Genomic DNA, 57,475 nt, shown 5'->3' on the forward strand with positions numbered 1-57,475 from the left:
AGGCCTGCCGTGGGAGGAATTACGCGACATCGTGCTGCCGCTGCTCGATGCACTGGCCTACTCCCATGCTCGCGGCGTGTTGCATGGTGATATGAAGCCAAGCAACGTGATGCTCAGCGAAGAAGGCGTTCGCCTGTTTGACTTCGGTCTCGGTCAAGCGGAGAAGGGCATCCTGCCCGGCCTGCCGCACTTGAGTCGCGAGCGCTTCAATGGCTGGACGCCGGGCTACGCCGCGCCAGAATTGCTCGACGGCCAAGCGCTGTCGGCCAGTGCCGACGTGTACGGCGTGGCTTGTGTGATCTACGAATTGGCGGAAGGCAAGCCCCCGTTCCGTCGTTTGCCCTCGACCCGGGCACGCAATGAGCATCTGGAGCGCGAGTTGCGTACACCTCAGAACTTACCGAAACACTGCTGGCCAGCCCTGCGAACGGCATTGGCTTTCGATGTGGCGGACCGAACGATCACTGCCAAACAATTGCGTGACGCTTTCGCTGTCACTTCGTCTTGGCTGCAACGCTTGACGCATTGGCGTAACGGATGACTACGTGATGCATTACTTCCTTGTCGAGCTTCGGTTTCCAGCTCATAACCCGAGCGTTCCGTCAGGTCTCGGTAGAACTCCAAGACTTCACGGGGCGATTCAAACCCCTGGCCCGCCTGACCCGACCGCGAAGCCTCCTGGCACAGCCTGCCAACGCATTGTAGGACCGAGCAACGATCTCAAACACACCACGCACCTCATCACGCCGAAACCACCACCCCACCCGCCAACGGCACCGCTCCCGCCACCTTGCACAGCTCCACTCCCGCCGCGGCAAAGCGGATGGCGCTGCGCATGTACATCACTCCGCTTGTGGTGCTGCACACCACCTGGGTCGTGCCGCTGATGGGGTCAATGATGTGGACCACCGGTTGCTCGCGCTCGATCCAGGCTCCCGGGCTGTGCAGGAACACCACCAGCCCGGCGCACGGGGCGCGTAGGGTCAGGGAGCCGTCGAAAGGGGTGACGGGCTGGAGCAGGGCGGGTAGCGGCGGCGCGGTGCCGGCGAGCAGGCCGCGGTGTTGCAGGAAGGCGTAGAGCGCGGCAGCGTCCTGGCTGGCCAGTGGGTGCTCGACTTGCGCTTCGCCCCGCAGCTCGACGGTGGCGGCGACGCAACCGGAGGGAATCGGGAAGCGGTTGGCGAACTGTTGCGCCAGGCGCCACCAGGGTTGGCCGCAGGCTTCGTCGAACGAGCCGGCACCGGTGCCGCTGGCCAGCAGGGTGGCCTGGGCACCAATGTAGCGGGCCAGGGGTTCGAGTTGGGCCTGATAAGGCGTTTCGCCGTACAGGTGGACCACCGCCTGGGCGTCGCAATGCAGGTCGAGGACGAAGTCGGCGTCGTGGGCCAGCAGCAATTGCGCCTGGCGCAGGGAGTCCAGCTCGCTGCCGGGCAACATCCCGTGCAAGGCCGCGGCCATGGCGCGGCGAATCAGCTGCAGGTTGTGTTGCGGATCGTCGTTGAGCTCATCACCAAGCTGCGCCTGGATCATCTGCGCCAGGTCCGGGTAACGCCGGTTGAAGTTCTCGCCACTGTTGAAGTCAAAACGGCCCATGGCATCGTGCATCAGCGTCTGTTCCAGGCCGATCGGGTTGGCGATCGGCACCAGCACGATTTCCCCGAGGATCTCGCCACGGGCCTCGGCCTCGTCCAGCAGCAAACGCAAATGATGCAGCGCGAGCATGCCGGGCAACTCGTCGGCGTGCAGGCTGGCTTGCAGGTACACCTTGCCGGCGCCCCCGGGCTGACCGTAATGCAGGCTGATCAGCTGGCGCTGGGTGCAGGGATTGCGGGTCAAGAGGGGCTGGTGCCGGACAAGCATGGGGTCTTCCTTATGGGGGCCGTCGCAGCATCTTTATGAAAATGCCCAACCCCCACAATCGAATAATTTGCCCATCACTGGTGAGCAATATGATCCTTTCGCCCCCTCATCGACGGTCGATCTGTTCAATTAAATTGGACAAAGACGCAAATTTATTTCGATTGATGTAATTGTTTTGTCACCAATACTAGAGCCCTCGAATCAGGCCGCGCATGCCTGACATAACCATAACAATACAGAGGTGCTCGCATGACCAGTTGTGCCCAGGCGCTCGTCCAGTTACTCGAAGGCTACGGCGTGGAGTCGGTGTTCGGCATTCCCGGCGTGCACACGGTCGAGCTGTATCGCGGATTGCACGGCAGTTCGCTGCGCCACATCAGCCCACGGCACGAACAGGGCGCCGGCTTCATGGCCGACGGTTATGCCCGCGCCAGCGGCAAGCCCGGGGTGTGCTTCATCATTACCGGCCCCGGCATGACCAACATCCTCACCGCCATGGGCCAGGCCTACGCCGACTCAGTGCCGATGCTGGTGATCTCCACCACCAGCCGTCGCGAACACCAGCGCCTGGGCCATGGCTATCTGCATGAAATGCCCGACCAGCGTGCCGTCGTCTCCGGGGTTTGCGCCTTCAGCCATACCCTGCAACGCCCGCAGGAATTGCCCGAAGTGCTGGCCCGTGCCTTTGCGCTGTTCAGTTGCGCGCGGCCACGGCCGGTGCATATCGAAATCCCTCTCGACGTGCTGGAGATGCCGGCCGATGGCCTCGACCTGCGCCCGCGCACCTTGCCGCAAGCCCCGGCCCCGGCCGCAGTGAATATCGACGCAGCGGTGCAACTGCTGGCCGCCGCGCGTAAGCCGTTGATCCTCGCGGGTGGCGGCGCCCGGCGTGCCGGCCCGTTGCTGCAAGCGCTGGCCGAGCGGCTGCAGGCCCCCGTGGCCCTGACCACCAATGCCCGTGGCCTGCTGGCGCCGGAGCATCCGTTGCTGCTCGATGGCGTGCAGTCGTCGGCCCATGGCCGGGCGCTGTTTGCCGAGGCGGATGTGGTCCTGGCGGTCGGCACCGAACTGGGCGAGACCGACTACGACTTCTTTGGCCTCGGGCCGCTGGTCTTGAATGCACCGCTGATTCGCCTCGACATCGACCCACTGCAGATTCTCGGCGCGGCCCGTGCCGATGTCGGTTTGCTGGGGGACGCCGGGCAAGGTCTGCAGGCGCTCTTGAGCGCCGTGCCCGAGCGCCCGGCCAGTGACTGGGCCGGCCTTGGCGTGGCGCGGGTCAATGCCGCCGAGCGTGCGAGCTGGAGCCCCAAGCAAAACGTCATGCAGCAGATGCTCGACACCCTGCGCGACAGCCTGCCGGCGCCGATTGTGGTCGGCGACTCGACCCAGCCGGTGTATCAGGGCGCGTTGGGCTACCGGGCGCCGCAAGCCAACAGCTGGTTCAACGCCGGCACCGGTTTCGGCACCTTGGGCTACGGCTTGCCGGCGGCGATCGGCGCCAAGCTGGCGATGCCCGAGCGCCCGGTACTGGCAGTGGTGGGGGATGGCGGGGTGCAGTTCTCCAGCGCCGAGTTGATCGCCGCGCGTGAGGCCGAGGCAGGGGTGATCGTGGTGCTGTGGAACAACCACTGCTACGCCGAGATCCGCGACTACATGACCGCCCGCGAGATCCCGCCACTGGGCGTCGACATCCTGCCGCCGGACTTCGCCGCGCTGGCCAAGTCCTGCCACGTCCAGCACCAGTCCGTTAGTAGCCGCGAGCAGTTGCGCGAAGCGCTGATCCGCCTGGCCGACACCCGCCAGCCGGTCCTGCTGGAACTGGACGCCGCAGCCTTCCTGTCTGCCTGAGCATCAATTCGCCGAATCTGTGGGAGAGAGCCGCATGGAATTGCAGAAAAGATTTGCCCGTAAATGGATCGACCAGCACCGCCAGCAGTTGTCCGATTGGCACCAGATCATCTGGCACTACGCGGAACCGGCGTTTCGCGAGTACAAGTCCTGCGCCTGGTATGTAGAGCTGCTGCGCAAGGAAGGCTTCACCGTGGAAGAGGGCAGTGGCGGCATGCCGACCGCCTTCTGCGCCACCTTCAGCAACGGCAATGGCCCGGTGTTGGCGACCTATGCCGAGTACGACGCGGTCCCTGGCAATTGCCAGGCCGCGACCACCCGCAAGATGCCGCGTGACGGCCTGTCGCGGTTTGCCCCCGGGCACACCGACCCGCATTCGGCACTCGGCATCAGTGCCCTGGGTGGGGTGCTGGCGGCCAAGGCGGCGATGCTCGAGTTTGGCATCCAGGGCACCATCCGCTTCTTCGGTGAGCCGGCAGAAAAGCTGCGCGCCTCCAAGCCGGTGCATGCCGCCAAGGGTTACTACGACAACCTGGATGCGGCCATCAGTTTCCACCCCACCTACATGCTGCCGCTGAACAACACCACCACTTGGGATACCCACTGCGGGATCGCCTACGCCTACATCTACAGCTTCACCTGCGAAGACCCGCAGAACTGGATCGCCGCCGACCGCTACAGCCCCATCCCGCAGAACCACCTGGCAGCCCGCGCGCCGGGGGCCAACGATGCGCTGATGCACTTCTACAACCTCAATGAAAGCCTGCGCCGTTCGACCCTGCCGTTCACTGGCCTGTGGAGCTACAACGAAGCCATCCTCACTGCCGGCCAGGCCACCGCCGACAACCTGCCGCCGCACCTGTCGCAGATCCAGTACCTGCTGCGTTGCGACTCGATCGAGCAGGCCGAAACCATTTCCTCGGTGATGGACAACAACGCTGCCGCCGCGGCGATGGCCACCGGTTGCCAATGGAAAAAGACCTGGGTGTGCAAGTCCCGTGGTGGCCTGGCCAACCATGTGCTGGCCCAGGCCACCTACGACAACCTAGCCGCCATCGGTGCGCCGCAATGGGGCCTGGAAGCCTGCGAGATCGCCCGCGACATCCAGCGCAACCTGGGCCTGGAACCGATGGCCGAACCCTTCCTGCCAGCCATCGAACAATTGATCGAGCCGCAGGAGTGCGAACGCCAGATGCGCCTGCAAATGCCGGCCTGGCAGAAGTACCTGACCTCCGACGACTACCCCGAATACACCTGGCATTGCCCGACCGTGCGCCTGCTCGTCGCGCGGCCGATGCTCTCTGCGCCCGCCGGTCATGTCTACCCGGACTGGGTCTCCAACGCCCTGGGCGGCATCCCGCAGACCATCGACCCGATGATCGACGTGGCGGCCAAAACCATCGCCAGCACCTTGCTCGACCTGTTTTGCAACGACGACCTGCTGGCGGCAGCCAAGGCCGAGTTCAACCAGCGCACCGGCGGTGGCATCGGTGGCGAGCATTGGCAGGCGCCCCTGTTGCCCGCCGACTTCCAGGCGCCGCACCGTTTCCGCTGGCCGGAGTACATCACCACCGTACGCGGTGAGGAGTGGTGGATTCCGGCGCGCGAGGACGAGTAATGCCCCGCAGCCCTGCGTACCGCAACCCCCCGTATTCGAGGAGCCAGACGTGCAAGCACTCACCAACGTGAACATCCCGCAGCCGGCAGCGGACACCTCGGTCGTCGCCATCGACGACCTGCACAAAAGCTACGCCGACCACCACGTCCTCAAGGGCATTTCGATGCGCGCCAAGGAGGGCGAGGTGGTCTCGCTGATCGGCTCCAGCGGCTCGGGCAAGAGCACGCTGCTGCGCTGCATCAACCTGCTGGAAATTCCCTGCAGCGGCAGCCTGCGTATCAATGGCGAAGAAGTACGCCTGAAGACTGGACGCCATGGGGTCGCGCAGGTCGCTGATCCGCGTCAGGTCGAGCGCCTGCGCACCCGTCTGAGCATGGTGTTCCAGAGCTTCAACCTGTGGCCGCACCGCACAGTGTTGGAGAACGTCATCGAAGCCCCGGTCTATGTGCTCGGTGAGGACCGCAAGGAAGCCACCGCCCACGCCGAGCAACTGCTGGAAAAAGTCGGCCTGATCGACAAGCGCAATGCCTACCCGGCGTTTCTGTCCGGCGGCCAGCAACAGCGCGTGGCCATTGCCCGGGCCTTGGCCATGCGCCCGCAAGTGATGCTGTTCGATGAGCCGACCTCGGCCCTCGACCCGGAGCTGGTAGGCGAAGTGTTGCGGGTGATCCAGGGCATCGCCGAGGAAGGCCGCACGATGATTCTGGTGACCCACGAAATGGCCTTTGCCCGGGATGTGTCGAGCAAGGTGATTTACCTGCACCAGGGCCGGGTCGAGGAAGAAGGTCCGCCCCAACAGGTACTGCTGGATCCGCGCAGCGAACGCTGCCGGCAATTTGTCATGGCCCAGGACAACCGCGGGTAATCGCGTCGGTTTTTTCAACCTCGATAACAACAACCTGAAAGAGGCACCCTGCATGAAAAAAACTCTGTTGGTTACCCTGCAAGCCTGCTTGCTGGCCGGCATCGCGAGCAGCGCGATGGCCGCGGACAAATTGGTGTTCGGCATCGCCCTGGAACCCTATCCGCCGTTCTCGTTCAAGAGCGGCAAGGGCGATTGGAGCGGCTTCGAGCCGGAGATGATCACCGCCGTCTGCGCCCGCATGCAGGCCGAATGCAGCCTCAATGAAATGTCCTGGGACGGTCTGATCCCGGCGCTCAAATCGCAGCAGGTCGACGTGGTGCTCAACTCCCTGTCGATCACCCCCGAGCGTCAACAGGTGATCGACTTCACCCAGCCGTACTTCTTCACCCGCGCCCTGTGGATCGGCGAGCGCAACCTGGAACTGGACCCGACCCCGGCCGGCCTCAAGGGCAAGATCATCGGCGTGCAGGGCTCCACCACCCACGCCGCCTTCGTCAAGAAGTACTACGCCGAGGACTCGACCATCCGTTACTACAACGACCAGGACGACCTCCTCGCCGACCTGCGCAGCGGACGTGTCGACATCATGCTGGCCGACCAATTGGTGGTCGAGCCGCTGCTCGAACTGCCAGACAACGCCATGCTCGCGAGCAAGGGCGTGGCTCCGCTCGACCCCTTGTTCGGTGACGGCGTGGGTGCGGGCGTGCGCAAGGGCAACGATGCCCTGCGTGAGCGTCTGAACGTGGCCCTGCAATCGCTGCGAACCGACGGCAGCTACGAAAAAATCCGTGAGCGCTATTTCAAGACCGACATCTCGGCCCTCGAGTAAGCCGGTACCTCAAGCAAACCCAGCGAAGGTGTGCTCATGACTGTTTCTGAAATTTCCCGGCTGTTTTTTGCCGACGGTTGGCTCCAGGCCCTGGCGCAGGGCATGGTGAAAACCCTGGGTATTTCCCTGGGCGCCTTTGTCCTGGGTCTGTCGATCGGCCTGATCGTGGCCATGGTCAAACTCAAGGGACCACGCTGGATGGTGGTCTGTGCCAATTGCTACACCACGCTGTACCGCGCAGTGCCGGAGCTGTTGCTGATCCTGCTGCTGTATTACGCCGGTGCCGACCTGATCAACCTGACGATGGCGGCGCTCGGTCAACCGAGTGTCGAGATCAACGGGTTCATGGCCGCCGTGGTGGTGCTGGGCATTGTGCAGGGCGCGTACTCGGGGGAGATCATCCGCGGGGCGATCGAATCGATTCCCCACGGCCAGATCGAAGCCGCGCGCTCCTATGGCATCAATCGCTTGATGCTGGTGCGCCGGGTAATCCTGCCGGGCATGCTGCCGTTCGCCATCGCCGGCCTGTCCAACCTGTGGCTGGTGCTGGTCAAGGAAAGCGCGCTGATCAGCGTAGTCGGCTACAGCGAACTGCTGACCGCCGGGCGCCAGGCTGCGGCCTCGACCAAACACTACTTGCTGTTTTACCTCGCGGTCGCGGCGTTCTATTACCTGATCACGCTGGTTTCCAGTTCGGTGTTCCGGCAGGTCGAAGTTCGCTTCGAACGCTGGATGCCACGGCACTCATAGGGAAGGGCAGGCATGGACTTTCAGTGGTTGAGCAGTTTTTACAACGAGTTGGTCAAGGGTGCAGGGCTGACCCTGCAGCTGTTGCTGATCTCGGGTTTCTTCGGGTTCCTGATGGCGGTTGGCGTGGCCCTGGGGCGCTTATCGAAGAACCGTTTCCTGGCCAACGGCCTGCGGTTCTACACCAGCGTCCTGCGTGGCACGCCCTTGCTGGTGCAGATCTACGTGCTTTACTACGGCGTGGGTAGCCTGTTCGCTACCTTCCCGTTGATTCGCGGCAGCATGTTCTGGCCGTATTTGCGTGAAGGTTTCTGGTACGTTGCGTTTGCCCTGACCCTGAGCGTTTCTGCGTATGTCGGCGAAGTGCTGCGCGGTGGCTTGCGCGCAGTACCGCGTGGCGAGCTGGAAGCGGGGCGGGCCTATGGCATGCGGCCCTGGCTGGTGCTGCGGCGAGTATGGATGCCGCGTGCCTTGCAGATGCTGCGCCCGACCCTGGCAGGGGAGAGCGTGATGCTGCTCAAGGCCACGGCGCTGGCTTCCACCGTTGCGGTCACCGACTTGCTCGGTGCGGCCAACCTGGTGCGTGCGCAAACGTTGCGAGTCTATGAGCCGCTGCTGGTGGTGGCGGTGATTTACATCATTCTGGCGATCTTGATCGAACAAGGCTTTGCCCGTATCGGCAAAACGCCCCAACGACAGGCCTGACTTCACGCTGTGTTGATACGTCGGCCCGAGGGCTCACAAGGAGTTTTTCATGAAATATTCGTCCATGGTCCAGCGCATCAGCGGTGAGACGGTCAGCGCCTGGGACATTCACTACGCCGCGTGTGATGCCCAGGCTCGGGGTGAAGATGCCATCGTCCTGAGTATCGGCGATCCAGACTTCGCCACCGCCGACGAGATCTGCGCGGCTGCGATCCAGGCCCTGAACGAAGGCGACACCCACTACTGCCACGTGATCGGCCGCCCGGCCCTGCGCGAGGCGATTGCCGCCAAGCAGACGGCCTTGCTCGGCCAGCCGGTGTCCGCCGCCAACGTGGCCCTGGTGGCTGGTGCGCAGAATGGTTTGTACGCCACTGCCATGTGCCTGTTCGAAACCGGCGATGAGGTGCTGGTGCCGGCGCCGATGTACCTGACCTACGAGGCCAGCATCCAGGCCAGCGGTGCCCGCCTGGTGCCGATTGCCCAACCGGCGGAAAACGATTTCCGCTTGACCCTGGCCGCCATCGAGGCGGTGGTGACCGACAAGACTCGCGGCATCGCCCTGGCCACGCCCAACAACCCCACCGGCAACGTCTACACCCGCGAGGAACTGGAAGCGGTGGCCCTGGTGGCCCAGCGGCACAACCTGTGGGTGATCAGTGACGAGGTCTACGGCCAGCTCACCTACGATCGTGCGCACCAGAGCGTGGCGACCCTGGAAGGCATGGGCGAACGCACCGTGGTGCTCAACAGCCTGTCCAAGTCCCATGCCATGACCGGTTGGCGGGTCGGCTGGGTGGTCGGGCCACAGGAACTGATCGGCCATCTGGATAACCTGCTGCTGTGCATGCTGTATGGCTTGCCGGGCTTCATCCAGGCCGCCGCGTTGAAGGCGCTGGAGCTGGATGAGCAGGTGGTCGGCCAGGCGCGCGAGTTGTATCGCCGTCGGCGTGATCTGGTGGTCGCCGGGTTGCGCAACGTGCCGCTGCTCAAGTGCAAGGTGCCCGAGGCCGGCATGTTCATGCTGGTGGATGTGCGGGATACCGGCCTGTCGAGCACCGACTTCGCCTGGCAGCTGTTCCGCGCCACGGGTGTCTCGGTACTCGATGCCAGCGCCTTTGGGGCCAGCACCGCCGGTTTCGTGCGGATCTCCTTCACCGTCTCCGATGCCGCGTTGAGCGACGCCTGTGGGCGTATCGCCGGCTTTATCGAAGGGCTTCAGGCGCGCAACTGACGGTAACGCCCGGCATCCGGCGACCTGCGTGAGCGGGTCGTCGGGTGTTGGCTCGCGGATGTTTGCCCACGGGTGTGCAATCAATCGTCGATGTCGATGGACGGCACTCCCCACGGCTTCCTAAACTGTCGCCAGTCTTGGGGACTGGGGGCGGTAGATGAATCGCAATGAACTGCGCAAGGCCGACATCAACCTGATGGTGGTGTTTGAAACGCTGATGCTCGAACGCAACGTGACACGCGCGGCGGAAAAGCTGTTTCTCGGCCAGCCCACAATCAGCTCGGCACTCAATCGCCTGCGCATCATGCTCAACGACCCGCTGTTTATCCGGGTCGGTCACCGCATGGAGCCTACGGCGCGGGCCGAGGAGCTGATCCAGCATCTGTCTCCGGCGCTCGACGCCTTGTCTTCGGCCCTGAGCCTGACCCGCGAGTTCGATCCCGCCAGCAGCACCATGACCTTTCGCATCGGCCTGTCCGATGACGTCGAGTTCGGCCTGCTGCCACCGTTGTTGCGCGCTTTGCGCCAGGAAGCGCCGCAGGTGGTGTTCGTGGTGCAGCATGTTGACTACTGGCGGATTCCCGACTTGCTGGCGTCAGGCGATATCACCGTCGGCATCAGCCAGACCCGTGGCCTGCCGGCCAATGCCAAGCGCAAGTTGTTGCGCCACATCCAGCCCAGCATCCTGCGCGCCGATGCCTCGGACACGCCGCTGACCCTCGACGAATACTGCGCCCGGCCCCATGTGCTGGTCTCGCACACCGCCAACGTCAGCGGCTTTGCCGATGAGTGGCTGGCCGAGATCGGCCGCACCCGCCAGGTGGTGTTATCGGTGCCGCAATACAGTGCCTTGCCGGCCTTGTTGGCGGGCACCGACTTGATCGCCAGCCTGCCGGACTACACCGCCGCAGCCATGGCTGCCTCGGGGCAATTGTTCAAGGAACCGTTCCCGTTCCACACCCCGACCCTGGACCTGTCCATGGTCTGGCTCAGCCATGTCGACACCGACCCGGCCGAGCGTTGGCTGCGCTCGCGCCTGGAAGCCTTCATGAGCGACCGCGGGGCGCCGCAGATCTAGGCCAATGTCGCAGAGGGCGGTAGGAGCGGTCTGTGCTATATGTAGGCACTTTGATGGTTAACCCAAGGAGCACTGCAATGCCTCACCTGCACATGGAATACACCGACAACCTGCCAGGGCTCAACGCGGACGTGGCGCTGCTGCGTTTCAACCACGCGCTGGCCGGTTCCGGGCAGTTTGCCGATGAGTTCGACATCAAGAGTCGGGCCATGCAGGTAGGCGCATTCCGTGTAGGTACCGGCATGGGCGAGCGGGGCTTCGTGGCGTTGCGGCTGGCGATACTCAGTGGCCGTTCACCGGCGATCAAGAAGCAATTGTCCGATAGCCTGCTGGCGGTCCTGCAGGACTTGTGCGAATGGCCGGCCGGGGTCGAGGTGCAACTGTCCGTCGAAGTCCTGGACATTGACCGCGAGTCCTACACCAAGACCGCCATCGGTCGCTGAGACCCGCCGCACCCTTCAATCCAGCGGTTGCGCGACACAGGCCTCGATCACCTGCTCGCGCAGCCAGGTGTTGGCGCTGTCCAGGTCGCTGGCCTCGCTCCACAGCATGTCCAGGCTGAACCTCGGCAGACCCTGGGGCGCCTCGTAATGGCTGAACCCGGGTTCGCTGGCCAGCAACTGCTGGATACGCCGCGGCATGGCCAGCAGGTAATCGGTGCCGACAATCAACTTCAGCGCCGCACTGTAGCTGTTGGCGCGGGCGACAACCTGCCGTTTGTGGGCCTGCTGAGCAAGCCAACCATCGACCATGTTGGTGCTGGACGTCCAGGGCGTGGGAAATACATGCCGGCGCTGGGCGAAATCCTGCAGGCTGAAGCGCGGCGTAGGGTGCGGGGCGTGCTGGTCGACCACGCACACCAGGTCATCGGTGAGCAAAACCTGGGACTTGAAGTCACTGTGGTGCTGATGAAAATTAGGGCCGAAGCCGATCACCAGATCGATGCGGCCGTCGCGCAGTTCTTCGGCGGGAATCTCACTTTCGAGTTTGTGCACATTGATGGTCACCGGCAGGTCGACCTGGGAGAAGCGTCGCAGCAGGCGCGGCAGGACCAACTGTTCGAAGTACTCCGGGGCGCAGAGGTTGAAGGTCACGGCCCGCCGAGTCGGGTCGAACGCCTGGACCCCGGCATGGCACAGGTTGATGCTCTCGATGATCTGCAGCACATGGGGGTACATGCTGCTGGCCCTGTCCGTCGCCCGCATGCCGGTCCGGGTGTTGATGAACAACTCGTCCTCGAAACTGGTGCGCAATTTCTTCAGGCAATAACTCACGGTGGACTGGCTGACGCACAAGGCGTCGGATACGCCGCTGACATTGCACTGTTCATACACCGCGATGAACACCATCAGGTCCTGCATATCGAGCTTGCGCAGCAAGTTACTGTTGAGCATCCATAACGTCCGTTCAGCGGCGTGTGCAGGTTGCGCACACGCCTGGACCAGGGATGCTAACGGAAGGCGCGGCTCAGGACCATGCGCCGCAGACTCGGCTGCTCAGTCGATGTGTCTGGCGTAGTGGCGTGGGTCGAAGCGCAGGACCATCAGCATCATCACCAGCACCACCGCGGTCAGGGCCCACCAGGCCCATTCGAAACTGCCTAGTTGATCGCGGATCATCCCGGCAATCAGCGGCGAAACCCCGGCAATCAGGTAGCCGATGCCTTGCACGAAGGCCGTCAGGCCACCGGCGCGCTGCGGGTGGTCGAGGTGGTCCAGCGAGACGATCAGGCTCATTGGAAACAGCCCGCCGATGCCCAGCCCCAACAGGCACGGCCAGAGCAGGCTCAGGGACTCGGGGCTGAGGATCAGCCCGCAGAAACCGGCGACGATCAGGCCCAGCAACACCATCAGTACCAGGCGTTTGTCGCGGCTGCGGTTGGCCAGGGCCGGGGTCAACAGGCCGGAGATCACTTCCATGGCGGTGAGAAACCCCAGCACCAGGCCGGCACTCTGTTCACTCCAGCCTTTCTCCACGTAGTAGGGCGCCAGCCATGCCAGCACGCAGGTGTAGGACGCCGTGCCCAGGCCAAAGAAGATGGCCAGCAACCAGGCGCGGGGATTGCCGACAAAGGACGTGTTGTTGACGGTTGGGTTGGCCTGGGGAGCGATGGCCGAACGTTGGGCGTACCAGAACAGCAAGGCGACAACCGCCAGTGCCGCCCAGATCGCCAGGCCGATGCGCCAACTGCCGGTGTTGATCATCACCAGGGGCGCGAATGAGGCGGCAATGGCTGCGCCGGCCATGATCGAGGTGACATACAGGCCCATGAACAGCGAGACGTTATCGCTGAACCGGGATTTGATCAGGGCCGGCAGCAGTGCCTGGATCAGGGCGATGCCGATGCCGGCCAGGACGGCGCTGAAGATCAGTTCGGCGGCCGAGTCGAGGAATAACCGGGAGGCGGTGGCCAGGCCGATGATCAGCAGCGACAGGACCACGGTGCGGTGTTCGCCCAGGTGGCGGCTGATGCGCATGCCGAAGAACATCGCCAGCCCCATGGCCATGACCGGCAGCATGGTGAGCAGGGCGGCGAGGCTGAAGCTCAGGGGGATGTCGCTGCGGATGCCGGTCAGTAGCGGGCCGATGGCGGCCATGGACGGGCGTAGGTTCAGGGCGACGAGAACGACGGCTAGCATCAGCCAGATCGCGGGGCGGGAGGTGGCGCGTACGGTTTGCATAATCGGACCTTGGGGGGCTAGGGCTGGATTAGGCGGGTTGGGGGTAGGTGGCGGCAAATCAGAAAGTCTGCGGGGGGATTTAGAAATTAAATTTGTTGGGGGTGGGGGCCGGCCTGTTTTTTCTGGGGGAAGCGCATTTCTCTGTGGGAGCGGGCTTGCCCGCGATGGCGATCTGAGCCACACCACAGATCTCAGCAATACCCCAATCTCCCGTAGCAGCTGTCGAGCCTGCGAGGCTGCGTTCGAGGACGCAGTCCTCGCAGGATTGCAGTGAGGAAATGTTTAGCAAGTCTGCACCCAAGGTTCTTGATCTGTGGATTTAACGACTAACTGTCCCGTGTGACGCTGTTCGCCCTCTATGTTCTGTGGTTTACCCTATGGACGGTTGCTCGATCGACACTCACCCCGCAGCGGTGCCTGGCGCTAGTGCGTCATGCCGTCAGCCTCGGCGTCGATTCTTGCCCGCCAGTGCATTGAACCTGTCTGCCCTGCCTTCGGAACTGGCCTTTTGGGCGCTATGGCATTGCCGCCATGCGCGCCCACCGGATGTGCGTATTTCCCGTTGAATCACTTCAACGGCCCCGGTGTTGCGCCGGGGCCTGACTGGCGGTGCCTGTGCGCCTGCCTGACCCGGATATACGAGCGTTCCCATGAGTGTTGCCACGAGCCCCTTTGCCTCCCTGCAAGAAGCCAACGATTTTCTGCAAGCCAACCCGGATATCGAGATGTTCGAGCTGTTCATCGTCGATAACAACGGCGTGCCCCGGGGCAAGTTGTTGCACCGCGATGAATTGTTGGCGGTCTACCAGAGCGGACGGCCACTGCCCAGCACCATCCTGGGCCTGACCATCAATGGCGACGACGTGGAAAACTCCGGGCTGGTCTGGGAGGTCGGCGACATCGATTGCCGCGCCTACCCGGTCAGCGGCAGTTTGCAGCGCATGCCATGGCGGCAGATTCCGACGGCGGCGGTGCAGGTCAGCATGCACCCGCAAGAAGGCATGCCGGCGACCGTGGCCGATCCTCGGCATTTGCTGGCCAAGGTGATCGATGGGCTCAAGGCCGATGGTTATTACCCGGTGATGGCCGCGGAGCTGGAGTTCTACCTGCTCGATCAGCAGCGTGACAGCCAGGGTCGCCCGCAACCGGCGCGGGACGTCGACGGTGGGCGGCCGCGCTCGACCCAGGTCTACGGTTTGCGTGAACTGGAGCAGATCGAGCCGTTTCTCGCCGACCTCTATGCCGCCTGCAAGCTGCAGGGGATTCCGGCGCGCACGGCGATTTCCGAATACGCTCCGGGCCAGGTCGAAATCACCCTCGAGCACCGCGAAGATGCCCTGCAGGCCATGGACGAGGCGGTGCGCTACAAGCGCCTGGTCAAGGGCGTGGCCCACAAGCATGGGATGAGTGCCTGTTTCATGGCCAAGCCGTTCGATGACCTGGCCGGTACCGGCATGCACATGCACGTCAGCATCGCCGACAAGGACGGCAACAACCTGTTTGCCAGCGACGCCCCCGATGGCACGCCGCTGCTGCGCCAGGCGGTCGGTGGCATGCTCAGCACCTTGCTCGACTCCTTGCTGTTGTTCTGCCCCAACGCCAACTCCTATCGCCGTTTCCAGACCAACAGCTACGCGCCGCTGGCCGCCACCTGGGGCGTCGACAACCGCACCGTGAGCCTGCGGGTGCCCGGCGGGCCGGCGTTTTCGCGGCATATCGAGCACCGCATCTGCGGCGCCGATGCCAACCCCTATCTCGCCGCTGCGGCGATCCTGGCCGGCATTCATCGCGGCATTCGCGAGCAGCGCGACCCGGGAGCGCCGGTCGAGGGCAACGGTTACGCCCAGGCCAAGGAATTGCTGCCCACGGACTGGCTGACCACCCTGCGTGCACTGGAAAGTTCGGCCTGGGCCCGGGATGCGTTTGGTGCGCCTTTCCTTGGGGTCTACCTGGCAGTCAAGCGTGCCGAGTACCGCCAGTTCATGGGCGAAGTCGGCGAGCAGGACTGGCGCTGGTACTTGCATCAGGCGTGAGATAGGAATAGTTAACAAACAGGACGCCAATAAATAGCGGTTAACCCACTATTTATTGGCGTCTTTTTCACGAAATATTGATGCAAGGCTGCTTAAAGTTTGTGCCGTGGTCAGGAAAGAATAGTTCGTTCTTTGTTGGCGGCACCTACTTCAGGAACAAGCAGACCTCCCATGTTTAAAATAAAAGCCGCGCGCCCGGAATGGGTGACGTTGATTGCCAGTGCGTTTCTATTGGCTGGCTACAACGCTGTCCTCTGGCAACACCTGTTCGACATTACCGCCAGCGATGTCCGAGGCATCGGCATGCGGGTGGCGTTCGGCGTCATGATTCTCTGTGCGTTCAACCTGATCCTGACCCTGCTGGCCTTCCGTCCAGTGTTCAAGCCAGTGCTGACTCTGATGTTCATGGCCAGTGCCGGCGTGGCGTATTTCATGAGTCAGTACGGCGTGCTGGTCGATGCCGGGATGTTGCGTAACTTTGCCGAGACCAATGCCAGCGAAGTTCGTGACTTATTGTCGATAAAGTTGCTGGCGTACAACTTGTTATTGGGTGTGCTGCCGTCATTTATCCTGTGGAAAACCCCGATTAGTTATCGTCGCTGGCACCGTGAGTTGCTCAGTAAAGTGTTGGTCGCCGGCGCCTCGGCCGTGGTCATCGGTGGCGTGGCACTGGTTAACTATCAAGGGTTGTCTTCGTTGTTTCGCAATCACCACGAGTTGCGCTTGATGGTAGTGCCGAGCAATTACATCGGCGCTTCCATCGGTTATTTGCGCGAGCAAGTGAAGTCTGCGCAGCAACCGTTCGTCAAACTCGGCGAAGACGCCCAGCGCAATCCGACCTGGCAGACCCACGGGCGCAAATCGCTGACCGTACTGGTGGTGGGCGAAAGTGCCCGCGCCGAGAACTTCGGGATTCTTGGCTACGGGCGTGACACCACGCCGAAACTGGACCAGGAAGCGGGGCTGATCGCCTTTACCGACGTGCACTCCTGCGGCACGGAAACCGCGGTCTCGGTGCCCTGCATGTTCTCCAACATGGGGCGCAAGGACTATGACGCCAGCAAGGCGAAGAATGAGGAAGGCCTGCTGGATGTGCTCAAACATGCGGGGCTGGACGTAATCTGGCGGGACAACCAGTCGGGTTGCAAGGGCACCTGCGACCGGGTGACCCTGGAAGATGTCAGCAACTTCAAGGACCCGGTGCTCTGCGCCAACAGTGAATGCCGCGATGAAATCCTGCTGCAGGGCCTGCAGCACTTCATCGACACCCTGGACAAGGACACCGTGCTGGTCCTGCACCAGATGGGCAGCCACGGTCCCGAGTACTTCAAGCGCTATCCCAAGGAGTACGAGCGTTTCACCCCCGTGTGCGAGAGCAACGCGCTGAACAATTGCAGTCGGGAAAGCATCGTTAATGGCTACGACAACACTCTGGTCTACACCGACCATGTGCTGTCGACGCTGATCGACCTGTTGCGCAACAACCAGGAAAAAGTTGACACGGCCATGTTGTACCTGTCGGACCACGGCGAATCCCTGGGCGAGTACAACCTGTACCTGCATGGCACGCCCTACATGCTCGCCCCCGACCAGCAGAAGCATGTCGCGATGCTCGCCTGGTTCTCCGACAGTTATCAGAAGGCGTTCTCGGTCGACACCCACTGCTTGCAACTGAGCCGGGAAAAGCCCCTGAGCCAGGACAACCTGTTTCATTCGATGCTGGGGCTGCTGGAGGTCAACAGCAAGGTCTACAACCCCGACCTGGACCTGTTCGCCGGCTGCCGAGGTGCCGTGGTCGACGGCGTCCTGGCCAAGGATTGAACGCCAGCCACCTTATCTCTACGCCAGCCCCCAGGCTGGCCCCAGCAGACACCTTATAAGAGTCGCCCTCATGTCCGCCCATCCGCCATCTTCCATCGAGCGCGAATCTGCTGAGCGCCATGGCCAGCAGCACGCCTGTGCCTGCGTCGAGCCCCAACCACCGAGCTGGCGCCAGCGTTTGGCGCAGTGGCGCCGCGAGCAGTTACTGCGCAATGCGCTCAACGAAGCAGGGGAGCCTGGCCTGGTGCTGGATGTGGCCTGTGGCGTCGGACGGTACTGGCCGGTATTGGGGGAGCACGGCAACCGGGTGATCCTGGCGGCCGACCCCTCCCCGGACACGCTCAAGCATGCCCGTACGCACCACTCGACGAGCCTGCTGACACGCATCCGGACCTTGCAGAGTTCGGCCTTCTCCATCGGCCTGTCGGCCAATGCGGTGGATTGCATCGTCTGTTCGACGTTGTTCCAGCACCTGGCGTGCGCCGAACACCGCATGGCCTTGCTCCAGGAGTTCCAGCGGGTGAGCCGGGACACTTTGATTGTGGTGGTGCGGCTGGCGGGTCGCTGCAATTGGGTCGCCGGCCTGGCGACGCAGGTGGCGCCCGGGGTCGGAAAAAACCAGTTGGAGGCCGAGTTCAAGGCGGCCGGCTTCAAGATCCTCATGCACCAGGATGTGTTGCCGGGCATTGCTGCGACCCGGGTGTACGTCCTGCGCAAACTCAGCCAGGACTGATCCGGCGAGCGCTTGAGCGCGTGCCGTAGATCATTTCGCCTACGCTCTTGCTCAGTGGATGCGCGGAAATCGCCGGGGGCGATATATACTGCGCGCCATTCTTCAAGGGAGAGCCGTGTGGCCATCGATATTCACTGGATTCGCGACAACGATAGCCTCGGTCAGTTTTGCGCCCAATGGCAGCAGTTGCCGTTCGTCGCCCTCGACACAGAATTCATGCGGGTCGACACCTTCTATCCGATTGCAGGCTTGCTGCAGATCGGCGACGGCGTGCGCGCTTACCTGATTGACCCTTTGACCATCGACGATTGGCAGCCCCTGGCGGCATTGCTGGAAAACCCGGCTGTGCTCAAGGTGCTGCATGCCTGCAGTGAAGACCTCGAAGTCCTGCTGCGCCTGACCGGCAGCCTGCCGGCGCCGTTGTTCGATACCCAGCTGGCTGCCGCCTACCTGAACCTGGGTTTCTCCATGGGCTACTCGCGCCTGGTCTCGCAAGTGCTGGACATCGACCTGCCCAAGGGTGAAACCCGCTCGGACTGGCTGCAACGTCCGCTGTCGGAGACCCAGATCAGCTACGCCGCCGAAGACGCCCTGCACCTGGCAGAAGTGTTCGTGCGCCTGCGGCCGAAGTTGTCGGACGACAAGTTCGCCTGGGTCCTGGAGGATGGCGCCGAACTGGTGGCCAACCTACGCCGCGAAACCGACCCCTACGAGGTCTACCGCGAGGCCAAGCTGGCCTGGAAACTGTCCCGCGCCCAACTGGTCGTGCTGCGCGAGCTGTGTGCCTGGCGCGAACTTGAAGCCCGGGCCCGTGACCTGCCGCGCAACCGCATCGTGCGTGAGCATTCGTTGTGGCCGTTGGCCCGGACCCAGCCGGACAACCTCGCGGCGCTGGCAAAAATCGAAGACATGCACCCGCGCACCGTGCGCCAGGACGGCGAGTTCCTGCTGGACCTGATCAAGCGGGCCGGCAGCGTGCCCCCCGAGCAATGGCCAGCCGCTGTACCCGAGCCGTTGCCGATCGAAGCCGCCGCCCTGGTCAAGCGCCTGCGCGCGCTGGGCCAGGCCGAAGCGGAGCGCTTGAACATCGCGCCCGAACTGATGTTGCGCAAGAAGACCCTGGAGGCCTTGCTCAAGAGCGGCTTCCCGGACGGTCCCTACCAATTGCCTGAATCGCTGCGTGGCTGGCGCCGCGAACTGATGGGCCAGGCCTTGCTCGACAGCCTGGCCACTGCCGGAGAACAGCCTTGAAACGTATCTGCTCGATTTACCGAAGCCTGAAGAAAAACGAAATGTACCTCTACGTGCTCAAGAGCGATGCTCTGGAGCGCGTACCGGAAAGCCTGCTGCTGGCCTTCGGCAAACCCCATCACGCCTTCGACCTGGTGCTGACTCCGGAGCGCAAGCTTTCGCGTGAGGACATTACCCAGGTCCTGGAAAACCTCGACAAGCAGGGCTACCACCTGCAAATGCCGCCAGCCGAAGACGAGTACATCGAGCACTTGCCCGAAGAGTTGCTGCGACGTAACGATCCGATCTGACGGCGACCGGCACTGGATTTTCTGGCGGTGGCCGCAAACGGGGGAGCGCACTCCCTCGGCGGCCTTGTGCACTGTTTTTTAAGGTTTGAACCATGCGCGTTCTGATTGCCGAACACGACCACGCTGTGTATGCCCAACTCCTGGGACAGCTGGCACCCGAGCTGCAGGTCATGACCAGCGGCGACTCCGCGGAACTGGCCAACCTGGCTGCCGATTGCCCGGTGTGGCTGGGGCAGCCCGACTTGCTGGCAACGCTGTTGCGCCAAGGCCACCAGCCCCAGTGGCTGCAGTCGACCTGGGCCGGCATCACGCCGCTGCTGGTAGAAGGGCTTCCACGGCATTACCGCCTGACCCGCGCCGTGGGGATTTTTGGCCAGGTGATGGCCGAGTACGTGCTCACCTACATGCTCGGACATGAGCGCGAAGTGCTGCCGCGCCTGGTCAGCCAGGTCGAGCGCAAGTGGGACAGCCGCCAAGGCCAGAGCCTGGTCGGGCGCAAGGTGCTGATCGTCGGCACCGGGGACATTGGCCAGAGCGTTGCCGAGTTCCTCAAGCCATTTGGTGTGCAGTTGTACGGCATCGCCAGCACGCCTCGTGAACAGGCACCGTTCATCGAGGTAGCCGGGTTGCAGGACCTCGGGCGCCTGGTGGGGGAGGTCGATTATGTGGTCAACCTGCTGCCCAACACTCCGAGCACCCATGACCTGTACGATGCCGCGCTGTTCAAGCAGTTCAAGCCTACGGGTCTGCTGATCAACGCCGGGCGGGGTGTGGCGGTGGTCGATGCCGACCTGGTGGAAGCCTTGAAGGAAGGGCACCTGGCTGGCGCGGTCATCGATGTCTGCCGCCAGGAACCGCTGCCCCAGCGGCACCCATTCTGGACCGCCTGGGGCTTGCTGTTGACCGGCCACAGCTCGGCACCGACTTCACCGGCGCTGATGACGCAGCTGTTTGTCGAAAACCTGCGGGCCTATCAGGCCGGGGAAGCGCTGCGCGGCGAAGTGGATTTCAACCGCGGCTATTGAGACAACCCCAGCTACGCGGGATCAGCGAGCACCCAGAATCACTGTGGGTATGTGGGGGATTAGCAACCCCCCAGGAATTACTGTGCTTACAGGGTGAAATCGCCCTCGGCCGCCAGTTCGCTCAGCGGCCGGCGTGGGCTTGGTACTTCTCGGGCTTGCAGGTACTCGGCCAGGGTGCCCTTGTCGCCCAGCTTGCCGATCGCCACGGCGGCGTGCAGCGCGTAGCCTTCTGGTATGTTCAGCTCCTTGCGGGTCAGCTCCTGATCGAAGCCGGCCATGCCGTGGGTGTGCCAGCCGCTGATGGAGGCTTGCAGGGCCAGGTGGCCCCAGGCCGAACCGGTGTCGAAGGTGTGCCACAAGGCCGGGGTTTCGGCATCGGCACCAGGCGCGGTGAAGGTAGTTTTCGAGATCACGATCACCAGCGCCGAAGCGTGCTGGGCCCAGCCTCGGTTGAACTCATTCAGCAGGCCGAGGAAGCGCTCCCAGTTCGGTGTGTCCCGGCGCGCGTAGAGAAACCGCCAAGGTTGCGAGTTGTAGGCCGAAGGTGCCCAGCGGGCGGCTTCGAAAAAGCTCAGCAGGGTTTCTTCCGGGATGGCTTCACCAGTAAAGGCCCGTGGCGACCAGCGATCGGTGAACTGCGGGTGGATGGCATATTCGGCAACGCGGGGATTGGCGCTCATGAAAGAGATTCCTGGCAAGGTCGATGAGGGTACACAGCAATAAAAACCGGGGGCGCACAGTTGGCTGGGCAGTGGGGTTTTTGCGACCCCTGGCAGCTCGCCCGGGTGCAACGCGGTGGGCGTTGATGACTCCCTGGGCCGGGGTCGTTGTGACCTGCAAAGCTACTGCGCCGCGGGAAAACTGACAAGTGCCGGCGTACCGGCAGTCGCCAGCGCTTGGCCCGCGGGGGCTTGGGCACTAGACTGGCGGCCTTTTCCACCGCTGATGCAGATGCTTGAACCATGGCCGCCAAAGTTGAACCGTTCTGGATACGCAAGACCCTCGCCCAACTCGACCAGCAGGAGTGGGAGTCGTTGTGCGATGGCTGTGGTCTGTGCTGCCTGCAAAAGCTCGAGGATGAAGACGACAACAGCGTCTACTACACGCGCATCGCCTGCAAACTGCTGGACCTCAAGACCTGTCAGTGCAGTGACTACCCGAACCGCCGCGAGTCGGTGCCGGACTGCATCCAGCTGACGCCGGGCAAGGCCGATGAGTTCAAGTGGTTGCCGCCGACCTGCGGTTATCGCCTGGTCAGTGAAGGCAAGGACTTGCCGCTCTGGCATCACCTGGTGTGCGGCGATCGCGACGCGGTGCACCATGAGCGAATCTCTCAGTCCGGGCGCATGCTCGCCGAGGGCAGTGTGGCCGAGGATGATTGGGAAGATCATCTGATTTTTCGCGCAGGTTAAGCGCCGCGCGTTGTCCAAGTGAATCACGAAGGAGTGTGTATGGCTGTGCGCTTGTCATTGGCATTGTCGCTGCTGGTGCTGAGTTCATCGGTGTGGGCGGCCAAGAAGGTCGATCTGGATTACCACGTGCGCCTGTTGCCGCAAAGCGACCAGGCCGAAGTGCGCGTGACCCTGGCTCAGGGCTCGGCGGTGCGCAGCCTCGATTTTGACCTGGCGGACGGCAGCCGCTACAGCGATTTCAAGGCCGACGGCCAGTGGCAACTGACCCCGGGCAAGGCTGTGCGCGGCGTCTGGCGACCTGCCCCCGACAAGGCCAGCCTGACCTATCGGGTGCGTATCAGCCAGCCACGCAAGAACACCACCTTCGAGACCCGCATGACGCCGAACTGGGCCTTGATGCGCGGGGATGACCTGGTGCCGGCCGCGCGCCTGGATCAACAAGATGGCATCGAGCTGGTGGCGCGCCTGGTGTTCGAATTGCCGGCGGGCTGGAAAAGCATCGAGACGGCCTGGCCGCGCATCGGCAAGAACCGCTTTCGTATCGATAACGTCTCCCGACTGTTTGACCGACCCACCGGCTGGATGCTCGCCGGCAACCTGGGCACGCGCCGCACTCGTCTGGGCGAGACCGAAGTCACGGTTGCCTCGCCGCGTGGGCAGGGTATGCGCCGCATGGACGTGCTGACCCTGCTGACATTCGTCTGGCCGCAGGTGCAGGCGCTGTATCCTCGCCATCCGGGCAAGTTGCTGATCGTCGGCGCCGCCGACCCGATGTGGCGCGGCAGCACGGCCGGGCATGAATCGATTTACCTGCACAGCCGTCTGCCGCTGATCAGCGAAAGCGGCAACAGCCCGTTGTTGCGTGAACTGGCGCAGATGTTCGCGCGGATCAGCGACGAAGAGCGCAGTGACTGGATCAGCGAAGGGTTTGCCGAGTACTACGCCATTGAACTGCTGCGCCGGGCCGGCGGCATTAGCGATGAGCGCTATCAGGTGCTGGAAAACAGCCTGGCCAAGACCGGCCATGGAGTCAGTAGCCTGCGCGGCGAGCAGGCCAATCCGGCCCAGGTGGCCAGGGCGGTATTGCTGATGCAGGAGTTGGATCGCGAGATTCGCCTGAAGACCCGCAACAAGCGCTCACTCGACGACATGCTCCGCGGTGCCATGCACCTGGAACGGATCAGCACCCAGGAGTTCGTGGCATTGGCCGAAAGCATCATCGGCGAGCCATCGAAGGTCCTGGGCAGCGAGTTGTTGCACTAGCGCGTGCGTCGCGGGGTTTACACCCCAGACTTGGGTGAGTTCAACGAATCGTTTCTGGCCACTGACGCAGTGTGGGTCGTGGCCTCGGCATTGGCCTTGAGGATTTTCAGGTCCTCGCCGGCCCGTTCGATTTTCGCGCGGACGTTGTCCAGGTCCTGGCGGCTTTTTTCCAGGAAGCTTTTTGCCGAACTATGACCGGTGATACCCCGCGCCAGGGCGACGCCACCGAGCGCCACCTGGATCAGGCCGAACACGCCGCCACGGCGCAGGCCCTTGCCCACCATCACCACGCCACCCGCCAGCGAGCCGATGCGTTCCCAGCCGTGCACGTTCTGGTTGGGTTGGGTCTGAAAGGGAGTGGAGTCGATACGCTCTACGCGTTTGAGTTCGTTCATCATCTTTCTCCTCAAGGGGCAATGGATATAAAACTGACTGCGCCAGTGCGCGAGTCGTTCCATCGGGCGTGGGGCCGATCAGCGGAATTTAGGCCCGGAACGGGTATTCAGGCCCTTGGCCATGCGGTCGTACAGCACCACGTTGACGGTGGCGGCCAGGTTCATGCAGCCGGTGGTGGGAATGTAGACCACGTCTTCGCACCAGTCGCGGATCTCTTTGTCCAGCGAACCATCTTCGGGGCCGAAGATGTACAGCGCGCGGTCCGGGTGGGTGTACTCGGGCAGCGAGCGGGCGCCTTCCACCAGTTCGACCGCGACTGGGACGCAGCCCAGCGGGAGGATTTTCTTCAGGTCGTCGATGCCGATCAGCGGAATGTCGTAGTGCACCCGCTTGGTGTCGGTGACGAAGTCGGCGGCGCGTTCATAGCGCTTGCCGGTGTAGAACACCGAGGCCACGCCATAACAGCCAGCGGCGCGCATCACCGAGCCAACGTTCTCCGGTGATTTGGGGTTATACAAACCAATGCAGCTGTACCGTTTGTCTGCCACGAGCGGGGTGCCTTCGGGAAAAAGAGCGCGATTATACGGGGAATGGGGGAGGGTGTCTGATTTGCGGATTGCTGGTGTTTGCGGCCTCACCATCGCGAGCAGACGGAGCGCTGCTCGCGATGAAGCAACCTTTTCAATCGTCTTTTTTCATCAGCCCGGCCAACGCGGCAAACGGGTTGTGGGTTGCCTTGGCGATTTTCGGGGTGCTCAGGGAGCCTTCGCTGAAGTACTGCTGGTCGGTGTAGCGCGAGTGTTCGTTGTCGTGGCAATACAGGCACAACAGCTCCCAGTTGGAACCGTCCTGCGGGTTGTTGTCGTGGTTGTGGTCGCGGTGGTGCACGGTCAACTCGCTCAGGCGCTTGCCGGAGAACTCACGGGTGCAGCGCCCGCAGACGTGCGGATACATCTTCAGGGCCTTGTCGCGGTAACCCATTTCCTTGTCGCGCTGGTTGTCAGCGAGGATTCGGTCCAGTTTCGAGGTGTTGGTTGGGGTGGACGAACTCATGGGTTCACCTTTGTAGAAGACGAATGACGGTTATCAACAGAGTTTAGCTCAGCCCTTGAGCTTCTCGGCAATCCAGATGGTGTGGCGAGTGCCCTTGTTGCCATGGGCGAACACCTGCACCTCTTCGGCCTTGAAGCCGGCTTTTTTCAGTTTGTCGGAAAACTGCCGGTCGGCACTGGCCGACCACACGGCCAGCACGCCCTTGGGGCGCAGGGCCTTGGCGCAGGCGGCCAGGCCACCGGCGGAGTACAGCCAGCTGTTGGCTTTCTGGGTCAGGCCTTCGGGGCCGTTGTCGACGTCGAGCATGATCGCGTCGAAGCCCTGGGGTTCGGCTTGCAGGACCTTGGCCACGTCTTCCATGCGGATCACCGTGCGCGGGTCCAGTAGCGGCTTGCCGGCTTTCTCGCCCAGAGGGCCACGGTTCCACTCCACCACCCCCGGCACCAGCTCGGCGACCACCACTTCAGCGCTCTTGCCCAGGTGCTTGAGCGCCGAGGCGAGGGTGAAGCCCATGCCCAGGCCGCCGATCAGCACCCGCGAGTTCGGCCGGCCAGCCACCTTGCGGCAGGGAATCTCCGCCAGGGCGTCTTCGGAGCCGTGCATGCGGGTGTTCATCAGTTGCCCGCCATCGCCGCCCTGGATCTTGATGACGAAATCCTCGCCGTACTCGAACAGGCACAGGGCTCCGCCGTTTTCGGGGATTGGGGTGGTGTCGAGCAGAACGAAACGTTTCATGGGAATCTCATTGGGAAAACTGGCATTGATCAGGGCATTCTTGCGCGGTTGGGAGTAGCCTTGAAGCATCAAGCAAGGGCAACGGAGCCATTGATGAAGCGCACCATTCTAACGGTCATTGTGTTGGCCGCGCTCTCGATTAGTGCGGGTCACGCGCAAGAGTTGCAGGCAATCCCGGTTACCCCTTCAGCGGCCCCCGGCTCTCCCGGCACCGCAACCCCCACGCCTTATCCGCAGATCACCCCCACGCCAGTGCCCAAGGCCGGCAGTGGCAGCAGCCGTGAGCTGCTGTTGCCGCCTATCGAAAAGCCCAATCCGCCCAAGGCCCAGACCTTGCCGGGGCTGGAACCAACCCCGGCAAAGAGCAAGACCCCGGGCGGTTGAAACGCCGATAGGGCGCCTCAGGCGATCCCCAATACCTTGAACACAAAGGCGTATTCCAGGGCCACGTCGCGCAGGCCCTGGTAACGCCCGCTCATGCCGCCGTGCCCGGCACCCAGTTCGGTCTTGAGCAGCAACAGGTTGTCGTCGGTCTTGGTCACCCGCAGTTTCGCCACCCACTTGGCGGCTTCCCAGTACTGCACGCGGCTGTCGTTGTAGCCGGCGATCACCAGGGTCGCCGGGTAGGCTTGCGCGCGGACGTTTTCGTAAGGGGCGTAGGCCTTGATGCGTGCATGGACCTCGGGCTCTTGCGGGTTGCCCCACTCATCGTATTCGGTGACGGTCAGCGGCAGGTCCGGGTCGAGCATGGTGTTGAGCACGTCGACAAAGGGCACTTCGGCAATGGCCGCGGCGAACAGCTCCGGGCGTTGGTTGAGCACCGCGCCGATCAACAGGCCTCCGGCGCTGCCACCGCTGATCACCAGTTGCGCAGCGCTGGTGAAGCCGTTGGTGATCAGGTGTTCGGCGCAGGTGATGAAATCGTCGAAGCTGTTCTGCTTGTGTTGCTGTTTGCCGGCGCGGTACCAGGCTTCGCCCAGCTCACCGCCACCGCGGACATGGGCGATGGCGAAGGCCACGCCACGGTCCAGCAGGCTCAGGCGCGCATGGGAGAACCACGGGTCGAGGCTTTCGCCATAGGCGCCGTAGCCATAGAGGTAGAGCGGGGTCGGCTGGCCGAGCATTTCGCGCTTGACCACCAGGCTGATCGGCACCTGGGTGCCATCCGGGGCCGTCGCCCACAGGCGCTGGCTGACATAGGCGTCTGCATCGAACGGGCCGAGCACCGGGGTTTCCTTGAGGACGTGCTGCGCGCCGCTGGCCAGTTCCAGCTGGCGTACCTGGGCCGGGCGATTCAGCGCTTCATAACGCAGGCGGATCCGGTCGCTGACAAACTCCAGGCTGTTCTGTACATACAGGCTGTAGGCCGCGTCCGGCAGTTGCACGCGATACGTCGGCAGGCCCTGTGGGTGAACTTCGATTATCGGCAAGCCGCCGATCCGCAGGCTCAGGGTCATGGCGCTGGCGTTCAGGCTCAGGCCTTCGAGCATGACCTCGTCACTGTGGGGGATCAGGTTCTGCCACTGGTCCTCGCTCGGCACCCGTCCCGTGTCCGGGGCCTGGTACAGGGCGAAGTTGATGCCATCGCGGTTGGTGCGGATCAGCCAGCTCCATTGCCCGTCGAGCAGGCCGTGATCGACGTCGTACTCATGGTCTTCGACCCGCGGCGCCAGGCAACTGAAGGCCTGCTGCGGCTGGGAGGCATCGAGTGCCCAGACTTCGCTGGTGGTCTTGCTGCCCAGCGACAGCAGCAACTGGCGCTCGGAGCTGGCGCGATAACAATGCAGGAAAAACCGCCCGTCGGGCTCATGGAACACTTCTTCGGCCACCGTGCCGTCCAGGCGGTAGCGGTACAGCTTGTGCGGGCGATGGGTGTCGTCGAGCTCGGCGAAGAACAGCGTCAGGCTGTCGTTGGCCCAGGTCATGCTGCCGTCGCAATCCTCGAACGCAAGCTCGCTGACCTTGCCGCTGGCCAGTTCCTTGACGAACAGGGTGTAAATCTCCTCGCCGGTGGTGTCGAGGCTGTAGGCCAGGCGCCGGTGGTCGGGACTGATGCTGAAGGCGCCCAGGGAGAAAAAGCCGCCGTTGGCCAGCACGTTGGGGTCCAGCAGCAATTCTTCGGCGCTTTCATCGACCTGCAAACCGTCATCGGCCGGGCGTGGGCAGCGGTAATGCCGGGCGTACTCGTCACCGGCGGTGGTGCGGGTGTAGTACAGGTACGGACCCCAAGGGGAGGGCAGCGACAGGTCGGTCTCGAGAATCCGCCCCTTGATTTCGTTGAACAGGCTTTCACGCAGCTCGGCCTGGTCGGCCAGCATGGCTTGCTGATAGGCGTTTTCGGCCTTGAGGTAGTCGAGCACGGGCGCCGTGTCCCGTTCCTGCAGCCAGGCGTACGGGTCATCCCCGTCGGCCTTGTGGGCAATCGGGGCGCTACTGGCGTGGGCACAATGGGGCATGGGTGGCTCTCGGCAAGTGTGCAAAAAGGGCTTCACGGACAGCGGTGCAGCCTGATCAGTGAAAAGCCGTTATCATAAGCGCCTCTTTGCCTGCCATGCCATGGACACCATGACCGAGAACGACTATCTGATCGCTTGGGGCCTCTACGCCTTTGCCGCTTTGGGCTGCCTGTTGGTGTGGATGCGCATGACCCGCTGGATGTGGCGCTACTTGCGTGAGCCGCTGCGCCTGATCATGGCGGTGCTGTTGTTCAGCCCGACCATCATCGACCCGGTGAAGGAAAAATTCGCCCCGGCCATCGCCATTACCGCCCTCGACCTGCTGTTCAAGGTCGGCAACAACGCCTGGCGCGCCATCTCCGACCTGTTCATGTACGGCATCATCGCCCTCGCGCTGTACCTGGTGTTCGTGCTGATCCGTCTGCCAATCGAGCGTGCCGCCAAGGCGCGCAAGCAGCAGTCCGCTGCCGCCCAGGCCGCGGCCCAGGCGGCTGATCCCGAGGACGACCAACCCTTCGGCGGGGCCGGTGATGATCGTTATGGTCGCCCCCCTGTGCCGAGCAACCCCCAGCGTTCGCGAGTCGAACCCCGTCTCTGATAGCCCTGCATTGAAGCGAGAGTCCCGGCATGTGTGAGTTATTGGGCATGAGCGCCAATGTCCCGACCGATATCGTGTTCAGCTTTACCGGGCTGATGCAGCGCGGCGGGCGCACCGGTCCGCACCGCGATGGCTGGGGCATCGCCTTTTACGAAGGTCGTGGCCTGCGCTTGTTCCAGGACCCGGCGGCGAGTTGCGATTCAGAAGTCGCGCAACTGGTGCAGCGTTATCCGATCAAGAGCGAAGTGGTGATCGGCCATATCCGCCAGGCCAACGTCGGCAAGGTCTGCCTGTCCAACACCCATCCCTTCGTGCGTGAGTTGTGGGGACGCAACTGGTGTTTCGCGCATAACGGCCAGCTCGCCGGGTTCCAGCCGACGGCCAGTTTTTACCGGCCGGTGGGCGATACCGACAGCGAAGCGGCGTTCTGCGATTTGCTCAACCGAGTGCGTGCCGCCTTCCCCGAGCCGGTGGAGGTCGAGCAGTTGCTGCCGAGCCTGGTGGCCGCCTGCGCCGAATACCGCAGCAAGGGCGTGTTCAACTGCCTGCTGAGCGACGGCGATTGGCTGTTCTGCTATTGCTCGACCAAGCTGGCGCAGATCACCCGCCGCGCCCCCTTTGGCCCGGCGCGCCTGAAGGACGTGGACGTGATTGTCGACTTCCAGGCCGAGACCACTCCCAACGATGTGGTGACCGTGATCGCCACCGAGCCGTTGACCGAAAACGAAACCTGGACTCGCTACGAACCGGGCCAATGGAGCCTGTGGCGGCGCGGCGAATGCGTCAGCCACGGCCAGACCGAATAGGGATCCGCCGCTATGTTGCTCAGTTATGTGCGTCTGGTGTTGTTTGCCATCGGCCTGTTGGTGGGCGTCCAGGTGCCTGGTTTCATCAATGACTACGCCAAGCGGGTCGAAGCCCACCTGATCGAGTCGCAGACCGGCCTGCAAGGTTTCCAGAACACCGCCGAGCAGTTTTTCAAGGGTGACCTGCAAGCGCTGGTGGCCCACTACCGCGCCAGCGAAGACCCGATCTTTCGCAGCGACGCCGACAGCCTGAACACCTTGCTCACCCGCCAGGTGGCGTTGGACAAGCAGTTCCAGGCCATGCAAGGCCCGTGGTACATCCGCGTCCTGCAAGTGGCGTTGGCGGCCGATCCGGACATTCGCCAGGAAACCTGGAACGGCTACAGCTACCAGATCCTGCTGACCCCCGAAGCCATGGCCTGGGGCCTGGGCGGGGCGATGCTGCTGTCGTTCGGCCTGGAATGCCTGTTCCGCCTGATCGACTGGGTGGTGCTGGGCGGCAAGCGCCTGCGCCAGAGCCGGCCGATTGAAGAGCGGGATTTGCGCGGGTTGTAACTGCGATGACGGTGCGTCAGTCACCGTCGATGCCGACTGTGCAGGCCCCATCGCGGGCAAGCCCGCTCCCACAATGTGAATTTGGCTGCTCGCAGATCCTGCATACACCAAGGACCGTGTGGGAGCGGGCTTGCCCGCGATAGCAGTGTGTCAGTCACCGTCGATGCCGACTGTGCAGGCCCCATCGCGGGCAAGCCCGCTCCCACAATGTGAATTTGGCTGCTCGCAGATCCTGCATACACCAAGGACCGTGTGGGAGCGGGCTTGCCCGCGATAGCAGTGTGTCAGTCACCGTCGATGTCGACTGTGCAGGCCCCATCGCGGGCAAGCCCGCTCCCACAATGTGAATTTGGCTGCTCGCAGATCCTGCATACACCAAGGGCAGTGTGGGAGCGGGCTTGCCCGCGATAGCAGTGTGTCAGTCACCGTCGATGTCGACTGTGCAGGCCCCATCGCGGGCAAGCCCGCTCCCACAATGTGAATTTGGCTGCTCGCAGATCCTGCATACACCAAGGACCGTGTGGGAGCGGGCTTGCCCGCGATAGCAGTGTGTCAGTCACCGTCGATGCCGACTGTGCAGGCCCCATCGCGGGCAAGCCCGCTCCCACAATGTGAATTTGGCTGCTCGCAGATCCTGCATACACCAAGGGCAGTGTGGGAGCGGGCTTGCCCGCGATAGCAGTGTGTCAGGCCCCATCGATGTCGCAGGTACTGGCCTCATCGCGAGAAGACGGACGTCAACGATGACGCGTATCAGGTAGGCGCCAGCACGATGTAGTCCTCACCCACCTTGCGCCCATAGTCCTCCACCACCTGCTGGCACAGCGCGACAATCTCCTCGACCCATTCCGCACCCACTCGCCACGACACCACCACCTGCAGGTTGGGCGGGCGCTGGTCGATGGCCAGCAGGGTCAATTCGCCGCGCGCCAGTTCTTCGCTCACCAGTACCGGCGGCAAGGCGCCAATGCCGAAGCCGTCACGCAGCAGGCGGGTGATCGCCGACACCGAGTTCACACAGTTCAGGCGCGGCGCAAGCACACCGTTGGCCTGCATCAGGCTGAGCACTTCCTGGTGCGGGTGGGAGTTTTTCGAGTAGGTGATGATCCGCTCGCGAGCCAGTTCGGCGAGGCTCGCGTACTCGCGGTTGTAGATCGAGTTGCTGGCGACGATCCAGCCGATCGGGTGGCTGGCCAGCTCCAGGCTGCGCACGCTTTCCTGGCGCAGCAGGTCGGTTTGCAGGATCAGGTCGAGAAAGCCTTTTTGCAGTTGATCGCAGAGGTTGAGCGAGGTATCGGCGACCAGCTCGATTTCCAGTAACGGATAGTGATCGGTGATTTGCGCCACCAGCGGGCTGAGCCAAGTGTGGATCACCGTGTCCATCACCCCGATGCGCACCCGACCGGCCTTGCTCGAGCGGGTTTCCAGGGACTGCTTGAGCGCCTGCATGGTGTCGATCATTTGCTCGGCATAGTCGAGCACCTTCAAGCCTTCAGGCGTCAGCTTCACGCCCCGCGAATCGCGCAGGAACAGCTTCACCCCCAGCTCGCCTTCGAGCACTGCGATGCGGCTGGAAATCGAGGCCTGGGTGGTGAACAGCTTATCGGCGGTGAGACGAAAACTTTTCAGCCGGGCGACCCAGACAAAGGTTTCGAGGAACTTGAGGTTCATGAGATCAACTTTTTCTTATGTCTTGGCAGGGGTTTTATTAGTTGGACGGGCAGGGCGCCGTCGTCGAAAAATGCGCCAGAGCCCACGATATGCGTCGTAGCGGCTCAGAACAATACCAATAAAAATTACGCGGAGATTCGCCATGAGTGCGCCCGACACGACCGACGCCGTCCAGACCCCGGTCGGCAGCCGCCCCGGTCCCTTTGACTGGTATCGCAACATCAACCAGCAAGAGCGCCGTACCTTCTGGAGCTGCAAGATCGGTTATGGCCTGGATGGCATGGACACCCAGATGCTCAGCTTCGTGGTGCCGACGCTCATCGCGATGTGGGGCATCACCACCGGCGAAGCCGGCTTGATCCACACCAGCACCCTGATCGCCTCGGCCATCGGTGGCTGGGTCGCCGGGATCCTCTCCGACCGCATCGGCCGGGTGCGCACCTTGCAACTCACCGTGCTGTGGTTCGCCTTCTTCACCTTCCTCTGCGGCTTCGCGCAAAACTACGAGCAACTGCTGATCGCCAGGACCCTGATGGGCTTTGGCTTTGGTGGTGAATGGACCGCTGGCGCGGTACTGATCGGCGAAGTGATTCGCGCCAAGGACCGCGGCAAGGCCGTGGGCATGGTGCAATCGGGCTGGGCCCTGGGTTGGGGCCTGACGGCGATCCTCTACGCCGTGCTGTTTTCCCTGCTGCCGCCCGAAGATGCCTGGCGCGCGCTGTTCCTGTTGGGCATCGTGCCCGCCGTGTTTGTGATCTTCGTCCGTCGCCTGGTCAAGGACCCGGAAATCTATCGTGAAGCCAAGGCCCGCCAGGAGCCGAGCAACCCGTCGAAGTTCTACGAGATCTTCGCCCCCGGCATGCTCAGCACCACGATTCGCGCCTCGCTGCTGACCACCGGCGCCCTCGGCGGGTACTACGCAATCACTTCCTGGCTGCCGACTTTCCTGAAAAACGAGCGTGGCTTGAGCGTGCTCGGCACTGGCGGTTACCTGGCCATGGTGATTGTCGGCTCCTACGTCGGCTACGTGATCAGCGCGTATCTGACCGATATTCTGGGGCGCAAGAAGAACTTCATTCTGTTCGCGGTCGGTTCGTTCACCATTGTCCTGCTCTACACCCAGTTGCCGGTCAGCAATGGCGTGATGTTGTGGCTGGGCTTTCCCCTGGGCTTTTTTGCCTCGGGCATCTTCAGCGGCATGGGCGCCTTCCTCACCGAGCTGTTTCCGACTCGCATCCGGGGCTCGGGCCAGGGTTTTTGCTACAACGTCGGCCGCGCTCTGGCGGCGCTGTTCCCGCTGCTGATCGGCCTGCTCAGCCAGACCGTGCCGCTCAGTGTGGGGATTGGGGCGTTCGCGGCGGTGTCCTACGGTGTGGTGATCCTGGCGGCCCTGAGCCTGCCGGAAACCCGTGGCAAGCAACTCGACGCGCAGTAACTGCTAATCTGCGGGGCTGCTCGAAGCCCCGTGGTCAAAACGATAAAAATTCACAGGAGCACTCACCGTGAGCCGCCTGTTACTGAACTGCGATATCGGCGAAAGCTTTGGCAACTGGACCATGGGTCTGGATGCCGAGGTGATGCCGTTCATTGATTGCGCCAACATCGCCTGCGGTTTCCATGCCGGTGACCCCAGCATCATGCGCCAGACCGTCAGCCTGGCCCTGAGCCATGGCGTGCGGGTCGGCGCCCATCCGGCCTATCAGGACCTGCAAGGGTTTGGCCGCCGGTCCATGGCCTACAGCGCCCAGGAAATCCAGGACCTGCTGCATTATCAGGTCGGCGCGCTGGACGGCATCTGCCGCGCCCAGGGTGCACGCGTGAGCTACGTCAAACCCCACGGCGCGATGTACAACGACATGATGGCCAACCCGGCGCAGTTGCGCGCCGTGATCCAGGCCGTCGCGGCCTACGACCGGCAACTGCCGCTGATGCTGATGGCCACCCGTGACAACCGCGCGGCCCAGGCGTTGGGCGATGAGTACGGTGTGACGCTGTGGTTCGAAGCCTTCGCCGATCGTGCCTACGACAGCGCCGGGCATCTGGTGTCGCGGCAGTTGCCGGGTGCGGTGCATCACGCTGCCGAGAAAATCATCGAGCAGGCGCTGGTCATTGCCCGTGGCGGTGAGTTGCTCGCCAGCGATGGCAGCCCTCTGTTGCTGCAGGCCAACACCCTGTGTGTGCACGGTGACAACGCCAGTTCCGTGGCAGCCGTGCAGCGTATCCGCGAGGCCTTGAATCAGCAGAGCCCATCATGAAGCCACGGGTTGAAGTGGTAGCGATCGATTGCCTGATGGTCCGTCTGTTCGATGAGATCGCCGAAAGCAACATGCCGTGGATGCTCGCTGCCTGCGTGCGGCTACGGGAAAATTTCGCCGGGCACCTGATCGACCTGGTGCCGTCCTACACCACCTTGATGGTGCATTACGACCTGCTCGCCCTGAGCCCGGCCCAGGCTCGGGAGCTGATTGCCCAAGCCCTGAACGGTCTGACGCCGGATGCCCAGGCCAGTGGTCAATGTCATGTGCTGCCGGTCTGGTACCACCCAAGTGTCGGCCCGGAGCTGAGCCTGCTGGCGCAGCGCAGTGGCTTGGCAGTGGATGAGGTGATCCGCCGGCACAGTGAGCGCGAGTACCAGGTGTTCGCCCTCGGGTTTGCCCCGGGTTTTGCCTTCATGGGCCTGGTGGAAGAAGTGCTGGCCGCGCCGCGCCTCAATACCCCGCGCAAGCGGGTGGCGGCCGGCAGCGTCGGGGTTGCCGAGCGCCAGACGGCGGCCTATCCGGTGGTGTCGCCGGGTGGCTGGAACCTGATTGGCCGCACCCCGGCCAGACTGTTCGACCGTGGCCGGGATGGCTACAGCCTGATGCAGCCGGGCGATACCGTGCGTTTCGCCGCGGTCAGCCACGCCGAGTTCGTCAACCTGGGTGGCGATGACACCCCGCTGGAGGTATCGGCATGAGCCGCTTGAGCATTGAGGCCAGCACGCCGCTGTGCCTGTTGCAGGATGCCGGGCGCTTCGGCGTGCGCCACCTGGGCGTGACCCAGGGCGGGGCGGCGGACTGGTTGTCGATGTCCTGGGCCAACCGCTTGCTGGGCAACTCGCTGGAGGCGGCGGTGATCGAGGTGACTCTCGGCGGCTTGACCCTGCAGGCGCAGGACGATTGTTGTCTGGCGCTGGCGGGGGCCGACCTCGGCGCGTTGCTGGATGGCCAGCCCCTGGCACCGTGGCGCAGTTTTATCCTGCGCCAGGGCCAGCGCTTGCAGTTCACCCAACCGCGGCTGGGCGCGCGGGCTTACCTGGCGGCGCCCGGCGGCTTCGTTGCGCCGCAGGTGTTGGGCAGTTGCGCCACTGTAGTGCGGGAGGAGCTGGGCGGGCTGGACGGCTTCGGTCGCCCGCTGGCCAAGGGCGCGGAACTGAGTTACGCCGGGCCTGCAGCGACAGTGCGCGAAGTGCCGGTCGAGCAGCGCCCGGACTTCGGCCGTGCGCCGGTGCTGGATCTGGTGCTGGGTGCGCAACATGGTGAGTTCAGTGGGCAAAGCCTGTTCGATGCCTTCAACAGCGCCTGGACCCTGGACACCCGCGCCGACCGCATGGGCATGCGTTTGCTGGGCCCAGCCTTGCAGTATCAGGGCCGACCGATGATCTCCGAAGGCATTCCGCTGGGCGCGGTGCAGGTGCCGCCAGACGGGCAGCCGATCGTCTTGCTCAACGACCGGCAGACCATTGGCGGTTATCCACGGTTGGGGGCGCTGACGCCACTGGCCCTGGCCCGTCTGGCGCAGCGCCTGCCGGGGCAGTCGGTGCGGCTGGCCCCGGTGGTACAGGAGACCGCGCATCGTCAGCACCGGGAATTGCTGCAGCGGTTCAGGTGATCGCAGGCTTAGCTAGGGACATTGTAGGAGCGAGCTTGCTCGCGAAGAGGCCTGCACAGCCCCTTTGCCATCGCGAGCAGGTTTTGCATACACCCACAACCTTTGTGGGAGCGGGCCTTGGGTGTGCCCGACCGTCAACCGGTCATTTGGAGAGAAACCGCATCCCTTCTTCCAGCCCACGCAAGGTCAGGGGATACATCTGGTCCTCGATCAAATCGCGCACGATCTTGGTCGAAGAGGTGTAGCCCCACGTATCTTTCGGATAGGGGTTGATCCAGATGAGCTTCTTGTACTTCTCCATGAAGCGCTGCATCCACACGTAACCCGGTTCTTCGTTCCAGTGCTCGACACTGCCGCCAGCCTGGGTGATTTCATAGGGGGCCATTGCGGCGTCACCGATGAAGATCACTTTGTAGTCGGCGCCGTACTTGTGCAGCAGGTCCTGGGTCGAGGTGCGCTCGGAGGTGCGGCGCATGTTGTTCTTCCACACCGACTCATACACGAAGTTGTGGAAGTAGTAGTACTCCAGGTGCTTGAACTCGGTCTTGCAGGCTGAGAACAGTTCCTCGCAAGTCTTTACGTGGGCGTCCATCGAGCCGCCGATGTCGAACAGCAGCAACAGCTTGACCGTGTTGCGTCGCTCTGGCCGCATCTGGATATTCAGCAGCCCGGCATCGCGCGCGGTGTGGTCGATGGTGCCATCGATGTCCAGCTCTTCCGCCGCACCCTGGCGCGCAAACTTGCGCAACCGGCGCAGGGCCACCTTGATGTTGCGTGTGCCCAGCTCCACCGAGTCGTCGAGGTTCTTGTACTCGCGCTGATCCCAGACTTTGACTGCCTTGCCCTGGCGCTTGCCGGCATCGCCGACCCGGATCCCTTCCGGGTTGAAGCCGCCGGAGCCGAAAGGGCTGGTGCCGCCGGTGCCGATCCATTTGTTGCCGCCGGCGTGGCGTTCCTTTTGTTCTTCGAGACGCTTCTTGAACTCTTCGATCAGCTTGTCCAGACCACCCAGGGACTGGATCTGCGCGCGCTCCTCATCGCTGAGCGAGCGCTCGAACTCCTTGCGCAACCAGTCTTCGGGAATCAACGCTTGAAGGTGGTCGTCGAGTTTTTCCAGGCCATTGAAGTAGGCACCGAACGCCCGGTCGAACTTGTCGAAATGCCGTTCGTCCTTGACCAGGATCGCCCGCGCCAGGTAGTAGAACTCGTCCATGTCGGCGAAGGTCACGCGCTGTTTCAGCGCGTTGATCAGGTCCAGCAGTTCGCGCACCGAGACCGGAACCTTGGCCGCGCGCATTTCATTGAACAGGTTGAGCAGCATGGCAGCAGCCTCTTAGCGGGTGCCGCGACGGCTCATGAACGCCAGGCGCTCGAGCAACTGCACGTCCTGCTCATTTTTCACCAGGGCCCCGGCCAGCGGTGGAATGGCCTTGGTCGGATCGCGTTCGCGCAGCACCGCTTCGCCGATGTTGTCGGCCATCAGCAGCTTGAGCCAGTCCACCAGTTCCGAGGTCGATGGCTTTTTCTTCAGGCCCGGCACCTTGCGCACGTCGAAGAACACGTCCAGCGCTTCGCTGACCAGGTCTTTTTTGATGTCCGGGTAGTGCACGTCGACGATCTTCTGCAGGGTAGTGCGGTCCGGGAAGGCGATGTAGTGGAAGAAGCAGCGGCGCAGGAAAGCGTCCGGCAGCTCTTTTTCGTTGTTGGAGGTAATGATGATGATCGGGCGTTGCTTGGCCTTGATGGTCTCGTCGATTTCGTAGACGTAGAACTCCATCTTGTCGAGTTCTTGCAGCAGGTCGTTGGGGAACTCGATGTCGGCCTTATCGATTTCGTCGATCAGCAGGATCACCCGCTCCTCCGACTCGAAGGCTTCCCACAGCTTGCCCTTCTTCAGGTAGTTGCGGATGTCATGGACCTTGTCCACGCCCAGTTGCGAATCGCGCAGGCGGCTGACCGCGTCGTATTCATACAGTCCCTGGTGAGCCTTGGTGGTGGACTTGATATGCCAGGTGATCAGGCGCGCACCGAAGGACTCGGCCAGTTGCTCGGCAAGCATGGTCTTGCCGGTGCCCGGCTCACCCTTGACCAGCAGTGGCCGCTCCAGGGTAATGGCGGCGTTGACCGCCAGCTTCAGGTCATCGGTGGCGACGTATGCGCGGGTGCCTTCGAACTTCATCGGTAATTCCTCGAACAGTAGCGCCGACCTGCGCCGGGCAGGGCGGGGGAAAGAGATCACATGCCCGACTATAACGCGGCGCCCGGTCGACTGTGAACGCAGACGGCTTATTCAGTCTCTGAATGGGGCGTCACATGGTGACTCAGTCAGCTGACGGCTTTGGCTGCTCGTATCGTGCATTAAAAGCCTTGATGAAGCCGTTACGCAGAATCTGCAGGAAGGCCTGGAAGGCGCTGATGTCCTGTTTATGCACGCTGCCACTGAGTTCGACCCGGGTAGCGAACTGGTTTTTCGGTTGATTCTTGAGCACGGTTTCAGTGGTGCCCACCAATGCCTCCCAGACCGAACGGAAGATGCCTTTCTTTTCGTTGGCTACATCCTGCTGCCAGTTGAACACATCGACATCACGCAGCAGGGGCTTGATGTAGCCCTTGAGCTGGCCCTTGTTGGCCTGGGCTTCGATGACCACGTCACCGTGGCCGGCATTGAAGTCGAACTTGCCGTAGGCCGCGGCGAAGTCGTTCATGCGCTTGAGTTCGATGTCCTTGACCCGCAGGCGGAACTCGAACTCCTCGAAATTGCTCAGGGGGTCGAAGGTGGCGGTGGTTTCCAGCGGGGCGTGCCCCAGCAGCAGGGCCTTGCCCTCGAAACGTGCGTCGCGTCGGCCCTTGACGTCCACCACGTTGGTCAGGTTGAACACGCTGGCATCGACCTGGGTGGCCTGCATGTCGACCGGCGGCTTGGAAGTGAAGTTGTGAAAGGTAATCCGCCCGTTATCGATGCGTACTTCGTCCAGGGTGATGGGCAGCAGTTTGCCCAGCTGTGCCCGCCAGTCGGTGCCACGACCGGTCTGGGAGGCTTGCTTGTTGCCGCCGTCGACGAAATTCAGTTCGGGTTTGACGAACAGCACCTTGGCCACCACGGCGTGGTCGTACCACAGTGAATGCCAACTGACGGACAGGTCGATCAGCGGCGCCTTGACGAACGGTACCGGAACCTTGCCCTGGACCTTGACGATCTGCAGCCCGTTGATCCGGTAGGCGCCGCGCCACAAGGCCAGGTCGACATCGCTGATCTGCCCGCGGTAGTCACCCATCTCGGCCAGCTTGTCGTTCAGGTAGTCGCGCACCAGGTAGGGCAGGGCGACGTGCAGGGCCACCAGCAGCAACGTTATGCCGGCCAGCGACCAGAGGGGCCAACGGTATCGACGTTTCATGGCGTCTCGCTCAGGTTGTATAAAACGATGGACTGCGCGGGCGCGCAGACGTTCGTCTCGACTGGACGCCCAAGGGTGCGAGGCATACCCTTGAAGGCTTCTTCAATGCTGTACAAGGACCCAGCCATGAGCCGCATTTTTGCTGACAACGCCCATTCCATCGGCAATACGCCGCTGGTGCAGATCAACCGTATCGCGCCGCGTGGTGTCACCATCCTGGCCAAGATCGAAGGGCGAAACCCGGGTTATTCGGTCAAGTGCCGGATCGGCGCGAACATGATCTGGGACGCTGAAAGCACCGGCAAACTCAAGCCGGGCATGACCATCGTCGAGCCGACCTCGGGCAATACCGGCATCGGCCTGGCCTTCGTCGCGGCCGCGCGTGGCTACAAGCTGATGCTGACCATGCCGGCCTCGATGAGCATCGAGCGACGCAAGGTGCTCAAGGCCCTGGGCGCCGAACTGGTCCTGACCGAGCCGGCGAAGGGCATGAAGGGCGCGATTGAAAAAGCCGCAGAAATCCTCGCCAGCGATCCGACCCAATACTTCATGCCGCAGCAGTTCGATAACCCGGCCAACCCGGCGATCCACGAAAAGACCACCGGTCCGGAAATCTGGAACGACACTGATGGCGCAGTGGATGTGCTGGTCGCCGGCGTTGGCACCGGAGGCACCATTACTGGCATCTCGCGTTACATCAAGCACACCCAGGGCAAGCCGATTCTTTCGGTGGCGGTGGAACCTGTGGTCTCGCCAGTGATCACTCAATTGATGGCCGGTGAAGAAATCAAGCCGAGCCCGCACAAGATCCAGGGGATCGGGGCTGGTTTTGTGCCGAAGAATCTTGATCTGTCGATCGTCGATCGGGTCGAGTTGGTCAGTGACGAGGAGTCCAAGGCCATGGCCCTGCGCTTGATGCAGGAGGAGGGGATCCTGTGCGGTATTTCCTGTGGCGCGGCGATGGCAGTGGCGGTGCGCCTGGCCGAGACCCCGGAAATGCAGGGCAAGACGATTGTGGTGATCCTGCCTGACTCCGGTGAGCGTTACCTGTCGAGCATGCTGTTCAGTGATCTGTTCACCGAGCAGGAGAATCAGCAGTAAGGCATGCGGGTAGGGGCGAGTGCCGCAAGCGGGCGCCGCAAGCAGGTGCCGCAAGCAGGCGCCGCAAGCGGGCACCCGCTCCCACAGTCGAGGAGTGATGGGTGCAGGTGATCGGGTTTGATCCCGGTCAGTCAGGGTTCAGCAAGCTTGTGTTACTTAGGTTTGTTGCGCAAACCTCAATACTGAATGTTAGGAAGTGCGGTTTTTTGCAAGGTCGGCAATGAGTATCATGGCCGCCTGCCACGTCGGGTAAATGGCGCTGCGCAGTGACGTTATTTTTCAAGGAGTTGTTGCATGAGTTTTTCTTTCGCCGCCAAGGCTTCGCTGTTGTTGCTGTTTATCGGCAGCACCCTCTATGTGCACTTGCGCGGCAAGGCGCGATTGCCGGTTTTGCGGCAGTTCGTCAACCATTCGGCCTTGTTCGCCCCCTACAACGCCTTGATGTACCTGTTCTCCGCGGTGCCTTCCAGGCCGTACCTGGACCGCAGCAAGTTTGCCGAACTGGATGTGCTCAGGGACAACTGGCAAGTGATTCGCGACGAGGCCATGCATCTGTTCGACGAGGGCTACATCCGCGCCGCCGAGCACAATAACGATGCCGGGTTCGGTTCGTTCTTCAAGAAAGGCTGGAAGCGTTTTTACCTCAAGTGGTACGACAAGGCGCTGCCTTCGTCCGAGGCCCTGTGCCCCAGGACCGTCGCGCTGGTCAATAGCATTCCCAACGTCAAGGGCGCGATGTTCGCCCTGTTGCCCGGTGGCAGTCACCTCAACCCCCATCGCGATCCGTTTGCCGGCTCCCTGCGATATCACCTGGGCCTGTCCACGCCGAACTCCGATGACTGCCGGATTTTTGTCGATGGCCAGCCCTACGCCTGGCGCGATGGCGAAGACGTGATGTTCGATGAAACCTACGTGCACTGGGTCAAGAACGAAACCGAGCAGACCCGGGTCATTCTGTTCTGTGACATCGAGCGGCCGTTGAGCAACCGCTTGATGACCCGCCTCAACCGCTGGGTCAGTGGCCTGCTCGGCCGCGCCACCGCTCCGCAGAACCTGGATGACGAGCGGGTAGGCGGGATCAACCAGGTGTATGCCTGGAGCAAGAACTCCAGCGACCGGTTCAGTGCAGTGTTCAAGCAATGGAAACGTCGCAACCCCAAGCTGTACCGCATCCTGCGCCCGGTGTTGGCGGTGCTGGTGTTGACGCTGCTCGGTTACTGGCTGTTCGGTTGATCAGCAACCTGCAACACCGATATCCGGTCCACCTGCAGCAGGTTGTTGCAATCCATGTCGAGCGCTGGTTATAGTCAGCGCTCGACGGGTTTGAAGCCCGACGTTTTCCTCTCCTGAAAAAGATCAGCCCATGCCTGCATCCCACCTCAACGCGGTAGTCGATTCAGCAGTCAACGCTGACGTCGTGCCGTGCGGGAATCTGCAGCCTGCGCAGATCAGTCACTACCCCCCTCCTGTCTGTCGCACGCCAGTGTGCGCGGTGGTCTCGCCGCCAGGTGTCGGTTGCTCGGGCTGATCAGCATTCGCTGCTGCGCCCTGCGTCGTACCTGAACACAAAAAACTGAATTTCAGCCTTGGCTGAATTGGCTTATTGCCTGATGACAGGTGGTCCAGATGTTGCTCATTTCAAAAAAAACCGCGCTCGCGGCGGCTTCCACGAGCCTGTTCGTCCTGCTTTGGAGTAGCGGGGCGATTTTCTCCAAGTGGGGGCTGGCCCATGCCTCGCCCTTTGCCTTTCTCCTGATCCGCTTTGCCATTGCCTTGTGCGGGCTGGTGCTGTTGGTGCCGCTGCTCAAGCTCAAGTTGCCCCGGCGGGGCAAAGCCACCTGGTATGCCGCGGCCACTGGGCTGGTGCTGTTGGGGGCCTATCAGATCTTTTATCTGCTGGCCCTGGACTTGAAGGTCACCCCGGGGGTGATGGCGACGATCATGGGGGTGCAGCCGATCCTCACCGTGGTCCTGATGGAGCGTCAGCGTAGTGGGCGCCGGATGTTTGGCCTGGCGCTGGGCCTGGCGGGGCTGATCATGGTGGTCTACCAGGGGATTGGCCTGGCCGGGATGTCACTGGCCGGGATGTTTTTTGGCCTGCTGGCGCTGGTGAGCATGACGCTCGGCTCCATCATGCAAAAGCACATCACCCAGGACCCGCTCGGCACGCTGCCGGTGCAATACCTGGCGGGGCTGTTGTTGTGCGCGGTGTTTGTGCCGTTCCAGCCGTTCCACTTCGAACACAGCAGCGGGTTCATCGTGCCGGTGCTGTGGATGGGGCTGGTGGTGTCGCTGCTGGCGACCCTGTTGCTGTACCGCCTGATTGCCCGGGGCAACCTGGTCAATGTCACCAGCCTGTTTTACCTGGTGCCGGCGGTGACGGCGGTGATGGATTACCTGATTTTTGGTAATCGACTGGCGATGCTCAGCCTGCTGGGCATGGCGTTGATCATCGTGGGCCTGGTGTTTGTGTTCCGCCAGTCGAGGTGATGCTTCAGTAGTCAGTGGCTGGTGCGGCGATTCAAGGACGAATCGCCCGCCTGGCCGGGCGCAGCACCATCCACAACGCCGCCGTGATCAGCAGGCCGCCATACACGTGCGCCATCGACAGCGGCTCGTCGAGAAACAGCGCGCCCCAGAGCACGCCGAACGGCGGGATCATGAAGGTCACGGTCATCGACTTGACGGGGCCGATGGACGTCAGCAGGCGGAAGTACAGGATGTAGGCGAAGGCGGTGCAACCCAGGCCCAGGCCCAGCAACGACAACCACACGCTCCAGCCACCCCAGCTCTCGGGCGGCTGGCTGATCACGCTGTAGCCGAACAACGGCAGCAGGAACAGGCTGGCCCCGAGCATGCTGCCCAGGGCCGAGAGGCGGCTGTCGAGGCCGCCTTGCTGGTCGAGCCAGCGCCGTGCGAGAAAACCGGCAAAGCCATAGCAGGTGGTCGCCACCAGGCAGGCGAGCGCGCCCATCAGCAGTTCCAGGTCAAAGGCCACGGGGCCGGCGCGAGTCAGGATGGCCACGCCAAACAAGCCCAGGGCCACCCCGGCCATTTTCGACAGGCTCAGGCGTTCGCTGAAAAACAGGCCGCCGATCAGCACCCCCATCAACGGCGTGGTGGCGTTGAAAATCGCCGAGTAGCCGGCGGGCAACACCTGTGCGGCCACCGAATACATGGTCGCCGGGATGCCCGAGTTGATCACCCCCAACAGTAATACGGTCTTGAACTTACCGCGAAAATCCCAGTGAGTGCGCATCAGCGCCAGGATCAGCAACAATCCGGTGGCGGCAATCGACACCCGGAAAAAGGCCGTGGGGACAGTGCCGATCACCGGGGCGATGATGCGCATGAACAGAAAGCTCGCACCCCAAATGGCAGCCAGGGCCAACAAACGCAGAATATCGACGGGGTTCACAGCGCGTTCCTTGATTAATCAGCGCGCCAGTGTCGCTGCCTGCCGGGGGCAAGGCAATGGTTGCGTTGCCTGACAATTGGCCTCTAAGCTCAGGCTCCAACGATAAGCACCATCTCGCAGAGGTCTTCACATGCCGCAGCCATGGCCCGCCGCCGATATTGCCCAGATGATCCTCGACGGCTTTGACGATTACCGCGAGCATTTTCGCCAGATCACCGATGGCGCCCGTACACGTTTCGAGCAGGCGGCATGGCAGGAGGCGCAGGTCGCCTCGGCGGCGCGGATCAACCTCTACGAAGAAAAGGTCAACGAAGTGGTGGGGCGCCTGCACGCAGCCTTTGCCGCCGAGACCTTGCTGGAGGTCAGTTGCTGGCCACTGGTCAAGAGTGCCTACATCAGCCTGATCGATCTGCGGTTCGACGATGAACTGTCGGAGACCTGGTACAACTCGACCTTCTGCGGGCTGTTCAGCCACGACCTGATCAGCGACGGCAGCATGTTTATCCACACCACCCGCCCGAGCCTGCGCCGCGCCCGGGCGGCGCAAACCCGCACCTACAAGCCCCATGGGCAATTGTCGGGCATGCTGGCGAGCATCTTCAGCGACTACCGCTTCAGCGAAGACTACGCCGACCTCGCCGGTGACCTGCGCCGGCTCGAAGCACAACTGCGCGATAACCTGCCCGACTGGGTGTGCAAGGACCCCAACCTTGCGGTCGAGCTGTTTTCCTCGGTGCTGTACCGCAACAAGGGTGCCTACCTGGTGGGGCGCATCTACACCGCCGATGAGCAATGGCCGCTGGTGATCCCGTTGCTGCACCGCGAGGGCCGGGGGATCCAGATCGATGCCTTGATCACCGACGAAGCCGACGTGTCGATCATCTTCTCCTTCACCCGCTCCTACTTCATGGTCGACGTGCCGGTGCCGGCGGAGTTCATCGGCTTTCTCAAGCGCATCCTGCCGGGCAAGCACATCGCCGAGCTGTACACCTCGATCGGCTTCTACAAACACGGCAAGTCGGAGTTCTACCGGGCGCTGATCAACCACCTGGCCAACACCGATGACCAGTTCATCATGGCGCCAGGGGTGCGCGGGATGGTGATGAGCGTGTTCACCCTGCCGGGCTTCAACACGGTGTTCAAGATCATCAAGGACCGTTTCTCACCGTCGAAAAACGTCGACCGGGCCACGGTGATCGAGAAATACCGGCTGGTGAAAAGTGTCGACCGGGTCGGGCGCATGGCCGATACCCAGGAGTTCGCCGACTTCCGTTTTCCGTTGAGCAAGTTTGATCCGGCGTGCCTGGAAGAGTTGCTCGAGGTCGCGGCCTCGACCGTGGCCGTGGAAGGCGACACGGTGCTGATCCGCCACTGCTGGACCGAGCGGCGCATGACGCCACTGAACCTGTACCTGGAAAACGCCAATCCCGCCCAGGTGCGCGAAGCTCTGGAAGACTACGGGCTGGCGATCAAGCAACTGGCGGCAGCGAATATCTTCCCCGGGGACATGCTGCTGAAGAACTTCGGCGTCACCCGCCACGGCCGTGTGGTGTTCTATGACTACGACGAAATCTGCTACCTGACCGAAGCCAACTTCCGCCATATCCCGCAGCCGCGCACCCCGGAAGACGAAATGGCCTCCGAGCCCTGGTACTCCATCGGCCCGCTGGACGTGTTCCCCGAAGAGTTCCCGCCGTTCCTGTTCGCCGATGGGGGGCAGCGCAAGCTGTTCGATCAATTGCACGGCGAACTGTACAACGCCGACTATTGGAAAAGCCTGCAAGAGGCGATTCGCGCGGGCAAGGTGATCGACGTATTCCCGTATCGGCGCAAGGGCCTGGATAACGAGTAGCGCCTATTTACGCCTTCGCGGGCAAGCGGAGCGCCGCCCGACCCGCTTCCACTGGTTTTACGCGATCCCTGTGGGAGCGGGCTTGCCCGCGAAAAGGCCACACACGATGGGGTCATGCACCGCACCATTATTTATCCCGCCAAATCTGCGACAATCGCCCCCCTGCGCCACTAGACGACCTTTGCGTACCTGATGACTGACGAATCGCCTTCCATCGACAAACTGCTGAACAACCTCGATCACGCCATGCTCGCCGACCGCCACCGGCTGCGGCGCCAGTTGCTCGAGCTGCGCAAGAAGCCCGACGAGGCCAAGCTGGCCCAGTGGGTGACGCGTTTGCAAGCGTCCTGCGACCAGGTGCTGGCGCGGCGTGCCAGCCTGCCGGTGATTCGTTACGACGACAGTTTGCCGATTGCCGCCAAGCGCGACGAAATCAAGGCTGCCCTGCAAAAGCACCAGGTGCTGATCATTGCCGGGGAAACCGGTTCGGGTAAAACCACCCAGTTGCCGAAGATCTGCCTGGAAATCGGCCGCGGCCAGCATGGCCTGATCGGGCACACCCAGCCACGGCGGATTGCCGCGCGCAGTGTCGCCAGCCGGGTCGCCGAGGAGCTGGCCACGCCGCTGGGTGCACTGGTCGGCTATCAGGTGCGGTTCGAGGATCAGAGCGATTCCAACACCCTGATCAAGCTGATGACCGATGGCATCCTGCTGGCGGAAACCCAGAACGACCGCTACCTCGAGCGCTACGACACGATCATCGTCGACGAAGCCCACGAACGCAGCCTGAACATCGACTTCCTGCTCGGTTACCTGAAAACCCTGCTGCCGCGCCGTCCCGACCTGAAAGTCATCATCACTTCGGCGACCATCGACCTGGAGCGCTTCTCCAAGCACTTCGACGACGCGCCGATCGTCGAAGTCTCGGGGCGTACCTTCCCGGTGGACACCTGGTACCGGCCGCTGACGCTTGAGCAGGACGAGGAGGGCAACCGGGTCGAAGACGACCTGACGGTGGACCAGGCGATCCTCGCCACCCTCGATGAAATCGCCGCCCATGAACGCAGCGAGCGCCGCAGCCCGGGTGATGTGCTGGTGTTCCTGCCGGGCGAGCGGGAGATTCGCGACGCCGCCGACATGCTGCGCAAGGCCCAGCTCAAACACACCGAAATCCTGCCGCTGTATGCCCGTCTGTCACCGGCCGAGCAGCAGCGGATCTTCCAGTCGCACCCGGGGCGGCGTGTGGTCCTGGCGACCAACGTCGCGGAAACCTCGCTGACGGTGCCGGGCATTCGCTACGTGATCGACAGCGGCACCGCGCGCATCAGCCGCTACAGCTATCGAGCCAAGGTCCAGCGCCTGCCGATCGAGGCCATTTCCCAGGCCAGCGCCAACCAGCGTAAAGGTCGCTGCGGACGGGTCGAGCCGGGCATCTGTATTCGCCTGTACAGTGAAGAAGACTTTATCGGTCGGCCGGAATTTACCGACCCGGAAATCCTGCGTACCAACCTGGCGGCGGTGATCCTGCAGATGCTCCATCTGCGCCTGGGTGAGATCACCGATTTCCCGTTCATCGAACCGCCCGATGGCAAGGCCATCAGCGACGGCTTCAACCTGCTGCAGGAACTCTCGGCGGTGGACCGCAACAGTCAGCTGACGCCTCTGGGCCGGCAACTGGCGCGCTTGCCGGTCGACCCGCGCATGGGGCGCATGCTGCTGGAAGCGGCCAGGTTGGGCAGCCTCCAGGAAGTGTTGATCGTCGCCAGTGCCATGTCGATCCAGGACCCGCGCGAGCGGCCGCCGGAGCGTCAGCAGGCCGCCGATCAGGCCCACGCGCAATGGAAGGACGTCGACTCGGACTTCGCCGGGCTGGTCAATCTGTGGCGCGGCTTTGAAGAGCAGCGCCAGGCGCTGACCGCTAGCCCGTTGCGCAACTGGTGCCGCAAGAATTTCCTCAACTACCTGCGTCTGCGCGAGTGGCGTGACTCGCATCGCCAGTTGAGCCTGATCTGCCGCGACATGCAGCTGTCGCTGAACAAGGAACCGGCGGATTACCCCAAGCTGCACAAGGCGGTGCTGTCCGGCTTGCTCAGCCAGATCGGGCAGAAAACCGAGGAGGGCGACTACCTCGGTGCCCGTCAGCGGCGGTTCTGGATTCACCCCTCATCGGGCCTGGGCAAGAAGCGCCCGCAATGGCTGATGGCCGCCGAACTGGTGGAGACCACCAAGCTCTACGCGCGCATGGTGGCCAAGATCGATGCCGACTGGATCGAACCGCTGGCCGGGCACCTGATCAAGAAAAACCACTTCGAACCCCATTGGGAGAAGAAGCGTGGGCAGGTGGTGGCATACGAGCAGATCACCTTGTTCGGGCTGATTATCGTCGGTCGCCGTCCGGTGCATTACGGGCCGATCGATCCGCTGGTGTCGCGTGAGCTATTCATCCGCGAAGCCCTGGTGCGTGGCGAGATCCAGTCCAAGGCCAAGTGCCTGACGGCTAACGCGCAGTTGCTCGAACAGCTCGATGAACTGGAAGCCAAGGCGCGCCGGCGCGACATCCTGGCGGACGAAGAAACCTTATTCGCGTTCTATGACGCGCGCTTGCCGGCAGAGATTCACCAGACCGCGACCTTCGACAGTTGGTACAAGGTCAACAGCCAGAAAGACCCGCAGTTGCTGATCATGCGCGAGGAAGACGTGCTGGCGCGCGAGGCCAACGAAATCACCGCGGCGCATTACCCGGACACCCTGCGCCTGGGCGACCTGACCCTGGCGTTGAGTTATCACTTTGAACCCAACCATCCGCGTGATGGCGTGACCCTGCGCGTACCGGCCCCGCTGTTGCCGATGCTGCCACCGGAGCGCCTGGAGTGGCTGGTGCCAGGGGTGATCGAGGCCAAGTGCATCGCCCTGGTGCGCAACTTGCCGAAAGCCTTGCGCAAGAACTTCGTGCCGGTGCCGGATTTCGTCAAGGCGGCCCTGCAACGGATCACCTTCGGCGACGGCTCGCTGCCCCTGGCCCTGGGTCGGGAGTTGTTGCGCATGACCGGCGCGCGGGTCAGCGACGAGGCCTGGGCCGAAGCCGCGCAGCAGGTGGAAAGCCACTTGCGGATGAACCTGGAAATTGTCGACGGCCAAGGCAAGTTCCTCGGCGAAGGCCGTGACCTGGCCGAGCTGACGGCGCGGTTTGCCGAAGCCAGCCAGGCAGCATTGGCGGTGCCACAGACTGCGAAAAGCCAGCAGCCGGTGGAGGCCAAGGTCTTCGCCGCCGTGGCGCAGCAAACCCAACAGAAGATCGCCGGGCTGTCGATGACGGTCTATCCGGCGTTGGTGGAGGAGGCGGGCACGGTCAAGGAGGGGCGTTTCTCGACCCCGGCCGAGGCCGAGTTCCAGCACCGCCGCGCCTTGCAGCGCCTGCTGATGCAGCAACTGGCGGAGCCGGCGAAGTTCCTGCGGGGCAAATTGCCGGGGCTCACCGAACTGGGCTTGATGTATCGAGAGTTGGGGCGGATCGACGCGCTGGTGGAAGACATCCTGCTGGCGAGCCTGGACAGCTGCATTCTCGACGGTGAGCCGAACCTGCCCCGCGATGGCGCCGGGCTGGCAGCGCTGGCCGAACGCAAGCGCGGCGGCTGGACCGAGCATGCCGAGCGCCTGGCGAAGCTGACGCTGGAGATTCTCAAGCTCTGGCACGGCCTGCAAAAACGCTTCAAGGGCAAGATCGACCTGGCGCAAGCGGTGGCCTTGAATGACATCAAGCAACAGTTGAGTCACCTGGTGTACCCAGGGTTTGTCCGCGAAACCCCGATGGTGTGGCTCAAGGAGCTGCCGCGCTACCTCAAGGCCGTCGAACAACGCTTCGAGAAACTCGGCGCCCAGGTGCAGAAGGATCGGGTCTGGAGCGGCGAATTGTCGGCGCTCTGGGCGCAATACCAGGCCCGCGCCAACAAACATGCCCAGGAAGGCAAGCGCGATCCGCAGTTGGAGTTGTATCGCTGGTCGCTGGAAGAATACCGGGTGTCGTTGTTTGCCCAGCAATTGGGGACCAAGGTACCGATTTCCGACAAGCGCCTGAACAAACAGTGGACCCAGGTCGAAGCCTGAGATATCCCTGTGGGAGCGGGCCGGGCGGCATTTGACATGGTTGTTGAAGGTGTTGGCCTCATCGCGGCATAGGTATCTACACAACTTTGTAGCGGCCTGTGGCGAGGGAGCTTGCTCGTGTGGCGGCCTCTGGGCCTCTGGGGTGTTGGATTAGGCGGAGTACATATCCATTCTTGCGGTAACGGCCTCCTATGGTTCCGCCTGACGGCGGCTCACTTTTGAACAGCGCAAAAGTAAGCAAAACGCTTTTGCCCCACCACTCGGTGCCTCGCTTAGGCTCGGCATGCCCGTACTCCGACATTGATTTGGGGGGCCGCCGCAATGGGCCATCCCTGGCCCAGTGCGGCTAAACCGGCGTCCTGCCGGTTTACCCCCCAAATCAATATCGGATTCCGGCCAGCGTGGTTAACGGGGCGCCCAGGATCAAAAACAAAGCGAGGCGGCCTTACAGCCGACCTGATCGTTGAGGGCATGCGCGGTGTAGCTTCTACCTCCTAAGACACTGACGAAGTCAGTGATCTTTTGATCTGGCTCTGGCTCTGGCTCTGGCTCTGGCTCTGGCTCTGGCTCTGGCTCTGGCTCTGGCTCTGGCTCTGGCTCTGGCTTTTGATCTTGATCCTGGGCGCCCCGTTAACCACGCTGGCCGAACGCAGGCTTGAATCCGTGGGTAACCCGGCAGGACGCCGGGTTAGCCGCCCCGCGCCATGGATGGCGCGTGGCGGCGGCCCACGGATTCAAGCCGGAGTGAGGGAACACCGAGCCCAAGCGAGGTGCCAAGTGGTGGGGCAAGAGCCTTTTGCTTACTTTTGGGCTCCAAAAGTGAGCCGCTGTAAGAGCGGAACCATAGGTGGCCGTTACCGAAGAAATGGATATGTACTCGGCCTAATCCCACACCCCGGTCGGCCCAGAGGCCGCCACGGGAGCAAGTCCACGTAGATACCTATGCCCATCGCGGGCAAGCCCGCTCCCACCGGCAAAGTGTTGGGTCGATGGCCGTTTGATCCAGCCAATAGGGCCAAACCCCGAGGTTTATGGCAAACTTCGCGCCTATAAACGCCGGTCCCGCGGTTTTGCGTGTCTGCAGGCCAGGACGGATCGGAATAAAGCGACGCCAGGTCGATGCCCACTGACGGGATACGACCCTTTATGTATTGGTACGTCGGTGCCAATGCTTTCTGCCTGAACAGATTAGAGAAACGAGCATGCATAACGTCGTCATCAGCGGCACCGGCCTGTATACCCCGGCCAACAGCATCTCCAACGAAGAGCTGGTGCAGTCTTTCAATACTTACGTCGCCCAGTTCAACGCCGAAAACGCCCAGGCCATCGAGCGTGGCGAAGTCGAGGCGCTGACCGAGTCCAGCGCTGCCTTTATCGAAAAAGCTTCCGGGATCAAGAGCCGCTTTGTCATGGACAAGGAAGGCATTCTCGACCCCGCGCGCATGGCGCCACGCCTGCCTGAGCGCTCCAACGACGAATGGTCGGTGCTCTGCCAGATGGCCATCGGCGCTGCCGAACAAGCCCTGCAACGTGCCGGCAAGACCGCCGCGGACATCGACGGGGTAATCGTCGCCTGCTCCAACCTGCAGCGCGCCTATCCGGCCATTGCCATCGAAGTTCAGGAAGCCTTGGGCATCCAGGGGTTCGGGTTTGATATGAACGTGGCCTGCTCCTCGGCCACCTTCGGCATCCAGGCCGCCGCCAACAGCGTGCAACTGGGCCAGGCCCGGGCCATCCTGATGGTCAACCCGGAAGTCTGCACCGGTCACCTGAACTTCCGTGACCGCGACAGCCACTTCATCTTCGGCGATGCCGCCACGGCGGTGATCATCGAACGTGCGGACCTGGCGACCTCCCCGTACCAGTTCGATGTGGTCAGCACCAAGCTGTTGACCAAGTTCTCCAACAACATCCGCAACAACTTCGGCTTCCTCAACCGCGCAGCAGAAGAGGGCATCGGTGCCCGCGACAAGCTGTTCGTCCAGGAAGGCCGCAAGGTGTTCCGTGACGTTTGCCCGATGGTCGCGGAGCTGGTGGGCAGCCACCTGCAGGAGAACAACCTGAACGTCAGTGACGTCAAGCGTTTCTGGCTGCACCAGGCCAACCTCAGCATGAACCACCTGATCGTCAAGAAGCTGCTGGGCCGTGAAGCCACGGAAGAAGAGGCACCGGTGATCCTCGACACTTACGCCAACACCAGCTCGGCCGGTTCGGTGATTGCTTTTCACAAGCATCAGGATGATCTGCCTGCCGGCTCCCTGGCGGTGCTCAGCTCCTTTGGCGCCGGTTACTCGATCGGCAGCGTGATTCTGCGCAAACGCTGATCCTGCGTTAGCAAAACGCCCCCCACAGCCTGCGGTCGCACCGCAGGCTGTCGCTTTGCCTCCCTCGTAATCGCCCTATCTCGCGGCTCTCAGCCCGCTCGACGACGCGTAGCAGATTTATTTCGATTCGAAGTAAAAAAGTTCCGTTGTCATCAAATCTTTATCTAATGGCAACTTGCCTGCAATACGTCCTCGCCAAGATTCCCTCCCAACACAAGCGGGCCTGAACCGCGTGTTTCCAGCTTTAGACCACCAATTAGGGGAACTCTTCGATGATCCGTAAGCACTTCGCCGGTTTTGCTGCCAGCGCACTGGCCATGGCAGTGACCGCCCAGGCTTTCGCTGGCACCGTCACCTCTGACGGCGCCGATATCGTAGTCAAGACCAAGGGCGGCCTCGAGGTCGCAACCACCGATAAAGAATTCAGCTTCAAACTGGGCGGCCGAGTGCAGGCGGACTACAGCCAGTTCGACGGCATCTACACCAAGAATGGTGACACTGCGGATGCGGCCTACCTGCGTCGCGCGTTCCTGGAACTGTCCGGTGTGCTCTACACCGACTGGGCCTACACCGTCAGCTACGACTTCTCCCACAACAGCGGCGACTCTGACAACGGCTACTTCGACGAAGCGTCCCTGGCCTACAACGGCTTCAAGCCGGTGTCGATCAAGGTCGGCCGTTTTGACCCGGACTTCGGCCTGGAAAAAGCCACCAGCTCCAAGTGGGTTACCGCGCCAGAGCGCAACATGGCCTATGACATGGTCGACTGGGCCAACGGTCACCAGAATGGCCTGGGCCTGCAAGCCTCGAGCACCTTTGCCGAGTCGTTCTATGCCTCCGCCGGCGTGTTCAGCAAGGACACCGACGACACCGACGGCAACAGCGTCAAGCAGGTCAACGGACGTTTTGTCTTCGCCCCGATGCACGATGCCGGCAATGTCCTGCACTTCGGTCTGAACCTGGCGTCGCGTGATGTCTCGGATACGGCCTTCGACTCCCGTTATCGCACCCGGATGGGCATGCGTGGCGTGGAAACCCTGGGCGGCAACGATGCGGGCAGCAACGGCAACCGTCCGGTGCTGGGTGGCAGCTCCTCGTCGCCAGCCGGTTCTTTCGACCGCGACGACGCATTGGGTCTGGAAGCGGCCTTCGCCATGGGCCCAGCCTCGATCCAGGGTGAATACGTCACCCGCAAGACCAAGGCCGACGACAGCGCCTATGAAGACATCAAGGGCCACGGCTTCTACGTACAGGGCGCCTACACCCTGACTGGCGAATCGCGCGGCTATAAAGTCGGCAAGTTCGACGCAATCAAGCCGGCCAACAAGTCGATTGGTGCCTGGGAAGTGTTCTATCGCTACGACAGCCTGACCGTCGAAGACGACAACATCACCACCGCCACCTTGACCCGTGACGTCGGCGATGCCGAAGCCAAGGTGCACACCCTGGGTGTCAACTGGTACGCCAACGAAGCAGTGAAGATCTCCGCGGCCTACCTCAACGCCAAGACCGAGAAGGTCACCAACGCCACCGCAGCCAGCGGTACGACCCCGGCACAACGTACTGGCGATGACAACGGCGACGGTTTCGTGGTCCGCGCGCAATACGTGTTCTAAATCGCAGCACCCGCAGCACGAGCTCTTACTTCATCCGTTAAAGCTCCTTTCGTTTCCCCCGCCTCGGCGGGGTTTTTTTTATTTCGGCAAGCCTCAGGGATGGGCGATACTCGGCAGGTCTTGGGGTTGTGCCTGCGGGGAACAGAATGCCGTTACATGTTTTGGACAGTCTGTCCGCCATTGCGCCGACAGAGTGGGACGCCCTGGTACCCGACACTCAGCCGTTCCTGCGGCATGCTTTTCTCAGCAGCCTGGAAGACAGTGCCAGCCTCGGCCCGCACTCGGGCTGGCAGCCGGAACACCTGCTGCACATCGAAGACGGTCGCTTGCTGGCAGCGTTGCCCAGTTACCGCAAATGGCACTCCTATGGCGAGTACGTGTTCGACCATGCCTGGGCCGATGCCTGTGAGCGTGCGGGAATCGCCTATTACCCCAAGCTGCTGAGCGCCGTGCCGTTCAGTCCGGTCAGTGGCCCGCGCTTGCTCGCGGCCGATGGGCAGGATGGTGTCGAGTTACTCAAGAGCTTGCCGGGGTATCTGGAGATCGAAGATCTCTCCAGCGCCCATATCAATTTCACCGATGCCTTTACCGACGACGCCCTGGCCCAGCAACCGGGCTGGTTGCAGCGCATCGGCTGCCAGTATCACTGGCAGAATCGCGGCTACCGGGACTTCCAGGACTTTCTTGATGTGCTCAGTTCGCGCAAGCGCAAGCAGATGCGCAAGGAGCGTGAGCAGGTGGCGGGGCAGGGTATCGAGTTTGAATGGCTGGAGGGGAGGCAACTTGATGAGGTGCAGTGGGATTTTGTCTATGCCTGCTACGCCAATACTTACGCCGTGCGCCGGCAGACACCCTACCTGACCCGGGAGTTTTTCAGCCTGCTGGCCGAGCGTATGCCGCAAGCCATTCGTGTGGTGTTGGCCAAGCAAGGTTCACGGCCGGTGGCCATGGCTTTCAGCCTGGTGGGCGGCGATAGTTTTTATGGTCGTTACTGGGGCTGCCTGGCGGAGTTCGATCGCCTGCACTTCGAGACCTGCTTTTATCAGGGCATGGACTATGCGATTGCCAACGGGTTCCAGCGCTTTGATGCCGGTGCCCAGGGCGAGCACAAGCTGATTCGTGGTTTTGAACCGGTGATCACCCATTCCTGGCATTACTTGCGTCACCCTGGACTCAAGTCGGCGGTGCAGGACTTCCTGGCGCGTGAGCGCGTCGGGGTCCTGGGCTATGCCGAGGAAGCGAGGAGCGCCTTGCCTTATCGACAAGGCTGATCCTCGCGTCAGCGCGCCGCTCAGTTGTCCTCTTTGCCCAGCCAGCGATAGACCACGCCGCCAATCACCGCGCCCAGCAGTGGTGCCAGCCAGAACAGCCACAGTTGCTGGATCGCCCAGCCGCCGACAATCAGCGCCGGTCCGGTGCTGCGTGCCGGGTTGACCGAGGTGTTGGTGACCGGGATCGAGATCAGGTGAATCAGGGTCAGTCCCAGGCCGATGGCGATCGGGGCAAAGCCTGCGGGTGCACGCTTGTCGGTGGCACCGAGGATGATCAGGATGAACATCGCGGTCATCACCAGCTCAGTGACAAAACCTGCGGCCATCGAGTAGCCGCCGGGGGAGTGTTCACCGTAGCCGTTGGAAGCCAGGCCGCTGGCCAGTTCGAAGCCGGGTTTGCCGCTGGCGATGAAGTAGAGCAGGGCGGCAGCGATGATCCCACCGAGCACCTGGGCGATGACGTAGGCCGGCAGTTCCTTGGCCGGGAAACGCCCGCCGACCACCAGCCCGAGGGATACCGCCGGGTTGAGGTGGCAACCGGAGATGTGGCCGATGGCAAAGGCCATGGTCAGCACCGTCAGGCCAAACGCCAGTGACACCCCCAGCAGGCCGATGCCCACCTCGGGAAAACCCGCCGCCAGCACCGCACTGCCGCAACCACCCAAAACCAGCCAGAACGTACCTACCAACTCTGTAGCCGAACGTTTTAACAGAGACATGAGAGTGTGCCCTTTCGAGTTAACGCTGCCTTGTGCCTCCGCAGATGGACTACAGAACCATCTCCAGAACCTTTGCTGAGTGAAGCAGGGTTTTTCTGGAATGCCAGTGCCACGCAAAACCCCTGAGGCTCTGAGCAAGGGGCTTTGGCGGTTTGTGAGGGGCATATCGAGCAGCGTTTGTGGGAGCGAGCCTGCTCGCGATGGCAGTGTGTCAGGCGTCATTGATGTTGGCTGTGCTGGCGCCATCGCGGCATAGGTATCTACACAACTGTGGTGCGACCAGGATGTTGGATTAGACCGAGTACATATCCATTTTTGCGGTAACGGCCTCCTATGGTTCCGCCTGACGGCGGCTCACTTTTGAACAGCGCAAAAGTAAGCAAAACGCTCTTTCCCCACCACTCGGTGCCTCGCTTAGGCTCGGCATGCCCGTACTCCGACATTGATTTGGGGGGCCGCCGCAATGGGCCCTCCCTGGCCCAGTGCGGCTAAACCGGCGTCCTGCCGGTTTACCCCCCAAATCAATATCGAAGTACGGCCAGCGTGGTTAACGGGACGCCCAGGATCAAAAACAAAGCGAGGCGGCCTGAAAGCCGACCTGATCGCTAGGGCATGCGCGGTGTAGCTTCTACTTCCCAAGACGCTGACGAAGTCAGCCATCTTTTGATCTGGCACTGGCACTGGCACTGGCACTGGCTTTGGCTCTGGCTCTGGCTCTGGCTTTTGATCCTGGGCGCCCCGTTAACCACGCTGGCCGAACGCAGGCTTGAAGCCGTGGGTAACCCGGCAGGACGCCGGGTTAGCCGCCCCGCGCCATGGATGGCGCGTGGCGGCGGCCCACGGATTCAAGCCGGAGTGAGGGCACACCGAGCCCAAGCGAGGTGCCAAGTGGTGGGGCATGAGCGTTTTGCTTACTTTTGCGCTGTTCAAAAGTGAGCCGCCGTCAGGCGGAACCATAGGAGGCCGTTACCGAAGAAATGGATAAGTACTCGACCTAATCCAACATCCCGGCCAGCCCACAGGCCGCTACAAAGTTGTGTAGATACCTATGGCCGTCGCGGGCAAGCCAGCTCGCTACGATTTCAATCGATGCCGACAAATCCTCCGGTCTGGTGCTGCCATAGTCGTGCATACAAGCCGCCGTGGGCGAGCAGTTCGGCGTGGGTGCCGCTTTCGGCGATCTGGCCGTTTTCCAGGACTACCAGGCGGTCCATGCGGGCGATGGTGGAGAGGCGGTGGGCGATGGCGATCACCGTTTTGCCCTGCATCAGGGTTTCCAGGCTTTCCTGGATTGCTGCTTCGACTTCCGAGTCGAGGGCCGAGGTCGCTTCGTCCATGATCAGGATCGGCGCATCCTTGAGCAGCACCCGGGCGATGGCGATCCGTTGGCGCTGGCCGCCGGACAGTTTCACCCCGCGCTCACCGACGTGAGCGTCGAAGCCGCTCCGCCCTTCGGCGTCCGACAGCAGCGGGATGAATTCATCGGCGCGGGCCTTGTGCGCCGCCTCCCAGAGTTCGGCATCGCTGGCGTCGGGTTTGCCGTACAGCAAGTTGTCGCGGATCGAGCGGTGCAGCAGCGAGGTGTCCTGGGTGATCATGCCAATCCGCTCGCGCAGGCTTTCCTGGGCGACGTGGGCGATGTTCTGGCCGTCGATCAGGATCTGCCCGGCCTGCACGTCGTACAGACGCAGCAGCAGGTTGACCAGGGTCGATTTGCCAGCGCCCGATGGGCCGATCAAGCCGATCTTCTCACCGGGCTTGATGACCAGGTTGAGGTCGCTGATGATTCCGCTTTTTTTGCCATAGTGGAACGCCACGTGCTCGAAGCGCACCTCGCCACGGGTCACTTCCAGGCGGGGCGCCGGTTCGCGGTCGGTCACGCTGATCGGCTGGGCGATGGTCTGCAGGCCGTCCTGGACCATGCCGATGTTTTCGAAAATGCCGTTGACTACCCACATGATCCAGCCCGACATGTTGACGATGCGGATCACCAGGCCGGTGGCCAGGGCAATCGCCCCCACCGAGATCAACGACTGGGTCCACAGCCACAACGCCAGGCCGGTGGTGCCGACGATCAACAAGCCGTTCATGGTGGTAATGACCACGTCCATGCTGGTGACCACACGGCCGGCCAACTGGGATTTTTCGGTCTGTTCCGCGATTGCCTCGCGGGCGTACTGCTGTTCGAAATTGGTGTGGGCGAACAGTTTGAGGGTGGTGATGTTGGTGTAGCCGTCGACGA

At 62.6% G+C, this 57,475-nt stretch carries 50 protein-coding genes and 1 pseudogene (2 of these 51 running past the window's edge); 34 read left to right on the top strand and 17 right to left on the bottom strand.

The annotated features are described in order from the left end of the window. A protein-coding gene (locus tag PspS04_RS06665) for a serine/threonine-protein kinase (protein ID WP_162530194.1) crosses the window boundary here: on the top strand, positions 1-541 show its 3' portion. Its footprint begins 467 nt before the window's first position; the window shows 541 of its 1,008 coding nt (coding positions 468-1,008); the start codon falls outside the window, past its left edge; it ends in the stop codon at positions 539-541. 32 nt (positions 542-573) lie between these two features. Here the strand turns inward: PspS04_RS06665 and PspS04_RS28045 are convergent. Both PspS04_RS28045 and PspS04_RS06670 read right to left on the bottom strand, forming a co-directional pair. Next, a pseudogene (locus PspS04_RS28045) lies at positions 574-636 on the bottom strand (DUF932 domain-containing protein); the annotation flags it as partial. 105 nt (positions 637-741) lie between these two features. Beyond that, the gene (locus tag PspS04_RS06670) at positions 742-1,860 is read right to left on the bottom strand and encodes a succinylglutamate desuccinylase/aspartoacylase family protein (protein ID WP_159994267.1); all 1,119 of its coding nucleotides are present in this window, start codon (positions 1,858-1,860) and stop codon (positions 742-744) included. Positions 1,861-2,109: 249 nt separating this feature from the next. Here PspS04_RS06670 and PspS04_RS06675 point away from each other — a divergent pair, with 249 nt between their 5' ends. From PspS04_RS06675 to PspS04_RS06715, 9 genes are all read left to right on the top strand, one after another. After that, positions 2,110-3,711 (top strand): 5-guanidino-2-oxopentanoate decarboxylase, encoded by a 1,602-nt coding sequence (locus PspS04_RS06675; protein ID WP_159994269.1) that lies wholly within the window; start codon positions 2,110-2,112, stop codon positions 3,709-3,711. Positions 3,712-3,745: 34 nt separating this feature from the next. Further along, complete coding sequence (locus PspS04_RS06680; protein WP_159994271.1) at positions 3,746-5,329, top strand: amidohydrolase; 1,584 nt, start codon at positions 3,746-3,748, stop codon at positions 5,327-5,329. A 49-nt stretch (positions 5,330-5,378) separates the two neighbouring features. Next, positions 5,379-6,194, top strand: coding sequence for an ABC transporter ATP-binding protein (locus PspS04_RS06685; RefSeq protein WP_269467580.1), 816 nt, complete (start codon positions 5,379-5,381; stop codon positions 6,192-6,194). 52 nt (positions 6,195-6,246) lie between these two features. Then, positions 6,247-7,023, top strand: coding sequence for a transporter substrate-binding domain-containing protein (locus tag PspS04_RS06690; protein ID WP_095171712.1), 777 nt, complete (start codon positions 6,247-6,249; stop codon positions 7,021-7,023). A 36-nt stretch (positions 7,024-7,059) separates the two neighbouring features. Further along, entirely contained in the window at positions 7,060-7,773 is a 714-nt protein-coding gene (locus tag PspS04_RS06695) for an ABC transporter permease (protein ID WP_159994273.1), read from the top strand. A gap of 12 nt (positions 7,774-7,785) precedes the next feature. After that, a complete protein-coding gene (locus PspS04_RS06700) occupies positions 7,786-8,475 on the top strand; it encodes an ABC transporter permease (RefSeq protein WP_095171708.1) in 690 nt (229 codons plus the stop codon). Positions 8,476-8,524: 49 nt separating this feature from the next. Beyond that, positions 8,525-9,706 (top strand): pyridoxal phosphate-dependent aminotransferase, encoded by a 1,182-nt coding sequence (locus PspS04_RS06705; protein ID WP_095171706.1) that lies wholly within the window; start codon positions 8,525-8,527, stop codon positions 9,704-9,706. Between the two features lie 157 nt (positions 9,707-9,863). Continuing rightward, on the top strand, positions 9,864-10,784 hold the full coding sequence (locus PspS04_RS06710; RefSeq protein ID WP_159994274.1) for a LysR substrate-binding domain-containing protein: 921 nt from the start codon (positions 9,864-9,866) through the stop codon (positions 10,782-10,784). A gap of 77 nt (positions 10,785-10,861) precedes the next feature. Then, on the top strand, positions 10,862-11,227 hold the full coding sequence (locus tag PspS04_RS06715; protein ID WP_095171702.1) for a 5-carboxymethyl-2-hydroxymuconate Delta-isomerase: 366 nt from the start codon (positions 10,862-10,864) through the stop codon (positions 11,225-11,227). A 15-nt stretch (positions 11,228-11,242) separates the two neighbouring features. On the opposite strand, the gene PspS04_RS06720 is transcribed toward PspS04_RS06715, so the two are convergent. Both PspS04_RS06720 and PspS04_RS06725 read right to left on the bottom strand, forming a co-directional pair. After that, positions 11,243-12,178, bottom strand: coding sequence for a LysR family transcriptional regulator (locus tag PspS04_RS06720; protein WP_159994276.1), 936 nt, complete (start codon positions 12,176-12,178; stop codon positions 11,243-11,245). Positions 12,179-12,280: 102 nt separating this feature from the next. Next, complete coding sequence (locus tag PspS04_RS06725) at positions 12,281-13,465, bottom strand: cyanate transporter (protein WP_159994278.1); 1,185 nt, start codon at positions 13,463-13,465, stop codon at positions 12,281-12,283. 650 nt (positions 13,466-14,115) lie between these two features. Between PspS04_RS06725 and PspS04_RS06730 the strand changes: the two genes are divergently transcribed. From PspS04_RS06730 to PspS04_RS06755, 6 genes are all read left to right on the top strand, one after another. Further along, the gene (locus tag PspS04_RS06730; protein ID WP_095171643.1) at positions 14,116-15,498 is read left to right on the top strand and encodes a glutamine synthetase family protein; all 1,383 of its coding nucleotides are present in this window, start codon (positions 14,116-14,118) and stop codon (positions 15,496-15,498) included. 171 nt (positions 15,499-15,669) lie between these two features. After that, on the top strand, positions 15,670-17,319 hold the full coding sequence (locus tag PspS04_RS06735) for a phosphoethanolamine transferase (RefSeq protein WP_159994280.1): 1,650 nt from the start codon (positions 15,670-15,672) through the stop codon (positions 17,317-17,319). Between the two features lie 70 nt (positions 17,320-17,389). Further along, positions 17,390-18,052, top strand: a complete 663-nt coding sequence (locus PspS04_RS06740; protein WP_095171647.1) for a class I SAM-dependent methyltransferase — start codon at positions 17,390-17,392, stop codon at positions 18,050-18,052. A 117-nt stretch (positions 18,053-18,169) separates the two neighbouring features. Continuing rightward, positions 18,170-19,303, top strand: a complete 1,134-nt coding sequence (rnd, locus tag PspS04_RS06745; protein WP_095171649.1) for a ribonuclease D — start codon at positions 18,170-18,172, stop codon at positions 19,301-19,303. Continuing rightward, positions 19,300-19,593, top strand: a complete 294-nt coding sequence (locus PspS04_RS06750) for a YcgL domain-containing protein (protein ID WP_095171651.1) — start codon at positions 19,300-19,302, stop codon at positions 19,591-19,593. The genes rnd and PspS04_RS06750 overlap by 4 nt, the downstream gene beginning before the upstream one ends. Positions 19,594-19,685: 92 nt before the next feature. Further along, positions 19,686-20,618, top strand: a complete 933-nt coding sequence (locus PspS04_RS06755) for a D-2-hydroxyacid dehydrogenase (protein ID WP_095171652.1) — start codon at positions 19,686-19,688, stop codon at positions 20,616-20,618. A gap of 86 nt (positions 20,619-20,704) precedes the next feature. On the opposite strand, the gene PspS04_RS06760 is transcribed toward PspS04_RS06755, so the two are convergent. Then, positions 20,705-21,298 (bottom strand): nitroreductase family protein, encoded by a 594-nt coding sequence (locus tag PspS04_RS06760; protein WP_159994282.1) that lies wholly within the window; start codon positions 21,296-21,298, stop codon positions 20,705-20,707. A 282-nt stretch (positions 21,299-21,580) separates the two neighbouring features. Between PspS04_RS06760 and PspS04_RS06765 the strand changes: the two genes are divergently transcribed. Both PspS04_RS06765 and PspS04_RS06770 read left to right on the top strand, forming a co-directional pair. Then, positions 21,581-22,030 (top strand): YcgN family cysteine cluster protein, encoded by a 450-nt coding sequence (locus PspS04_RS06765; RefSeq protein WP_095171655.1) that lies wholly within the window; start codon positions 21,581-21,583, stop codon positions 22,028-22,030. A gap of 39 nt (positions 22,031-22,069) precedes the next feature. Further along, positions 22,070-23,293 carry a hypothetical protein gene (locus tag PspS04_RS06770; RefSeq protein WP_159994284.1) on the top strand — a complete coding sequence of 408 codons (1,224 nt, stop codon included), beginning with the start codon at positions 22,070-22,072 and terminating at the stop codon, positions 23,291-23,293. Positions 23,294-23,310: 17 nt separating this feature from the next. On the opposite strand, the gene PspS04_RS06775 is transcribed toward PspS04_RS06770, so the two are convergent. The 4 genes from PspS04_RS06775 to PspS04_RS06790 form a co-directional block, all read right to left on the bottom strand. Continuing rightward, complete coding sequence (locus PspS04_RS06775) at positions 23,311-23,688, bottom strand: YgaP family membrane protein (RefSeq protein WP_159994286.1); 378 nt, start codon at positions 23,686-23,688, stop codon at positions 23,311-23,313. Between the two features lie 78 nt (positions 23,689-23,766). Continuing rightward, positions 23,767-24,237 carry an RNA methyltransferase gene (locus PspS04_RS06780; protein ID WP_095171660.1) on the bottom strand — a complete coding sequence of 157 codons (471 nt, stop codon included), beginning with the start codon at positions 24,235-24,237 and terminating at the stop codon, positions 23,767-23,769. A gap of 133 nt (positions 24,238-24,370) precedes the next feature. Continuing rightward, positions 24,371-24,742, bottom strand: coding sequence for a YajD family HNH nuclease (locus PspS04_RS06785; protein WP_095171662.1), 372 nt, complete (start codon positions 24,740-24,742; stop codon positions 24,371-24,373). 48 nt (positions 24,743-24,790) lie between these two features. Beyond that, on the bottom strand, positions 24,791-25,477 hold the full coding sequence (locus PspS04_RS06790; protein ID WP_095171697.1) for a spermidine synthase: 687 nt from the start codon (positions 25,475-25,477) through the stop codon (positions 24,791-24,793). Between the two features lie 93 nt (positions 25,478-25,570). Between PspS04_RS06790 and PspS04_RS06795 the strand changes: the two genes are divergently transcribed. After that, positions 25,571-25,861 (top strand): hypothetical protein, encoded by a 291-nt coding sequence (locus PspS04_RS06795; protein WP_095171664.1) that lies wholly within the window; start codon positions 25,571-25,573, stop codon positions 25,859-25,861. A gap of 17 nt (positions 25,862-25,878) precedes the next feature. On the opposite strand, the gene PspS04_RS06800 is transcribed toward PspS04_RS06795, so the two are convergent. Further along, positions 25,879-27,933, bottom strand: coding sequence for a S9 family peptidase (locus PspS04_RS06800; RefSeq protein WP_159994288.1), 2,055 nt, complete (start codon positions 27,931-27,933; stop codon positions 25,879-25,881). Positions 27,934-28,033: 100 nt separating this feature from the next. On the opposite strand from PspS04_RS06800, the gene PspS04_RS06805 reads away from it, so the two are divergent. Genes PspS04_RS06805 through PspS04_RS06815 form a run of 3 tightly spaced genes read left to right on the top strand, consistent with a single transcriptional unit; the run spans position 28,034 to position 29,892 of the window. Beyond that, entirely contained in the window at positions 28,034-28,531 is a 498-nt protein-coding gene (locus PspS04_RS06805; RefSeq protein ID WP_095171667.1) for an MFS transporter, read from the top strand. Between the two features lie 29 nt (positions 28,532-28,560). Then, on the top strand, positions 28,561-29,337 hold the full coding sequence (locus tag PspS04_RS06810) for a class II glutamine amidotransferase (RefSeq protein WP_095171669.1): 777 nt from the start codon (positions 28,561-28,563) through the stop codon (positions 29,335-29,337). 12 nt (positions 29,338-29,349) lie between these two features. Continuing rightward, complete coding sequence (locus tag PspS04_RS06815) at positions 29,350-29,892, top strand: DUF2937 family protein (RefSeq protein ID WP_095171671.1); 543 nt, start codon at positions 29,350-29,352, stop codon at positions 29,890-29,892. A 753-nt stretch (positions 29,893-30,645) separates the two neighbouring features. Here the strand turns inward: PspS04_RS06815 and PspS04_RS06820 are convergent. Further along, positions 30,646-31,563: a LysR family transcriptional regulator gene (locus PspS04_RS06820; RefSeq protein ID WP_095171672.1), complete on the bottom strand. Its 918-nt coding sequence runs from the start codon at positions 31,561-31,563 to the stop codon at positions 30,646-30,648. Positions 31,564-31,705: 142 nt separating this feature from the next. On the opposite strand from PspS04_RS06820, the gene PspS04_RS06825 reads away from it, so the two are divergent. The 4 genes from PspS04_RS06825 to PspS04_RS06840 all read left to right on the top strand — a co-directional run bounded on the left by PspS04_RS06825 (position 31,706) and on the right by PspS04_RS06840 (position 35,433). Next, entirely contained in the window at positions 31,706-32,998 is a 1,293-nt protein-coding gene (locus PspS04_RS06825) for an MFS transporter (protein ID WP_095171674.1), read from the top strand. A 67-nt stretch (positions 32,999-33,065) separates the two neighbouring features. Further along, complete coding sequence (locus PspS04_RS06830) at positions 33,066-33,818, top strand: 5-oxoprolinase subunit PxpA (protein ID WP_159994290.1); 753 nt, start codon at positions 33,066-33,068, stop codon at positions 33,816-33,818. After that, a complete protein-coding gene (gene pxpB / locus PspS04_RS06835) occupies positions 33,815-34,519 on the top strand; it encodes a 5-oxoprolinase subunit PxpB (RefSeq protein WP_159994292.1) in 705 nt (234 codons plus the stop codon). The genes PspS04_RS06830 and pxpB overlap by 4 nt, the downstream gene beginning before the upstream one ends. Continuing rightward, positions 34,516-35,433, top strand: a complete 918-nt coding sequence (locus tag PspS04_RS06840) for a biotin-dependent carboxyltransferase family protein (protein WP_159994294.1) — start codon at positions 34,516-34,518, stop codon at positions 35,431-35,433. Before pxpB ends, PspS04_RS06840 begins: the two co-directional genes overlap by 4 nt. A gap of 142 nt (positions 35,434-35,575) precedes the next feature. Here PspS04_RS06840 and PspS04_RS06845 read toward each other — a convergent pair whose 3' ends face one another. The 3 genes from PspS04_RS06845 to PspS04_RS06855 form a co-directional block, all read right to left on the bottom strand. Continuing rightward, complete coding sequence (locus PspS04_RS06845; protein ID WP_095171681.1) at positions 35,576-36,754, bottom strand: vWA domain-containing protein; 1,179 nt, start codon at positions 36,752-36,754, stop codon at positions 35,576-35,578. 12 nt (positions 36,755-36,766) lie between these two features. Further along, positions 36,767-37,612 (bottom strand): AAA family ATPase, encoded by an 846-nt coding sequence (locus PspS04_RS06850; RefSeq protein ID WP_078473226.1) that lies wholly within the window; start codon positions 37,610-37,612, stop codon positions 36,767-36,769. Between the two features lie 142 nt (positions 37,613-37,754). Then, positions 37,755-38,828: a DUF748 domain-containing protein gene (locus PspS04_RS06855; protein ID WP_095171682.1), complete on the bottom strand. Its 1,074-nt coding sequence runs from the start codon at positions 38,826-38,828 to the stop codon at positions 37,755-37,757. A 126-nt stretch (positions 38,829-38,954) separates the two neighbouring features. On the opposite strand from PspS04_RS06855, the gene cysK reads away from it, so the two are divergent. The 3 genes from cysK to PspS04_RS06870 all read left to right on the top strand — a co-directional run bounded on the left by cysK (position 38,955) and on the right by PspS04_RS06870 (position 42,419). Beyond that, on the top strand, positions 38,955-39,929 hold the full coding sequence (gene cysK, locus PspS04_RS06860) for a cysteine synthase A (RefSeq protein WP_095171684.1): 975 nt from the start codon (positions 38,955-38,957) through the stop codon (positions 39,927-39,929). Positions 39,930-40,223: 294 nt separating this feature from the next. After that, positions 40,224-41,162, top strand: coding sequence for an aspartyl/asparaginyl beta-hydroxylase domain-containing protein (locus tag PspS04_RS06865; protein WP_159994296.1), 939 nt, complete (start codon positions 40,224-40,226; stop codon positions 41,160-41,162). Positions 41,163-41,555: 393 nt separating this feature from the next. Continuing rightward, a complete protein-coding gene (locus PspS04_RS06870; RefSeq protein ID WP_159994298.1) occupies positions 41,556-42,419 on the top strand; it encodes a DMT family transporter in 864 nt (287 codons plus the stop codon). Between the two features lie 31 nt (positions 42,420-42,450). Here PspS04_RS06870 and PspS04_RS06875 read toward each other — a convergent pair whose 3' ends face one another. Then, entirely contained in the window at positions 42,451-43,347 is an 897-nt protein-coding gene (locus PspS04_RS06875; RefSeq protein WP_095171690.1) for a DMT family transporter, read from the bottom strand. A 130-nt stretch (positions 43,348-43,477) separates the two neighbouring features. On the opposite strand from PspS04_RS06875, the gene aceK reads away from it, so the two are divergent. From aceK to PspS04_RS06905, 5 genes are all read left to right on the top strand, one after another. Continuing rightward, positions 43,478-45,199 carry a bifunctional isocitrate dehydrogenase kinase/phosphatase gene (gene aceK / locus PspS04_RS06880; RefSeq protein ID WP_095171691.1) on the top strand — a complete coding sequence of 574 codons (1,722 nt, stop codon included), beginning with the start codon at positions 43,478-43,480 and terminating at the stop codon, positions 45,197-45,199. 192 nt (positions 45,200-45,391) lie between these two features. Further along, positions 45,392-49,303 carry an ATP-dependent RNA helicase HrpA gene (gene hrpA / locus PspS04_RS06885; protein ID WP_159994300.1) on the top strand — a complete coding sequence of 1,304 codons (3,912 nt, stop codon included), beginning with the start codon at positions 45,392-45,394 and terminating at the stop codon, positions 49,301-49,303. A 1,202-nt stretch (positions 49,304-50,505) separates the two neighbouring features. Continuing rightward, positions 50,506-51,627 (top strand): beta-ketoacyl-ACP synthase III, encoded by a 1,122-nt coding sequence (locus PspS04_RS06895; RefSeq protein WP_159994302.1) that lies wholly within the window; start codon positions 50,506-50,508, stop codon positions 51,625-51,627. A 272-nt stretch (positions 51,628-51,899) separates the two neighbouring features. Beyond that, a complete protein-coding gene (locus PspS04_RS06900; RefSeq protein WP_095170900.1) occupies positions 51,900-53,243 on the top strand; it encodes an OprO/OprP family phosphate-selective porin in 1,344 nt (447 codons plus the stop codon). A 146-nt stretch (positions 53,244-53,389) separates the two neighbouring features. After that, on the top strand, positions 53,390-54,514 hold the full coding sequence (locus PspS04_RS06905) for a GNAT family N-acetyltransferase (RefSeq protein ID WP_159994304.1): 1,125 nt from the start codon (positions 53,390-53,392) through the stop codon (positions 54,512-54,514). A 20-nt stretch (positions 54,515-54,534) separates the two neighbouring features. On the opposite strand, the gene aqpZ is transcribed toward PspS04_RS06905, so the two are convergent. Further along, entirely contained in the window at positions 54,535-55,233 is a 699-nt protein-coding gene (aqpZ, locus tag PspS04_RS06910) for an aquaporin Z (RefSeq protein ID WP_159994306.1), read from the bottom strand. A gap of 1,082 nt (positions 55,234-56,315) precedes the next feature. Continuing rightward, on the bottom strand, positions 56,316-57,475 hold the 3' portion of the coding sequence (locus tag PspS04_RS06915; protein ID WP_095170907.1) for an ABC transporter ATP-binding protein. Its footprint extends 673 nt past the window's final position; 1,160 of the gene's 1,833 nt are visible here — the last part of the coding sequence; the start codon falls outside the window, past its right edge; it ends in the stop codon at positions 56,316-56,318.

Source organism: Pseudomonas sp. S04 (assembly GCF_009834545.1).
Taxonomy (GTDB): domain Bacteria; phylum Pseudomonadota; class Gammaproteobacteria; order Pseudomonadales; family Pseudomonadaceae; genus Aquipseudomonas.

Bases quoted from the DNA above. Each gene is read 5' to 3' on its own strand.
- PspS04_RS06680 (WP_159994271.1), top strand. From the start codon at position 3,746: ATGGAATTGCAGAAAAGATTTGCCCGTAAATGGATCGACCAGCACCGC.
- PspS04_RS06810 (WP_095171669.1), top strand. From the start codon at position 28,561: ATGTGTGAGTTATTGGGCATGAGCGCCAATGTCCCGACCGATATCGTG.
- PspS04_RS06795 (WP_095171664.1), top strand. From the start codon at position 25,571: ATGAAGCGCACCATTCTAACGGTCATTGTGTTGGCCGCGCTCTCGATT.
- PspS04_RS06870 (WP_159994298.1), top strand. From the start codon at position 41,556: ATGTTGCTCATTTCAAAAAAAACCGCGCTCGCGGCGGCTTCCACGAGC.
- PspS04_RS06905 (WP_159994304.1), top strand. From the start codon at position 53,390: ATGCCGTTACATGTTTTGGACAGTCTGTCCGCCATTGCGCCGACAGAG.
- PspS04_RS06850 (WP_078473226.1), bottom strand. From the start codon at position 37,612: ATGAAGTTCGAAGGCACCCGCGCATACGTCGCCACCGATGACCTGAAG.
- PspS04_RS06715 (WP_095171702.1), top strand. From the start codon at position 10,862: ATGCCTCACCTGCACATGGAATACACCGACAACCTGCCAGGGCTCAAC.
- PspS04_RS06720 (WP_159994276.1), bottom strand. From the start codon at position 12,178: ATGCTCAACAGTAACTTGCTGCGCAAGCTCGATATGCAGGACCTGATG.
- aqpZ (WP_159994306.1), bottom strand. From the start codon at position 55,233: ATGTCTCTGTTAAAACGTTCGGCTACAGAGTTGGTAGGTACGTTCTGG.
- PspS04_RS06755 (WP_095171652.1), top strand. From the start codon at position 19,686: ATGCGCGTTCTGATTGCCGAACACGACCACGCTGTGTATGCCCAACTC.
- PspS04_RS06705 (WP_095171706.1), top strand. From the start codon at position 8,525: ATGAAATATTCGTCCATGGTCCAGCGCATCAGCGGTGAGACGGTCAGC.
- PspS04_RS06900 (WP_095170900.1), top strand. From the start codon at position 51,900: ATGATCCGTAAGCACTTCGCCGGTTTTGCTGCCAGCGCACTGGCCATG.
- PspS04_RS06670 (WP_159994267.1), bottom strand. From the start codon at position 1,860: ATGCTTGTCCGGCACCAGCCCCTCTTGACCCGCAATCCCTGCACCCAG.
- PspS04_RS06785 (WP_095171662.1), bottom strand. From the start codon at position 24,742: ATGAGTTCGTCCACCCCAACCAACACCTCGAAACTGGACCGAATCCTC.
- pxpB (WP_159994292.1), top strand. From the start codon at position 33,815: ATGAAGCCACGGGTTGAAGTGGTAGCGATCGATTGCCTGATGGTCCGT.
- aceK (WP_095171691.1), top strand. From the start codon at position 43,478: ATGCCGCAGCCATGGCCCGCCGCCGATATTGCCCAGATGATCCTCGAC.
- PspS04_RS06770 (WP_159994284.1), top strand. From the start codon at position 22,070: ATGGCTGTGCGCTTGTCATTGGCATTGTCGCTGCTGGTGCTGAGTTCA.
- PspS04_RS06825 (WP_095171674.1), top strand. From the start codon at position 31,706: ATGAGTGCGCCCGACACGACCGACGCCGTCCAGACCCCGGTCGGCAGC.
- PspS04_RS06840 (WP_159994294.1), top strand. From the start codon at position 34,516: ATGAGCCGCTTGAGCATTGAGGCCAGCACGCCGCTGTGCCTGTTGCAG.
- PspS04_RS06765 (WP_095171655.1), top strand. From the start codon at position 21,581: ATGGCCGCCAAAGTTGAACCGTTCTGGATACGCAAGACCCTCGCCCAA.
- PspS04_RS06725 (WP_159994278.1), bottom strand. From the start codon at position 13,465: ATGCAAACCGTACGCGCCACCTCCCGCCCCGCGATCTGGCTGATGCTA.
- PspS04_RS06800 (WP_159994288.1), bottom strand. From the start codon at position 27,933: ATGCCCCATTGTGCCCACGCCAGTAGCGCCCCGATTGCCCACAAGGCC.
- PspS04_RS06675 (WP_159994269.1), top strand. From the start codon at position 2,110: ATGACCAGTTGTGCCCAGGCGCTCGTCCAGTTACTCGAAGGCTACGGC.
- hrpA (WP_159994300.1), top strand. From the start codon at position 45,392: ATGACTGACGAATCGCCTTCCATCGACAAACTGCTGAACAACCTCGAT.
- PspS04_RS06805 (WP_095171667.1), top strand. From the start codon at position 28,034: ATGGACACCATGACCGAGAACGACTATCTGATCGCTTGGGGCCTCTAC.
- PspS04_RS06690 (WP_095171712.1), top strand. From the start codon at position 6,247: ATGAAAAAAACTCTGTTGGTTACCCTGCAAGCCTGCTTGCTGGCCGGC.
- PspS04_RS06760 (WP_159994282.1), bottom strand. From the start codon at position 21,298: ATGAGCGCCAATCCCCGCGTTGCCGAATATGCCATCCACCCGCAGTTC.
- PspS04_RS06710 (WP_159994274.1), top strand. From the start codon at position 9,864: ATGAATCGCAATGAACTGCGCAAGGCCGACATCAACCTGATGGTGGTG.
- PspS04_RS06820 (WP_095171672.1), bottom strand. From the start codon at position 31,563: ATGAACCTCAAGTTCCTCGAAACCTTTGTCTGGGTCGCCCGGCTGAAA.
- PspS04_RS06775 (WP_159994286.1), bottom strand. From the start codon at position 23,688: ATGAACGAACTCAAACGCGTAGAGCGTATCGACTCCACTCCCTTTCAG.
- PspS04_RS06815 (WP_095171671.1), top strand. From the start codon at position 29,350: ATGTTGCTCAGTTATGTGCGTCTGGTGTTGTTTGCCATCGGCCTGTTG.
- PspS04_RS06730 (WP_095171643.1), top strand. From the start codon at position 14,116: ATGAGTGTTGCCACGAGCCCCTTTGCCTCCCTGCAAGAAGCCAACGAT.
- PspS04_RS06845 (WP_095171681.1), bottom strand. From the start codon at position 36,754: ATGCTGCTCAACCTGTTCAATGAAATGCGCGCGGCCAAGGTTCCGGTC.
- PspS04_RS06700 (WP_095171708.1), top strand. From the start codon at position 7,786: ATGGACTTTCAGTGGTTGAGCAGTTTTTACAACGAGTTGGTCAAGGGT.
- PspS04_RS06735 (WP_159994280.1), top strand. From the start codon at position 15,670: ATGTTTAAAATAAAAGCCGCGCGCCCGGAATGGGTGACGTTGATTGCC.
- PspS04_RS06740 (WP_095171647.1), top strand. From the start codon at position 17,390: ATGTCCGCCCATCCGCCATCTTCCATCGAGCGCGAATCTGCTGAGCGC.
- PspS04_RS06865 (WP_159994296.1), top strand. From the start codon at position 40,224: ATGAGTTTTTCTTTCGCCGCCAAGGCTTCGCTGTTGTTGCTGTTTATC.
- PspS04_RS06855 (WP_095171682.1), bottom strand. From the start codon at position 38,828: ATGAAACGTCGATACCGTTGGCCCCTCTGGTCGCTGGCCGGCATAACG.
- cysK (WP_095171684.1), top strand. From the start codon at position 38,955: ATGAGCCGCATTTTTGCTGACAACGCCCATTCCATCGGCAATACGCCG.
- PspS04_RS06790 (WP_095171697.1), bottom strand. From the start codon at position 25,477: ATGAAACGTTTCGTTCTGCTCGACACCACCCCAATCCCCGAAAACGGC.
- PspS04_RS06695 (WP_159994273.1), top strand. From the start codon at position 7,060: ATGACTGTTTCTGAAATTTCCCGGCTGTTTTTTGCCGACGGTTGGCTC.
- PspS04_RS06895 (WP_159994302.1), top strand. From the start codon at position 50,506: ATGCATAACGTCGTCATCAGCGGCACCGGCCTGTATACCCCGGCCAAC.